The organism is Mycolicibacterium sp. lyk4-40-TYG-92 (assembly GCF_030209435.1).
In the GTDB taxonomy this organism is placed as follows: Bacteria; Actinomycetota; Actinomycetes; order Mycobacteriales; family Mycobacteriaceae; genus Mycobacterium.
Window position 1 is genome coordinate 56,653 of the sequence record NZ_JARVRX010000005.1, and the last position, 57,101, is coordinate 113,753.

At 67.1% G+C, this 57,101-nt stretch carries 52 protein-coding genes and 1 tRNA gene (2 of these 53 only partly in view); 21 read left to right on the plus strand and 32 right to left on the minus strand.

Features of this window, described 5'->3' with window-relative positions; genetic code table 11:
* Nucleotides 1–817: the 5' portion of an MFS transporter gene (locus QRN63_RS11040; RefSeq protein ID WP_285030797.1), read on the minus strand. The gene continues 584 nt to the left of window position 1, outside the view; only the first 817 of its 1,401 coding nucleotides appear in the window; it begins with the start codon at nt 815–817; the stop codon falls past the left edge of the window.
* A 45-nt stretch (nt 818–862) separates the two neighbouring features.
* Complete coding sequence (gene uvrB, locus QRN63_RS11045; protein WP_267317840.1) at nt 863–3,022, minus strand: excinuclease ABC subunit UvrB; 2,160 nt, start codon at nt 3,020–3,022, stop codon at nt 863–865.
* Nucleotides 3,023–3,090: 68 nt separating this feature from the next.
* On the opposite strand from uvrB, the gene QRN63_RS11050 reads away from it, so the two are divergent.
* Together QRN63_RS11050 and QRN63_RS11055 are read left to right on the plus strand one after the other, a co-directional pair.
* On the plus strand, nt 3,091–3,597 hold the full coding sequence (locus QRN63_RS11050; RefSeq protein WP_267318043.1) for a ribonuclease FAU-1 family protein: 507 nt from the start codon (nt 3,091–3,093) through the stop codon (nt 3,595–3,597).
* An 11-nt stretch (nt 3,598–3,608) separates the two neighbouring features.
* Nucleotides 3,609–4,181: a hypothetical protein gene (locus QRN63_RS11055; protein WP_285030798.1), complete on the plus strand. Its 573-nt coding sequence runs from the start codon at nt 3,609–3,611 to the stop codon at nt 4,179–4,181.
* On the opposite strand, the gene coaE is transcribed toward QRN63_RS11055, so the two are convergent.
* From coaE to rpsA, 3 genes are all read right to left on the minus strand, one after another.
* Complete coding sequence (coaE, locus tag QRN63_RS11060) at nt 4,178–5,392, minus strand: dephospho-CoA kinase (protein ID WP_267317842.1); 1,215 nt, start codon at nt 5,390–5,392, stop codon at nt 4,178–4,180. The two genes, QRN63_RS11055 and coaE, sit on opposite strands and share 4 nt — an antisense overlap.
* Before the next feature lie 31 nt (nt 5,393–5,423).
* Complete coding sequence (locus QRN63_RS11065) at nt 5,424–6,644, minus strand: hypothetical protein (protein ID WP_502888112.1); 1,221 nt, start codon at nt 6,642–6,644, stop codon at nt 5,424–5,426.
* 113 nt (nt 6,645–6,757) lie between these two features.
* A complete protein-coding gene (gene rpsA, locus QRN63_RS11070; RefSeq protein ID WP_061006315.1) occupies nt 6,758–8,197 on the minus strand; it encodes a 30S ribosomal protein S1 in 1,440 nt (479 codons plus the stop codon).
* A gap of 258 nt (nt 8,198–8,455) precedes the next feature.
* Between rpsA and QRN63_RS11075 the strand changes: the two genes are divergently transcribed.
* Nucleotides 8,456–9,553, plus strand: coding sequence for a PrsW family intramembrane metalloprotease (locus tag QRN63_RS11075; RefSeq protein ID WP_267318045.1), 1,098 nt, complete (start codon nt 8,456–8,458; stop codon nt 9,551–9,553).
* A 35-nt stretch (nt 9,554–9,588) separates the two neighbouring features.
* Nucleotides 9,589–10,221, plus strand: a complete 633-nt coding sequence (locus QRN63_RS11080; RefSeq protein ID WP_285030799.1) for a LysE family translocator — start codon at nt 9,589–9,591, stop codon at nt 10,219–10,221.
* Nucleotides 10,222–10,223: 2 nt separating this feature from the next.
* Here the strand turns inward: QRN63_RS11080 and polA are convergent, their stop codons facing one another.
* The 3 genes from polA to QRN63_RS11095 all read right to left on the minus strand — a co-directional run bounded on the left by polA (nt 10,224) and on the right by QRN63_RS11095 (nt 15,428).
* A complete protein-coding gene (gene polA / locus QRN63_RS11085; protein WP_285030895.1) occupies nt 10,224–12,884 on the minus strand; it encodes a DNA polymerase I in 2,661 nt (886 codons plus the stop codon).
* 544 nt (nt 12,885–13,428) lie between these two features.
* Nucleotides 13,429–14,865: an FAD-dependent monooxygenase gene (locus QRN63_RS11090; RefSeq protein WP_285030800.1), complete on the minus strand. Its 1,437-nt coding sequence runs from the start codon at nt 14,863–14,865 to the stop codon at nt 13,429–13,431.
* Nucleotides 14,862–15,428 (minus strand): TetR/AcrR family transcriptional regulator, encoded by a 567-nt coding sequence (locus QRN63_RS11095; protein WP_285030801.1) that lies wholly within the window; start codon nt 15,426–15,428, stop codon nt 14,862–14,864. The genes QRN63_RS11090 and QRN63_RS11095 overlap by 4 nt, the downstream gene beginning before the upstream one ends.
* 117 nt (nt 15,429–15,545) lie before the next feature.
* On the opposite strand from QRN63_RS11095, the gene QRN63_RS11100 reads away from it, so the two are divergent.
* The 4 genes from QRN63_RS11100 (at nt 15,546) to QRN63_RS11115 (ending at nt 18,031) form a co-directional block, all read left to right on the plus strand.
* Nucleotides 15,546–16,022 (plus strand): Zn-ribbon domain-containing OB-fold protein, encoded by a 477-nt coding sequence (locus QRN63_RS11100; protein ID WP_502888113.1) that lies wholly within the window; start codon nt 15,546–15,548, stop codon nt 16,020–16,022.
* On the plus strand, nt 16,019–17,221 hold the full coding sequence (locus QRN63_RS11105; RefSeq protein ID WP_267317848.1) for a lipid-transfer protein: 1,203 nt from the start codon (nt 16,019–16,021) through the stop codon (nt 17,219–17,221). Before QRN63_RS11100 ends, QRN63_RS11105 begins: the two co-directional genes overlap by 4 nt.
* A 66-nt stretch (nt 17,222–17,287) precedes the next feature.
* Nucleotides 17,288–17,509 (plus strand): DUF167 domain-containing protein, encoded by a 222-nt coding sequence (locus QRN63_RS11110; RefSeq protein WP_410506062.1) that lies wholly within the window; start codon nt 17,288–17,290, stop codon nt 17,507–17,509.
* 18 nt (nt 17,510–17,527) lie between these two features.
* Nucleotides 17,528–18,031 carry an O-acetyl-ADP-ribose deacetylase gene (locus QRN63_RS11115; RefSeq protein ID WP_285030802.1) on the plus strand — a complete coding sequence of 168 codons (504 nt, stop codon included), beginning with the start codon at nt 17,528–17,530 and terminating at the stop codon, nt 18,029–18,031.
* A 61-nt stretch (nt 18,032–18,092) separates the two neighbouring features.
* On the opposite strand, the gene QRN63_RS11120 is transcribed toward QRN63_RS11115, so the two are convergent.
* The 6 genes from QRN63_RS11120 to QRN63_RS11145 form a co-directional block, all read right to left on the minus strand.
* On the minus strand, nt 18,093–18,848 hold the full coding sequence (locus QRN63_RS11120; protein ID WP_267317850.1) for an ABC transporter ATP-binding protein: 756 nt from the start codon (nt 18,846–18,848) through the stop codon (nt 18,093–18,095).
* Entirely contained in the window at nt 18,835–19,680 is an 846-nt protein-coding gene (locus tag QRN63_RS11125; protein WP_267317851.1) for an ABC transporter ATP-binding protein, read from the minus strand. The genes QRN63_RS11120 and QRN63_RS11125 overlap by 14 nt, the downstream gene beginning before the upstream one ends.
* A 31-nt stretch (nt 19,681–19,711) precedes the next feature.
* Nucleotides 19,712–20,905, minus strand: coding sequence for a branched-chain amino acid ABC transporter permease (locus tag QRN63_RS11130; RefSeq protein ID WP_267317852.1), 1,194 nt, complete (start codon nt 20,903–20,905; stop codon nt 19,712–19,714).
* Nucleotides 20,902–21,939, minus strand: a complete 1,038-nt coding sequence (locus QRN63_RS11135; protein WP_267317853.1) for a branched-chain amino acid ABC transporter permease — start codon at nt 21,937–21,939, stop codon at nt 20,902–20,904. Before QRN63_RS11135 ends, QRN63_RS11130 begins: the two co-directional genes overlap by 4 nt.
* 93 nt (nt 21,940–22,032) lie before the next feature.
* On the minus strand, nt 22,033–23,247 hold the full coding sequence (locus QRN63_RS11140) for a branched-chain amino acid ABC transporter substrate-binding protein (protein ID WP_267317854.1): 1,215 nt from the start codon (nt 23,245–23,247) through the stop codon (nt 22,033–22,035).
* A gap of 206 nt (nt 23,248–23,453) precedes the next feature.
* Nucleotides 23,454–24,086: a two-component system response regulator PdtaR gene (locus tag QRN63_RS11145; RefSeq protein WP_061006301.1), complete on the minus strand. Its 633-nt coding sequence runs from the start codon at nt 24,084–24,086 to the stop codon at nt 23,454–23,456.
* Between the two features lie 108 nt (nt 24,087–24,194).
* Here QRN63_RS11145 and QRN63_RS11150 point away from each other — a divergent pair.
* The 3 genes from QRN63_RS11150 to QRN63_RS11160 all read left to right on the plus strand — a co-directional run bounded on the left by QRN63_RS11150 (nt 24,195) and on the right by QRN63_RS11160 (nt 25,109).
* Nucleotides 24,195–24,271: transfer RNA gene (locus QRN63_RS11150), tRNA-Leu, on the plus strand.
* A gap of 23 nt (nt 24,272–24,294) precedes the next feature.
* The gene (locus QRN63_RS11155; RefSeq protein ID WP_267317855.1) at nt 24,295–24,567 is read left to right on the plus strand and encodes a hypothetical protein; all 273 of its coding nucleotides are present in this window, start codon (nt 24,295–24,297) and stop codon (nt 24,565–24,567) included.
* Between the two features lie 2 nt (nt 24,568–24,569).
* A complete protein-coding gene (locus tag QRN63_RS11160; protein ID WP_267317856.1) occupies nt 24,570–25,109 on the plus strand; it encodes a hypothetical protein in 540 nt (179 codons plus the stop codon).
* 63 nt (nt 25,110–25,172) lie between these two features.
* Here the strand turns inward: QRN63_RS11160 and QRN63_RS11165 are convergent, their stop codons facing one another.
* On the minus strand, nt 25,173–27,167 hold the full coding sequence (locus QRN63_RS11165) for a cellulase family glycosylhydrolase (RefSeq protein WP_285030804.1): 1,995 nt from the start codon (nt 27,165–27,167) through the stop codon (nt 25,173–25,175).
* Between the two features lie 580 nt (nt 27,168–27,747).
* Here QRN63_RS11165 and QRN63_RS11170 point away from each other — a divergent pair.
* Nucleotides 27,748–29,106, plus strand: coding sequence for an adenylate/guanylate cyclase domain-containing protein (locus QRN63_RS11170; RefSeq protein WP_285030805.1), 1,359 nt, complete (start codon nt 27,748–27,750; stop codon nt 29,104–29,106).
* Here QRN63_RS11170 and QRN63_RS11175 read toward each other — a convergent pair.
* From QRN63_RS11175 to QRN63_RS11195, 5 genes are read right to left on the minus strand one after another with little or no spacing between them, the layout of a single operon-like run.
* Entirely contained in the window at nt 29,079–29,732 is a 654-nt protein-coding gene (locus tag QRN63_RS11175; RefSeq protein WP_285030806.1) for a response regulator, read from the minus strand. The two genes, QRN63_RS11170 and QRN63_RS11175, sit on opposite strands and share 28 nt — an antisense overlap.
* A complete protein-coding gene (gene macS, locus QRN63_RS11180; RefSeq protein WP_285030807.1) occupies nt 29,725–30,885 on the minus strand; it encodes a MacS family sensor histidine kinase in 1,161 nt (386 codons plus the stop codon). Before macS ends, QRN63_RS11175 begins: the two co-directional genes overlap by 8 nt.
* On the minus strand, nt 30,885–31,637 hold the full coding sequence (locus QRN63_RS11185; RefSeq protein ID WP_267318049.1) for an amino acid ABC transporter ATP-binding protein: 753 nt from the start codon (nt 31,635–31,637) through the stop codon (nt 30,885–30,887). Before QRN63_RS11185 ends, macS begins: the two co-directional genes overlap by 1 nt.
* A 5-nt stretch (nt 31,638–31,642) precedes the next feature.
* Nucleotides 31,643–32,578 (minus strand): amino acid ABC transporter permease, encoded by a 936-nt coding sequence (locus QRN63_RS11190; protein ID WP_267317861.1) that lies wholly within the window; start codon nt 32,576–32,578, stop codon nt 31,643–31,645.
* Nucleotide 32,579: 1 nt separating this feature from the next.
* Complete coding sequence (locus QRN63_RS11195) at nt 32,580–33,500, minus strand: ABC transporter substrate-binding protein (RefSeq protein ID WP_502888114.1); 921 nt, start codon at nt 33,498–33,500, stop codon at nt 32,580–32,582.
* A 194-nt stretch (nt 33,501–33,694) separates the two neighbouring features.
* Between QRN63_RS11195 and QRN63_RS11200 the strand changes: the two genes are divergently transcribed.
* From QRN63_RS11200 to QRN63_RS11225, 6 genes are all read left to right on the plus strand, one after another.
* Entirely contained in the window at nt 33,695–34,300 is a 606-nt protein-coding gene (locus QRN63_RS11200) for an HdeD family acid-resistance protein (RefSeq protein ID WP_410506082.1), read from the plus strand.
* Nucleotides 34,301–34,443: 143 nt separating this feature from the next.
* Entirely contained in the window at nt 34,444–35,892 is a 1,449-nt protein-coding gene (locus QRN63_RS11205; protein WP_267317864.1) for a cytochrome ubiquinol oxidase subunit I, read from the plus strand.
* 47 nt (nt 35,893–35,939) lie between these two features.
* Nucleotides 35,940–36,995, plus strand: a complete 1,056-nt coding sequence (gene cydB, locus QRN63_RS11210; protein ID WP_285030811.1) for a cytochrome d ubiquinol oxidase subunit II — start codon at nt 35,940–35,942, stop codon at nt 36,993–36,995.
* Between the two features lie 23 nt (nt 36,996–37,018).
* The gene (cydD, locus tag QRN63_RS11215; RefSeq protein ID WP_285030813.1) at nt 37,019–38,638 is read left to right on the plus strand and encodes a thiol reductant ABC exporter subunit CydD; all 1,620 of its coding nucleotides are present in this window, start codon (nt 37,019–37,021) and stop codon (nt 38,636–38,638) included.
* Complete coding sequence (locus tag QRN63_RS11220; protein ID WP_285030814.1) at nt 38,625–40,151, plus strand: ATP-binding cassette domain-containing protein; 1,527 nt, start codon at nt 38,625–38,627, stop codon at nt 40,149–40,151. Before cydD ends, QRN63_RS11220 begins: the two co-directional genes overlap by 14 nt.
* A complete protein-coding gene (locus QRN63_RS11225) occupies nt 40,148–40,600 on the plus strand; it encodes a DUF4190 domain-containing protein (protein ID WP_267317868.1) in 453 nt (150 codons plus the stop codon). The genes QRN63_RS11220 and QRN63_RS11225 overlap by 4 nt, the downstream gene beginning before the upstream one ends.
* Nucleotides 40,601–40,615: 15 nt before the next feature.
* Here QRN63_RS11225 and QRN63_RS11230 read toward each other — a convergent pair whose 3' ends face one another.
* The 10 genes from QRN63_RS11230 to QRN63_RS11275 all read right to left on the minus strand — a co-directional run bounded on the left by QRN63_RS11230 (nt 40,616) and on the right by QRN63_RS11275 (nt 51,527).
* The gene (locus QRN63_RS11230; RefSeq protein ID WP_285030815.1) at nt 40,616–41,476 is read right to left on the minus strand and encodes an acyl-CoA thioesterase II; all 861 of its coding nucleotides are present in this window, start codon (nt 41,474–41,476) and stop codon (nt 40,616–40,618) included.
* A gap of 14 nt (nt 41,477–41,490) precedes the next feature.
* On the minus strand, nt 41,491–42,909 hold the full coding sequence (gene pyk / locus QRN63_RS11235) for a pyruvate kinase (RefSeq protein ID WP_267317870.1): 1,419 nt from the start codon (nt 42,907–42,909) through the stop codon (nt 41,491–41,493).
* A 112-nt stretch (nt 42,910–43,021) separates the two neighbouring features.
* A complete protein-coding gene (locus QRN63_RS11240) occupies nt 43,022–43,420 on the minus strand; it encodes a DUF2752 domain-containing protein (RefSeq protein WP_267317871.1) in 399 nt (132 codons plus the stop codon).
* 189 nt (nt 43,421–43,609) lie between these two features.
* Nucleotides 43,610–44,230: a TetR/AcrR family transcriptional regulator gene (locus tag QRN63_RS11245; protein ID WP_267317872.1), complete on the minus strand. Its 621-nt coding sequence runs from the start codon at nt 44,228–44,230 to the stop codon at nt 43,610–43,612.
* Nucleotides 44,231–44,508: 278 nt separating this feature from the next.
* Complete coding sequence (gene lgt / locus QRN63_RS11250) at nt 44,509–46,356, minus strand: prolipoprotein diacylglyceryl transferase (RefSeq protein WP_285030817.1); 1,848 nt, start codon at nt 46,354–46,356, stop codon at nt 44,509–44,511.
* Nucleotides 46,353–47,144, minus strand: coding sequence for a tryptophan synthase subunit alpha (gene trpA, locus QRN63_RS11255; protein WP_285030818.1), 792 nt, complete (start codon nt 47,142–47,144; stop codon nt 46,353–46,355). The genes lgt and trpA overlap by 4 nt, the downstream gene beginning before the upstream one ends.
* Nucleotides 47,141–48,412 carry a tryptophan synthase subunit beta gene (trpB, locus tag QRN63_RS11260; RefSeq protein ID WP_285030819.1) on the minus strand — a complete coding sequence of 424 codons (1,272 nt, stop codon included), beginning with the start codon at nt 48,410–48,412 and terminating at the stop codon, nt 47,141–47,143. The genes trpA and trpB overlap by 4 nt, the downstream gene beginning before the upstream one ends.
* Before the next feature lie 38 nt (nt 48,413–48,450).
* Nucleotides 48,451–49,269, minus strand: a complete 819-nt coding sequence (gene trpC, locus QRN63_RS11265; RefSeq protein WP_267317876.1) for an indole-3-glycerol phosphate synthase TrpC — start codon at nt 49,267–49,269, stop codon at nt 48,451–48,453.
* A gap of 129 nt (nt 49,270–49,398) precedes the next feature.
* The gene (locus tag QRN63_RS11270) at nt 49,399–50,025 is read right to left on the minus strand and encodes a TIGR02234 family membrane protein (protein ID WP_267317877.1); all 627 of its coding nucleotides are present in this window, start codon (nt 50,023–50,025) and stop codon (nt 49,399–49,401) included.
* Nucleotides 50,022–51,527, minus strand: coding sequence for an anthranilate synthase component I (locus tag QRN63_RS11275; RefSeq protein ID WP_285030820.1), 1,506 nt, complete (start codon nt 51,525–51,527; stop codon nt 50,022–50,024). The genes QRN63_RS11270 and QRN63_RS11275 overlap by 4 nt, the downstream gene beginning before the upstream one ends.
* Before the next feature lie 32 nt (nt 51,528–51,559).
* On the opposite strand from QRN63_RS11275, the gene QRN63_RS11280 reads away from it, so the two are divergent.
* Nucleotides 51,560–52,015, plus strand: a complete 456-nt coding sequence (locus tag QRN63_RS11280; protein WP_064859553.1) for a peroxiredoxin — start codon at nt 51,560–51,562, stop codon at nt 52,013–52,015.
* Nucleotides 52,016–52,064: 49 nt separating this feature from the next.
* Here the strand turns inward: QRN63_RS11280 and QRN63_RS11285 are convergent, their stop codons facing one another.
* Nucleotides 52,065–53,072, minus strand: coding sequence for an XdhC family protein (locus QRN63_RS11285; protein ID WP_267317879.1), 1,008 nt, complete (start codon nt 53,070–53,072; stop codon nt 52,065–52,067).
* Nucleotides 53,073–53,269: 197 nt separating this feature from the next.
* On the opposite strand from QRN63_RS11285, the gene QRN63_RS11290 reads away from it, so the two are divergent.
* The gene (locus QRN63_RS11290; protein ID WP_285030821.1) at nt 53,270–54,895 is read left to right on the plus strand and encodes a glutamate synthase-related protein; all 1,626 of its coding nucleotides are present in this window, start codon (nt 53,270–53,272) and stop codon (nt 54,893–54,895) included.
* Nucleotides 54,892–56,835 (plus strand): thiamine pyrophosphate-dependent enzyme, encoded by a 1,944-nt coding sequence (locus QRN63_RS11295; protein ID WP_285030823.1) that lies wholly within the window; start codon nt 54,892–54,894, stop codon nt 56,833–56,835. Before QRN63_RS11290 ends, QRN63_RS11295 begins: the two co-directional genes overlap by 4 nt.
* Nucleotides 56,836–56,889: 54 nt before the next feature.
* Here QRN63_RS11295 and QRN63_RS11300 read toward each other — a convergent pair whose 3' ends face one another.
* Nucleotides 56,890–57,101, minus strand: partial view of an alpha/beta fold hydrolase gene (locus QRN63_RS11300; RefSeq protein ID WP_285030825.1) — the end only. It continues 613 nt past the right edge of the window; only the last 212 of its 825 coding nucleotides appear in the window; its start codon lies beyond the right edge, outside the window — the gene reads right to left on this strand; it ends in the stop codon at nt 56,890–56,892.

A 57,101-nucleotide genomic window follows, 5' to 3' on the forward strand; every position in this document is an offset into this window, starting at 1 on the left:
CGGGCCCGTAGGCGGTCTGCGGCAATACGCTGACGGGCATCCGCCGGTCCACGACGATGAAGACGCCGACCAGCGCCACGCCGGCCGCCAGCAGTGCCACCATCACCGGCACGCTGCGCTGAATACCCGCGACGCTGATCGCCATGGCCGCGGAGCCGAGAATCACCAACGACCACACCGGAATCCGCAGCGGCTCCTGCACCCGCTCCCCGGATCTGCCCGGCAGGCTCAACGGCACCAGGATCATCACCGCGACGGTCAGGATCGCCAGCGCGCCGAACGCCCAGCGCCACGCGCCCAATTGCGCGAACAAGCCGCCGGACGAGGGGCCGAGCAGCGTCCCGACGCCCCACATCGCCGATACCAGGGCCGACGCCTTGGGCCAAAGCGATTGCGGCAGAGCCGTATTGATCACCGCGTACCCCAGCCCAGCCAGCGTGCCCCCCGCGGCGCCCTGCACCACCCGGCCGGCGAGCATCACTTCCATGGTCGGCGCCAGGGCGCATATGACGCTGCCGAGCGCGAAAACACTGAATCCCAGCAGATATGCGCGCCGCGGCCCGAACCGGGCCACCATGCCGCTGACCGTCGTCGCCGCCATCACCGAGGCGACGAGATACACCGTCGTGACCCACGCGTACAGCCGTCCGCCGCCGATGTCGGACACGGCACTCGGGAGCAGGCTGATGGTCAAGAACTCGTTGGTCGCGTACAGCGCAACGCCCCCGGCCAACACCGTCGACGCACCGAGGTACTTGGGACCCAGGAGTTCCCGCCAACTGCCGAGCGTCACGGTGTCGGCGCGTATGTCGGTCACGTCCGCGACGCTAGGGGCTCAACCGCGGTTGAGATCAAGGTGCGCTCATTTCAGCCCGGCCGCATCCATCCCGCGCAGTTCCTTCTTCAGGTCGGCCACCTCGTCACGAATGCGCGCGGCCAGCTCGAACTGCAGATCCCGGGCCGCCGTCATCATCTGCTCGGTGAGGTCCTTGATCAGGTCCGCCAACTCCGCACGCGGCATGTTCGCCGTATCGCGGCCCTCGACGATTCCGGCACTGACCGCACGCCCCGGCTCACCCTGGGCCCGGCGCCCGCGGGAGGCATTGCGGCCCGAGCCGCCGATCTCGACCGTCTCGGTGTCTTCAGCTTCGCGGTACACCTGGTCGAGGATGTCGGCGATCTTCTTCCGCAGCGGCTGCGGGTCGATGCCGTTCTCCTCGTTGTAGGCGACCTGCTTGGCGCGGCGCCGTTCGGTCTCCTCGATGGCCGCCTGCATGGAGTCGGTGATCTTGTCGGCGTACATGTGCACCTCGCCGGACACGTTGCGCGCCGCGCGGCCGATCGTCTGGATCAGGCTTCGCGTCGAGCGCAGGAAGCCCTCCTTGTCGGCATCGAGGATCGCGACGAGCGACACCTCGGGCAGGTCCAGGCCCTCACGGAGCAGATTGATGCCGACCAGGACGTCGTAGTCGCCGAGCCGCAGCTGGCGCAGCAGCTCGACGCGGCGCAGCGTGTCGACCTCGGAGTGCAGGTAACGCACGCGGATGCCGGTCTCCAGCAGATAGTCGGTGAGGTCCTCGGCCATCTTCTTGGTCAGCGTCGTGACCAGCACGCGCTCGTCGCGCTCGGTGCGCTTGCGGATTTCCCCGATGAGGTCGTCGATCTGGCCCTTGGTCGGTTTGACGACGATCTTGGGGTCGACCAGACCCGTCGGCCGGATGACCTGCTCGACGAACTCGCCGCCGGACTGGGCCATCTCGTAGGACCCGGGCGTCGCCGACAGGTACACCGTCTGGCCGATGCGGTCGGCGAACTCCTCCCAGGTCAGCGGCCGGTTGTCGACCGCCGACGGCAGCCGGAAGCCGAAGTCGACGAGGTTCCGCTTACGGGACATGTCGCCCTCGTACATGGCGCCGATCTGCGGCACCGTGACGTGTGACTCGTCGATGACGAGCAGGAAGTCCTCGGGGAAGTAATCCAGCAGCGTCGCCGGTGCCGAACCCGCGGCGCGGCCGTCGATGTGCCGCGAGTAGTTCTCGATGCCCGAGCAGAACCCGACCTGCTTCATCATCTCGACGTCGTAGTTGGTGCGCATCCGCAGCCGTTGCGCCTCCAGCAGCTTGCCCTGCCCCTCCAGCTGCGCGAGCCGCTCTTCCAGCTCCTGCTCGATGGTCGAGATCGCCATGGCCATGCGCTCCGGACCGGCCACATAGTGCGTGGCCGGGAAGATGCGCAGCGAATCGACCTTGCGCACCACGTCGCCGGTCAGCGGATGCAGGTAGTAGAGCGCCTCGACCTCGTCACCGAAGAATTCGATGCGTACCGCCAGTTCCTCGTACGACGGGATGATCTCGACGGTGTCGCCGCGCACCCGGAACGAGCCGCGGGTGAACGCCACGTCGTTGCGGTTGTACTGGATGTCGACCAGCAGGCGCAGCAGCCCGTCGCGCGGCACGTCGTCGCCGACCTTGAGTTCGACGGAGCGGTCCATGTACGACTGCGGGGTACCCAGGCCGTAGATGCACGACACCGACGCCACCACCACGACGTCGCGCCGCGACAGCAGGCTGGACGTCGCCGAGTGCCGCAGCCGCTCGACGTCGTCGTTGATCGAGCTGTCCTTCTCGATGTAGGTGTCCGTCTGGGCGATGTACGCCTCGGGCTGGTAGTAGTCGTAGTACGACACGAAGTACTCGACGGCGTTGTGCGGCAACATCTCCCGCAGCTCATTGGCCAGCTGGGCGGCCAGCGTCTTGTTGGGCGCCATCACCAGGGTGGGACGCTGCAGCCGCTCGATGAGCCAGGCGGTGGTCGCGGACTTGCCGGTACCGGTGGCACCGAGCAGCACCACGTCCCGCTCTCCCGCGGCGATGCGGCGCTCAAGCTCGTCGATGGCTGCCGGCTGGTCACCCGCCGGTTCGTACGGACTGACCACTTCGAAGCGCCCGCCGGCCCGCACCATGGCGTCGACCGGCCGGTATTCCGAGTGCGCGAGGACGGGGTATTCGGTCGCGAAGGCCATGAGTACCAGGGTAGAGGCGGGCACCGACAGGCGCTGCCGGTCACCGGACGAGCGCGTACGCTGGCGCCATCCACGCACCCAAGCACGAGACGTTCGACCTGGCCGCCCGCACGAACACCGATCCCAAAGGCATCGTGCGGGCCGTCGACGTGTACCGGGTTGAGCCGTGGGGCCTGTACATGGCGCGTCCCACCCCCGGCCGGCCGCAATTCCACTACCTGGAGTCGTGGCTGCTGCCGTCGATCGGTCTGCGGGCCAGCATCTTCCATTTCAATCCGGGATACGAACGCGACCAGGATTTCTACCTCGACGTCGGCCGGTTCACCGCCGGCGAGCAGTCCTGGACGTCCGAGGACCACTACCTGGACCTCGTCGTCCAATCGGGCAAGAGTGTCGAGCTGGAGGACGTCGACGAACTTCTCGACGCAGTGCGTCACCACCTCCTGAGCACCGACGACGGCGAACGCGCCATCACGGCGGCGACGGCCGCCATCGAGGGGCTGGCTCAACACAACTACCAGCTGAATAATTGGCTAGCCAGTCTCGGTATGTCACTGACCTGGCGCGACGGGTAATGTCAACAACCATGACATCGATCGGGCGCGGACGACTGGCCGCGGCATCGCTGGCGTGCGCCACCGCAGTGGCCACGAGCACGTCCCTGTTTCCCGCGGCCAGAGCGGCGGCCGATCCGGCTCCGCCGGCCCCGCCCGCACCGCCGGCGCTTCCGGCCGGCGACAGCACTCCGCGCAGTGCGGGACCGCACAACGTCACCTACAGAGCCCGGATCGACGGGGTCTCCCGCGGCACGCTGATCACCTATCGACTCACCGACTCGCAGCTCAACTCGGCGACGCCGTCGTTGCTCCCGGGCGAGTCGTTCGAAGCCTCGGCCGTGCTGAACGACTCGGCGAATGCCGGCATGCAGGTGTCGATCCAGTGGCCGTACTCGGCAAGCCTGCACTGCGAGATCCTGGTCGATGACGAGATCGTCGCCCAGGCCGACCAGTTTGTCGCCCCGCGTCTGACGCCCCAGCGCCAGGACCCCGGCTACGGCGTGCTCAGCTGCGGTTCGGTGACCGACTTCGACCCCGGCCAGCAGTACAGCGCGGAACTACCGGGCACCCCGGCCACACCGGCTACCCCGGTCGCGCACTAAGGCCGCCAACCGGTTTCGTCGGCCCAGGCCCAGGCCCGTCGGTACGCGCCGACGAGCCAGGGCTCCTTGGCGTCGGCGTATTCGCCGCTGCTGGCCGGCGCAGCAGCCATCGCATCGTGTTTGAGCGCCAGGTACTCGACGCGCTCCTCGGGATTGGCGGCGATCCAGGCCGGGAACAGCAACGCGAACTGCTGGCCGGGCCAGCCGTTGACCCGGATGTGCACGTTGGTCGGCCGCCCGGGATCGGCGGAGGCGTGAAAACGCTTCTGCCACAGCGTCTTGTCGTCGGTATGGTCGAATTCGGCGACGGCGCTGCGAGCGTCGTCCTTCGCGACATCCTCGGTGATGTCGGCGATCCGGGGGTATCCGGCGGCCAGCAGCAGGTCGGTGAGTTCGTCGGCCACCTCGAGTGACGGCACGGTCACCTGGATGTCGATGACGTCCTTGGCGTCCAGGCCCGGCACCGCCGTCGACCCGATGTGGTCGACCCGCACCGCCCGGTGGCCGCACGTGGTGTTCAGCCGGGCCACGATGCGGCGCGCCTGCTCGGGCCACGTCTCGTCGTACGACACCACGGCGGGTGCGACGGTGGCCGGCACGCCGGCACGCACGTTGCGCGCGAACGGAACGATGCGCTGCTCCCACAGTTCGCGGGCCGCGGCTGCCAGTTCGTCGGCGCTGCCGTGGTTGTCCAGCCAGACGTCCGCGACGGCCTTGCGCTGTTCGACGGTCGCCTGCGCCGCGATCCGGGCGCGGGCGTCCTCCTCCGAGAAGCCGCGGTACTCGACCAGCCGCGCGACGCGCACCTCCTCGTCGGCGTGCACCATGACGACCAACGGGAACAGCGGCGCCATCTGCGACTCGACGAGCAGCGGAATATCTTCCACCACAACCGAACCCACCGGCGCAGCGTCGATGAGCTCGGCACGGCGTTTGCCGACCAGCGGGTGCACGATGCCATTCAGGGTTTTGCGGGCGTCTTCGTCTTTGAACGCCACCGCTGCCAGGGCCGGACGGTTGAGCGAACCGTCCGGCAACAGGATGTCCTCGCCGAAGGCCGCCACGAGAGCGGCCAGCCCCTCAGTGCCGGGCTCCACCACCTCGCGGGCGATCACGTCACCGTCGACGACGATCCCGCCTTCCGCCGCGAAGGTCGATGACACAGTGGATTTTCCGGCGCCGATGCCGCCGCTCAGTCCGATACGAAGCACGGCATCAGTGTGTCAGGTCGCCCGGTCCGCCTCAGCCACGGACTCCCGTCATCTCGATGACCGCTCTGTCCAACGTGGTTTCAGCGACGGCCGAACCGTTGGTCAGGTCAACGGCCACCAGTCGCCGGGCATGCGGATCACTGACGTAGGCGGTGCCGCCTTGTACATGCACGTTAGGCATCGGCTCATGCCAGTCGTCGGGTTCCTGCCATGGCGCGATGACGCCGATGCGCGCGATCCGCTGGGCGGTCTTCGCATCGAATACGTGCAGCGCGCCGTCGGTGCCGAGAATGATCGCCTCACCACGCGGCCCGCGGTCCAGCGACCGGAAGCTGTAGCTGGCATCGAGCGGTACCACCGCGATCCGGCCGGTCTGCGTATCAGTCAGGGTAAACCGTTGGGGGCGTTCAAGTTCCGCGCCGGCTTCGGTCTTGTAGTCGCCGAGCACGATCGGAGACTCCGCGCTTCCCGCCTGATTGCCGATCCGCCCGTACGGCTCGGCACTGGCAGTTTTCTGAATCGTGTTGCCGCGCACGATGAGTATGCCGTTCTGACAGCCGAACGTCAGCACGCCGTCCGCGGCCGCGGCCTCGCCGTGCAGACCCGGACATTCGTCGTTGACCGCGATCGGCTTGCCTCCGGCGTCGCGGACCTCCAGACCGGTCCTCGAATGCGCGTCACCACGGCTCACGACCACTGACCCGTCACCGCGAGCGACGGCGACGCCATGATGAGCGGGAACGGCGAAATGCGAAGCCACTTCGGCCTTGCCGGCGAGCAGTGCGTGCGGGTCGACGATGTCCACCGCGCCGGTGCCGTCGAAGAACAGGGTGAGCTTGCCGTCGTGAGCGACGGCATGGCCGGGCTCGGCGCCGCTGAATCGCATACCGGTCGATCGCGGGGTGGCCGTGTAGTGATGCCCGTGGTCGCCGTGGTCATCGGTCCAGGTACCGAGGTCGAGAACCGTGAACCCACCGGATTGCGATACCAGCACATGCCGGCCGTCTGCGGCGGAATTGAGCCGCAAGAAGCCCTCGAGCGGAACGTCGCCGGCTGGTTCGAGTGTCTTCGCATCGAGCACCAGCACCCCGCCGTCATAGCTCAGGGCCAGCCGCGGGGTGCGCGCGGACTGTTCCACGGGAGCGGCGGCGGGGGTCGACTCGGTAGGGGCGTTGCGGGCTGGCGGGCCGGAGCACCCCGCGACCAGCACTGCCAGGGACAGTGCGGCCAGGAATCCATTGCGGTTGAACACGCCGCCCAGCCAAGCCGTTGATGAAAATTATTGTCAAATAGCTACGCGCGCACGTGTCCGACAAAAGAACTCCCCGGCTCGGTATGAGCCGGGGAGTTCTGTTGGGTTGCTACTTAGGCGTTGCCGGCGAGCTTCTCGCGCAGCGCCGCCAGCTGGGCGTCGCTGGCCAGGGTGCCACCGGTCGACTCCTCGGAACGCGAGGAACCGCTGGTCGCCGGACGGGCAGCTGCCTCGGCGTCGGCCGCGGCGAACTTCTCCATCTGGGCGGTGTGCATCTTGTGGCGACGCTCGGCCTCGGCGTACCGGGCCTCCCACTCGTCACGCTGCTTCTCGAAGCCTTCCAGCCATTCGTTGCTGTCGGCGTCGAAGCCCTCGGGGAAGATGTAGTTGCCCTGCTCGTCGTAGCTGTCGGCCATGCCGTACTTCGACGGGTCGAACTCCTCGGTGTAGTCCTCGTTGGCCTGCTTGAGGCTCAGCGAGATGCGGCGACGCTCCAGGTCGATGTCGATGACCTTGACCATCGCGTCGTCGCCGACCTGGACCACCTGGTCCGGGACCTCGACGTGGCGCTCGGACAGCTCCGAGATGTGCACCAGGCCCTCGATGCCCTCTTCGACGCGGACGAACGCGCCGAACGGAACCAGCTTGGTGACCTTGCCCGGGACGATCTGACCGATCGCGTGGGTGCGGGCGAAGTGGCGCCACGGGTCTTCCTGAGTCGCCTTGAGCGACAGCGAAACCCGCTCGCGATCCATGTCGACGTCCAGCACCTCGACGGTGACCTCGTCGCCCACCTGAACCACCTCGGACGGGTGATCGATGTGCTTCCAGGACAGCTCGGAGACGTGCACCAGGCCGTCCACGCCGCCCAGGTCGACGAACGCGCCGAAGTTGACGATCGAGGACACGACACCCTTGCGGATGGCGCCCTTGGTGAGCTGGTTGAGGAACTCGCTGCGAACCTCGGACTGGGTCTGCTCGAGCCACGCGCGACGCGACAGGACCACGTTGTTGCGGTTCTTGTCGAGCTCGATGATCTTGGCCTCGATCTCCTTGCCGATGTACGGCTGCAGATCGCGGACACGGCGCATCTCGACGAGCGATGCGGGCAGGAAGCCGCGCAGGCCGATGTCGAGGATCAGGCCGCCCTTGACGACCTCGATGACGGTGCCCTTGACGGCCTCGTCCTTCTCCTTGAGCTCCTCGATGGTGCCCCAGGCGCGCTCGTACTGAGCCCGCTTCTTGGAGAGGATCAGGCGGCCTTCCTTGTCCTCCTTGGTGAGAACGAGGGCTTCGACCTCATCGCCCACGGAAACGACCTCATTGGGGTCGACGTCGTGCTTGATGGAAAGTTCGCGAGAAGGGATGACACCTTCGGTCTTGTAGCCGATGTCGAGCAGGACCTCGTCACGGTCCACCTTGACGATGGTCCCTTCGACGATGTCGCCATCGTTGAAGTACTTGATGGTCTTGTCGATAGCGGCGAGAAAGTCCTCGGCCGAGCCAATGTCGTTGATGGCTACTTGCGGCGAGGTGATGGAGGGACTTGGCATGTGGTGGGATGCTCCGGACAGGTTGAATCGTAGGGACAAATTGGTTGTTTTTCCGTGACGCGTCGCGGCGTTACCGCCTGACGTCTCACGCGCACCCATAGCCCATGTGGACACAGGTACTTGTCGAGGGTACTAGACCCGTAGACGCAGGCCAAACGCGGTCTGCTCCACTGCAGGGGAATGCCGTTCCGCCGATAGTCTCGTGTCGTGTATCCCGCTCCGTCGCCCGTGCCGCCGCCATATCCGTACCTGGCGCCGATGCCGCGGCGAATCCGCAAGGTCGGTGCGCCCCTCGGCGTGATCATCGGGCTGGGTGTGCTGATCGGCTGCGTCCTGATCCTGACCACTCTGACCAATCCGATCGGCATGACCATCGGTTTCGTGCTGGCCAGCATCGCGACTGCGGTGGTACTGCTGACCTACCTGTGGTTCGACCGCTGGGAGCCCGAGCCACCGCGGCTGCTGATCTTCGCGTTCATCTGGGGCGCCTCCATCAGCGTCGTCATCTCGGTGGTCCTGGAAACCATGTCGACGCCGCTGCTGGGCAAGGAAGGCTTCGCCGCGATGGCCATCGGGGCACCGGTGATCGAAGAGGCCGCCAAGGGCGTGTTCCTGCTGCTGATGATGACGGGCAGGCGCCGCAACGAACTGAACTCGCTGACAGACTGCCTGGTCTACGCCGGTTTTGTCGCCGCGGGTTTCGCGTGGCTGGAGAACATCTTCTACATCGCGATGGGCGAGACGATCGCGCATTCCCTGCTGACCGCCGCGCTGCGGCTGATCATGGGTCCCTTCGCACATCCGCTGTTCACGAGCATGACCGGCATCGGCGTATACCTCGCCCTGCAGCACCGCGGCGCCGGTGCCAAGGTGCTCTATATCGGGCTCGGCTATCTCGCCGCGGTGGTCATGCACATGTTGTGGAACGGCTCGACCGTCGTCGGCGCAGGCGCGTATTTCGCGGTCTACCTGTTCTGGATGGTGCCGATCTTCACCCTCGCCATCGTCACCGGCGTGCTGGGCCGTCGTCGCGAGCAGCGGGTGGTCGCCGAGAAGCTGCCGGGGCTCATCGCCTCCGGGCTGATCACCCCCAACGAGGCGACGTGGCTCGGATCGATGCGCACGCGCAAGGCCGCGATCGCGACGGCGACGCGGATCGGCGGCGCCCCGGCCGGTAAATCGGTGAAGGAGTTCGCCGTGCAGGTCGTCGAGTTGGCATTCGTTCGGGACCGCATCGACCGGGGCCTGGCCGACCAGCAGACCTACCAGCGGCATGCCGAGGAGGCGTACTGGCTCACCGCCACCCGGGCGCAGGCCCCGGTGTTGCAGTGGCTGACCAACTACCGGGCGGCGTGACTTAACCATTTGCGCGGGTCAGCGATACTTCGTGCATGCTCGCGCACCTTCTCGACGTCCTGCCGGCGTTCCTGGTCGCGTCGGTGATCCTGGCAGCGCTGCCCGGACCGGCGACGGCACTGTTCCTGCACCGCTCGGTGCGCGACGGCCGCAAGGCCGGTCTGGCGGCCGTCGTCGGCAATGAGATCGGCGTCTGCGGGTGGACGCTCGCCGGCGGCGGCGGACTCTCGATCCTGCTGGCGGCCAATCACTGGCTGTCGCTGGCGCTGCACGTCGTCGGCGCCGCGATCATGATCTGGCTGGGCATCAGCGCCTGGCGCAGCGCGAAGCACCCCGCCGACATGGCCGCCGCCCTGCCCCTGCGCGGACGGACGCCGGGCGCGGCGTTCCGCGCGGCACTCGTGTCGATCGCCGCCAACCCGAAGGCCGCGGCCTTCGGCATCGTGGTGCTCCCCCAGTTCCTGCCGGCCGGCGGCCCGGTGCTGCCGACGCTGCTGGTGCTCGCCGCCATCCAGTTGGTGATCGACACCTCGTGGTGCGTCGGGGTCGTCCTAGCCGCCGACAAGGCACGAAACATCTTGAGCCGCACCCACGTTCGTCAGCGCATCGAACGCGCCATGGGCGCGATCCTCGTTGCGCTCGGTATCGGGCTGGCGGCCGACGCCTAGTCCTAGTGCGCCGCGGCGTCCCAACTGGGTCCGTAACCCACCGACACCTCGAGCGGCACGTCCAACGGGTAGGCACTGCCCATCTGCTCGCGCACCAGCGCCTCCAGCGCGTCGCGCTCCCCTTCGGCGACCTCGAACAACAGCTCGTCGTGCACCTGAAGCAGGATGCGTGACTTCAGCCCGGCGTCCTTCATCGCGCTGTCGACGTTGATCATCGCGACCTTGATGATGTCGGCGGCGCTGCCCTGGATGGGCGCGTTGAGCGCGGCCCGCTCGGCGGCTTCGCGGACGTTGCGGTTGCTGCTGTCGAGCTCCGGCAGGTAGCGCCGGCGCCCGAGCACCGTCGAGGTGTAGCCGTCCTTGCGGGCCTGTTCGACGACCGAGTGCAGGTAGTCGCGCACCCCGCCGAACCGGTCGAAGTACTGGTCCATCTGCTGCTTGGCCTCTTCGGTCGAGATCTTCAGCTGCGACGCCAGTCCGTAGGCCGACAACCCGTAGGCCAGGCCGTAGGACATGGCCTTGACCCGGCGGCGCAACTCTGCGGTGACCTCCTCGCTCGGCACGCCGAAGGCCCGCGACGCGACGAACGTGTGCAGGTCCTCGCCGGTGTTAAAGGCCTCGATCAGGCCGGCGTCGCCCGACAGGTGCGCCATGATGCGCATCTCGATCTGGCTGTAGTCGGCGGTCATGAGCTCGGTGAAGCCCTTGCCCACGACGAAGGCCTCACGGATCTGCCGGCCCGCTTCGGTGCGGATCGGGATGTTCTGCAGGTTCGGCTCGGTCGACGACAACCGGCCGGTGGCCGCGATCGTCTGGTTGAACGTGGTGTGGATGCGGCCGTCGGACGCGACCGCGTTCAGCAGCCCGTCGACGGTGACCTTGAGCCGGGTCGCGTCGCGGTGTGCCAGCAGATGCTGCAGGAACGGATGACCGGTCTTGTCCAGAAGTGATTGCAGCGCATCGGCATCCGTGGTGTAGCCGGTCTTGGTGCGCTTGGTCTTCGGCATCTCGAGCTTGTCGAACAGCACCACCTGCAGCTGCTTGGGCGAGCCCAGGTTGATCTGCTCGCCGATCGCCGCGTAGGCCGCCTCGGCGGCGTCACGAATCTGGTCGGAGAACTGGCTCTGCAGCCGGCCGAGCAGTTCGATGTCGACGGCGATGCCGGCGTTCTCCATCTCGGCGAGGGCCCGCTGCACGGGAAGCTCCATCTGGCCGAGCAGTGCCAGCGAGTCGATCCGGGCGAGTTCCACGTCGAGCGCATCGGCCAGATCACCGACGGCCGCGGCGCGCACGATCAGCGCCTGAACCGCGGCGTCGTCGACCTCATCGGGGTCGTCGAGCAGGGAAAGCTGTTGCTCCTCCGTGGTTTCCGCGCGCAGTTCGCGGCCGAGGTACCGCACCGACAGGTCGTCGAGGGCGAAGCTGCGCTGTCCCGGGCGCACCAGATAGGCGGCCAGCGCCGTATCCGAGGTGACGCCCGCGAGCGTCCAGCCGCGGCCCAGCAGGTCATGCCAGGCGAGCTTCGCCTCGTGGAGCGCCTTCGGCGGGCCCGGATCGGCCAGCCACGACGCGAGCGCCGCCTCGTCGTCGGCGTCCAGCCGCGCAGTGTCGATGTAGACGCCTTCGCCGCTGGCCGACACGATGGCGACCGCGGTGGCGTCGGCGTCGAAGGCCTTGTGGGTGCCGGCGACGGCCATACCGAAGCGGCTGCCGTTGCTGTGCTCGGCGAGCCAGGCCGCCAGGGTGCCCGGCTCCAGCAGGCCGCCGCGGACGTCGAAGCCGAGCTCGACCTCGGGCTCCACGGGCGACAGTGTCTCGAACAACCGGTCCCGCAGGACCCGGAACTCCAGGTCGTCGAACAGCTGGTGGATGCGGTCGCGGTCCCACGGCTGCACCCGCAGCGCTTCCGGGGTGTGCGCCAGCGGCACGTTCCGGACCAGGTCGGTCAGCTCACGGTTGAGGATGACGCTGGAGAGGTTGGCCCGCAGCGAGTCGCCGACCTTGCCCTTGACCTCGTCGACATGGTCGACCAGCGCCTGCAGCGAGCCGTACTGGTTGATCCATTTGGATGCGGTTTTCTCACCCACGCCGGGAATGCCGGGCAGGTTGTCGCTCGGGTCGCCGCGCAGGGCTGCGAAGTCCGGGTACTGGGTCGGGGTCAGGCCGTACTTCTCCACCACCGCGTCGGGGGTGAAGCGGTGCAGATCGCTGACGCCCTTCTTCGGGTACAGCACGGTCACGTCGTCGGTGACGAGCTGCAGCGAGTCACGGTCGCCGGTGACGACCAGCACCCGGAAATCCTCTGCCTCGGCCTGCGTGGCCAGCGTGGCGATCAGGTCGTCGGCCTCGAAGCCGTCTTCGGCCAGCACCGTGATGCCGAGCGCCCCCAGCACCTCTTTGGTGATGTCGATCTGGCCGCGGAACTCGTCGGGCGTAGCGGCCCGCCCCTCCTTGTACTCCGGGTACTTCTCCTTGCGGAACGTCTTGCGGGAGACGTCGAAGGCGGCGGCGACGTGCGTCGGCTTCTCGTCGCGCAGCAGATTGATGAGCATGGCGGTGAAGCCGTACACCGCGTTGGTGGTCAGGCCGCCCTGCGTCTTGAAGTTCTCGGCGGGCAGCGCGTAGAACGCCCGGAACGCCAGTGAGTTGCCGTCCAGCAGCATCAATGTGGGCTTGGTGGTCGGCGGGGCGTCCGTTGCGGTGGGGCTCACAGCCCTAACTCTATGCAACCGGCCCGACAGCCTTGGCGGGCGCTGGCGACGTCAGTCGGCGTTATTGGGCGATGGCGGGAACTCCGGGGGCCTGACGAACAGGTGGCACCGGTTTCGTCGAGGTGGGAGCGTCCTTGGGGAACTCCAAGCTGCCGGAATCGGGGATCGTGCAGATGAAGGCGCCACCGTTACCGGTGGTCGGATTACCGTACGCGGCTATGCAGCACTCCCATGCGCTCCCAGGACCCCGGTTTGCCTTGCAGTCCGCGTAGAACTGACTCCGAGTGCGGTTGTCGGCTCCGGCGACGGCAACCGATCCGCACAGAAGTCCGGCGGCGAGGGTGGTGGCGAGCAACGTGCGCGTTGCTGACCCAATTGGCGTGACGCGGGTGTCTGTCGTCATGGCCGGTCCTGTCCTGTGCCGTTGGTCTGACCCCACCCGAACCTGATCATAGGCTGAATATTTGCTGAAAGGGGAGGATTGGGCTCCCGGCGTTCAGCAGGGCCGTGCGCTCACGTGGTCGAAACGCCGCAGCTGCTCTCGGATCACATCGGGCCGGTCGTTGATCGCCGCGATGTGCCCGTCGGGCCGGACCAGCACGTACGAGCCGGCGGACACGTCGTAGTCGGGACCCGGCGCCAGACGCGCCTGAGGAACCCCGAAATCGAAGGCAGCTCCACCGAATTCGAGCACCGTCCAGTGCGGTCCGCGGAAGACGTCGAACAGGCGGCGCCCGTCGGGCAACAAGGCGTCGGGTGCGCGGTCGCCGGCCTGTAGCGCGCCCGGCCCGCTCTCCTCGCCGGCAAGGGGGCCGCCCCGGTAGCTGATGTCCAGCTGATGGATGGCCGACGGCGCCGTCCCGGTCGCGGCGAAGCCCTGGCGATGCAGCGCACCACTGAGCCGAAGCACGTCGGCCGCCACCGGCATGCGTTCAGCGGCGTAGCTGTCCAGCAGTGCGTCGGGCGCTCCAGCGAGCACGGCGGCCAGTTTCCAGCCGAGGTTGTAAGCGTCCTGCACACCCGTGTTGACGCCCTGTCCCCCGGCCGGCGAATGGACGTGGGCAGCGTCGCCCGCCAGCAGCACCCGGCCCATCCGGAACTGTTGCGCCATCAGCAGATTCACGCGGTACTCCGAAACCCACCGCAGGTCCGACAGCACCACGTCACGGCGCCCCGAGCGCTGTTCGAGCAGCTCCTGCATCCCGCCCAGGGTCAGAGGGGGCGGCTCCTCGCCCGGCGCCATCGTCACCACCAGCTGGAAGTGCTCGGTACCCGGCAGGTTCCACAGCGAGAACCGCGTGGCCTGGTCACCGTCGCCGGTCAGCAGGTGACAGCACCTGCCGTCGAGCCCGCGCGCCCGGACATCGCCGACGATGATGCGTTCCTCGGTCAGCGCACCGCCGAGAAACTCGACACCGGACACCTTGCGCACGGTGCTGCGACCGCCGTCTGCCCCGACGAGATAGTCCGCGCGGATCGGGCCGCGTTCGGTCTGCACGGTCACACCGTTGCCGTCTTGCTCGAAACCTGTTACCTCGGTGCCGAATTCGATGACGCCACCGAGTTCGACGAACCGTGCCGCCAGGATCTGGTCGGTCCGCCACTGCGGAATCAGCCACGTGAACGGATACGGCACGGCCGGTGTCGGCGCGAGTTCCGGCAGGCCCAAGACCTCGTAGATCGGCTTGGTCCAGACCTCCTCCGCGCCGCGGTACAGGCGCATGGGCGGAAACGGCTCGCCCGCTGCCAGCACCGCACCGATGACGCCCAGGTCGTCGAACACCTCGAGGGTGCGCGGTTGCAGTCCCTTGCCGCGCGAACCGGGAAACAACGCCTTGGCCCGGTCCAGCACGCGTACCGGTACGCCGCGGCGCGCCAGCTCGACGGCGAGCGTCAGTCCGGTCGGTCCCGCGCCGGCGATCACCACGCTCATCGGGCCCCACCCAGCAGGGGCAGCAGCACGTCGTCGATGAGCCGTGCGCTGAAGTCCGCGTCGACGGGGCGGTCGAGTTGCATCTGCCGCAGGATCATCGCCTCGGCGACGTCGTGGATCAGCTCGACGTCGGCGTCGGCGGGGATGTCGCCCCGCGCGATGGCGCGCTGAAGCGCGTCATGGAACGGCGAGAGCTCCTCTTTGTCCAGGTGTTGACGGAGGGCCGCGGCGAGTTGGTCGTCGTGACGCATGAGCGTCGCGAGTTCGGGGATGACCTGCGTCAACGGGTCGGCGACATCGGCCGCGACGGCGTCCATCACGGCGAACAGGTCGCTGCGCAGCGCTCCGGTATCAGGCATCGACGCGTTCCGGGCGGCGTCCGCGGCGTCGAGCGTCGCGCGGACGAGTTGAGCCTTGTTCGGCCAACGGCGATAGATGGTCGCCTTGCTCGCACCGGCTCGCGCGGCCACGGCATCGGTGGTCAATGCCGCGTAACCCCGCTCGACGAGCAACTCGGCCGTCGCGGCCAGCACCGCCTGTTCCCGCTCAGCTCCTCGCACCATGGCCAAAGTGTACGAAACCGTTTCGTACACCTCAACCGATTCAAGATGCTTTCCCGGTGTCCGGGACGAAACTGCAACACGTTTCAATTTCTTCCCGCCGCCGGTTACTCTGAGCTGGTGCCAGGAGTGACGGACGCCGGGAGTCAGCCGGCAATCGAAGGTTGGTGGGACACCGACGAGAGCGGTGCGCCGCACCTCATCGGGGCCAAGTGCCCACAATGCGGGACCTATGTTTTCCCGCCCCGCGCCAACAACTGCCCGAGCCCGGCTTGCGACAGTGACGTGCTTGAGCCCGTCGCATTGTCGCGTCGCGGCACGGTGTGGAGCTACACCGAGAACCGGTATCCCCCGCCGGCGCCGTACCCGGCAGCCGACCCGTTCGAGCCGTTCGCCATCGCCGCCGTCCAGCTGGAGGCCGAAGGCCTCATCGTGCTGGGCAAGGTCGTCGAGGGCACGCTCGCCGCAGACCTCAAGGTCGGCATGGAGATGGAACTGACCACCATGCCGCTGTACACCGATGCCGATGGCATCGAACGGACCACCTACGCCTGGGCGATTGCGGACGCGAGGAGCATGGAGGATTCCGCGAAATGACCACTCCAGATCCCTTGTACATCCTTGGTGCGGGCATGCACCCGTGGGGCAAGTGGGGCCGCGACTTCACCGAGTACGGCGTCGTCGCCGCCCGCGCCGCGCTGGCCGAGGCCGGCCTGGACTGGCGCCAGATCCAGCTGGTCGCCGGTGCCGACACCATCCGCAACGGCTACCCGGGCTTCATCGCCGGCTCGACGTTCGCCCAGAAGCTGGGCTGGAACGGTGTGCCGGTCTCGTCGTCGTACGCCGCGTGCGCCAGCGGCTCGCAGGCCCTGCAGAGCGCCCGCGCGCACATCCTCGCCGGCTTCTGCGACGTCGCACTGGTCATCGGCGCCGACACCACGCCCAAGGGTGCCTTCGCCCCGGTCGGTGGCGAGCGCAAGAACGACCCCGACTGGCAGCGCTTCCACCTGCTGGGCGCCATGAACCCGGTGTATTTCGCCCTGCTGGCCCGCCGCCGCATGGACCTGTACGGCGCCACCTCCGAGGACTTCGCCCAGATCAAGGTGAAGAACTCCAAGCACGGTCTGAACAACCCGAATGCCCGCTACCACAAGGAGGCTTCGGTCGAGGACGTGCTGGCCAGCCCGGTCGTCTCCGACCCGCTGCGGCAGCTGGACATCTGCGCCACCTCGGACGGCGCGGCGGCACTGATCGTGGCCAGCGCCGACTTCGCGCGCAAGCACCTCGGCTCGCTCGACGGCGTGCCGTCGGTGCGGGCGATCAGCACCGTCACGCCGCAGTACCCGCAGCACCTGCCCGAATTGCCGGACATCGCAACGGATTCCACCGCGGCCATCGCCGGACCGGAGCGGGTGTTCAAGGACCAGATCCTCGATGCGGCGTACGCCGAGGCCGGTATCGGTCCCGACGACGTCAACCTCGCAGAGGTCTACGACCTGTCGACCGCACTCGAACTCGACTGGTACGAACACCTCGGCCTGTGCGCCAAGGGCGAGGGCGAGCAGCTGCTGCGCTCCGGCGCCACCACCATCGGTGGCCGCGTACCGGTCAACCCGTCGGGCGGTCTGGCGTGCTTCGGTGAGGCCATCCCGGCCCAGGCCATCGCGCAGGTGTGTGAGCTGACCTGGCAGCTGAAGGGTCAGGCCACCGGCCGCCAGGTCGAGGGCGCCCGCGTGGGCGTGACCGCGAACCAGGGCCTGTTCGGCCACGGTTCGTCGGTGATCGTCGCGCGCTGATCTGCCCGCCGAACGTGAGCTTGTTGTCGAGATCTGCGGGGTTGTTCGCACATAAGCTCACGTTCGGTGATCAGCGTCAGAGTCAAACCCGGTAGCCGCAAAGGCCCGTTGGTCGAAACCAACGAAGACGGCTCCCTCACGGTCTACGTCCGCGAGCAGGCCGTCGACGGGAAGGCCAACACCGCGGTCATCCGGGTTCTCGCCGAGCATTTCGCGGTGCCGAAGTCGCGGGTGCAGCTGGTGTCCGGCGCCGCGGCCCGGATCAAGCGGTTCCGGATCGACGAATAGCGCGGGAATACTGCAGTCATGCCACGGATCACCGCCGTCCTCGGCGACATCACCCAGCAGGATGTCGATGCGATCGTCAACGCCGCCAACAGTGCGATGCGTGGTGGCGGTGGCGTGGACGGCGCGATCCACCGGGCGGGCGGCCCCGCTGTGCTCCAGGACTGCATCGAGCGCTTCCCGCACGGACTGGCGACGGGCGATGCCGGCTGGACCACCGCCGGCAATCTCCCGGCCCGGTGGGTGGTCCACACCGTCGGGCCGAATTACCGGGCAGGCCAACGTGATCCGGAGCTGCTGCGGTCCTGCTACCGGCGTTCCCTCGAAGTCGCGGACGAACTCGGTGCGCGGAGCGTGGCCTTCCCGTTGATCAGCGCGGGTATCTACGGGTGGCCGTTGCACGATGCGATCATGATTGCCGCTGAAACGATTTCGTCGGCCGCCACAAAGGTCGACGACGCCCGCCTGGTGGCGATCGACGACGACATCGTCAACCGAATCGACGCTCAGTTGCGCCGAGCATGAGCTTACGTCCGAAATTTCGCAGGTTCTTCGAACACAAGATCATGTTCGGCGGAAAGACAGCTCAGGCGACGCCGAGATAGGCCGCTCGGATGCTGTCGTCCTTCAACAGGTCACGGGCATTGCCACTGCGGGTGACGGCGCCGGTCTCCAGGATGTAGGCCCGATCGGACCGGCTCAGCGCCTGTTGCGCATTCTGCTCGACCAGCAGCACCGTGGTGCCCTGGGCGTTGATCTCGGAGATGATCCGGAAGATCTGCGATATCACCATGGGCGCCAAGCCCATCGACGGCTCGTCGAGCAGCAGCACCTTGGGCCGGGCCATCAGCGCGCGGCCGATCGCCAGCATCTGCTGCTCGCCGCCGGACAGCGTGCCGCCGGCCTGTGACCGCCGTTCGGCCAGCCGCGGGAACGTCGTCAGCACCCAGTCGAGACGCTCATCGTGGTCGTGCTTCGACTCGAATTTGCGTCCATAGCAACCCATCTCCAGGTTCTCGACCACTGTCATGCCGGGGAAGACACCGCGACCCTCGGGAGCCTGGATGAGACCCCGGGTGACCCGTTGGTGCGCCTTGACCTTGGAGATGTCCTGGCCGTCGAACCACACCGAACCCGACGTCAATGACCTCAGGCCGGAGATGGCCCGCATCATCGTGGTCTTGCCTGCGCCGTTGGAACCGAGCAGGGTCACCAGTTCGCCCTCCCGAACGACCAGCGAAACCCCGTGCAGCGCTTCAATTCTGCCGTAGTGGACGACGGCGTCACGGACCTCCAGCAGCACCGGCCGCGGGTCGAGGTCGGCGGGTTCAGAGCTGGTCATCGGGCACCCCCAGGTAAGCGGCGATGACCTTCGGGTCCTCGCGAATCTCGGCCGGTAGGCCTTCGGCGATCTTGCGGCCGAACTCCAGGACCACGATCCGGTCGGTGACGCCCATGACCAGCCGCATGTCGTGTTCGATCAGCAGCACGGTGTAGCCGTCCTCCCGGATGGCGTGGATCAGGTCGATGAGTGCGGACTTCTCGCTCGGGTTGAAGCCGGCGGCCGGCTCGTCCAGGCACAGCAGTTTCGGCTCGGTGGCCAGGGCCCGGGCGATCTCCAGCCGCCGCTGGTCGCCGTAGGACAGGTTCCGCGCCTTCTCCTCGCCGCGGTGTGCGATGCCCACGAATTGCAGCAGCGCCGCGGCACGTTCGATGGCGTCGCGTTCCTCGCGACGGTGCCGCGCGGTGCGCACCAGCGCGCCGGGCACCGACGTCTTGTGCCGGGCGTCGGTGCCGACGACGACGTTCTCCAGCGCCGTCATCTCGCCCCACAGCCGGATGTTCTGGAAGGTCCGCGCGATGCCGCGCCGGGTGATCTCGTGGCGCTTGATCTTGCCGAGCGGTGCGCCGTCGAACATCACCGAACCGGACGACGGCCGGTACACGCCGGTGATCGCGTTGAAGCACGTGGTCTTGCCGGCGCCGTTGGGGCCGATGAGACCGAGGATCTCGCCGCGCCGGATGTCGAACGTCACCGCATCGAGCGCAGTGAGTCCCCCGAACTTGACGGTGAGATCGGTTGTCGCCAAGAGCTTCTCACCCTCGGCGACCTGCACGTCACGGTGCAGCGCGGCGAGTTCCTCGTCGGGTGCGGGCTCGAACGGCTGTGTCATGGGCGATCCCGCTCCGCTTGTCGCTTGGCTCTCATGCCGCCGCCTTCGATTCGTCGGCATTGCGCAGCAGCCGGCGTGCCGAATTCCCATACGCCAGCAGCTGCTGGCGTACCGGGAACAGCCCCTGCGGCCGGAAGATCATCAGCACCACCAGAGCCAGGCCGAAAAACAGGTACTTGAGGTCACCGAGATTGATGCCGAGCACATGCACCCCGAGCAGGCGGTTGGGCAGGTACACGATGATGAACGCACCGATGATCACGCCGAGCTTGTTGCCCTGCCCGCCGAGGACCACGGCGCACAGGAACAGCATCGAGTTGATGATGTTGAAGGTGGGGGGCGCGACGTACTGAACCTGGCCGGCATACAGCGCGCCCGACAGGCCGCCGATGCCCGCGCCGATGACAAACGCCCACAGCTTGAACTTGAAGGTGTTGACGCCCATGACTTCCGCGGCGTCCTCGTCCTCGCGGATGGCGACCCACGCGCGCCCGACGCGGCTCCGTTCCAGGTTGCCGACGAGCAGCAGGATGGCGACCATGAGCGCCAGGCCCAGCCAGAACCACCAGGTGCCGTAGTTGGCCTGACCGGCCGAGTTACCGCTGGAGAACACGCCGTTGGGCAGGTCCGCGTTCTCCCCCACGCGCGGATAGGCGATCTGGTTGAGTCCGCGGGCGCCGTTGGTCAGGTCGGAGAGATTGTCGGCCAGGAGTCGGATGATCTCGCCGAAGCCCAAGGTGACGATGGCGAGGTAGTCGCCGCGCAGGCGCAGCGTCGGGATACCCAGTACCAGGCCCGCCATGGCGGTGACCGCCATGGCCAGTGGCACGCACGCCAGCCAGGCCCAGTCCTTGTCGAGGAACCCGTCGGCACCGACCTGGTTCCACGGACTGTCGGGGCTGGTCAGCAGCGCGACGGTGTAGGCGCCGACGGCGTAGAACCCGACATAGCCGAGGTCGAGCAATCCGGCTTGGCCCACAACGACATTGAGGCCGATCGCGATGATCGCGACCATCGCGAACTGCGCCATGGTGCCACCGAAGCTGATGCCGGGTGTGTTGAGGAACGACGGGGTGTACAGCGGCAGCATCGCCACCACGGTGAACAGGAGGGCCCCGAAGACCCACTTCGCAGGCCGGCTCTGCTGGTCCCACCACTGCCGCATCTGGTCGCCGGGTGCCAGCAGGAACCTGGCACGGCCCCCGTTCCGGTGCTGAGCGCTCATGCGCGTGCCTTCCCGAGACTTTCACCGAGTATCCCGGTGGGACGGACCAGCAGCACCAGTACGAGCAGGACGAATGCCACCACATCGCGCCATTGGGTGCCGAAGAACGCCTGGCCGTAGTTCTCCATGATGCCGAGGATCAACCCACCGAGCAGCGCGCCGCGCAGGTTGCCGATGCCGCCGAGGACCGCGGCCGAGAATGCCTTGATTCCCAACAGGAATCCGCCCGAGTAGATGATGCCCTGCGGCACCTTCAGGGTGTAGAGCAGCGCGGCGGCACCTGCCAGCAGGCCACCGATGAGGAACGTCGTCATGATGATGCGCTCCCGGGACACGCCCATGAGGGTGGCGGTTGTCGGGTCCTGCGCGACGGCGCGGATGCCGCGGCCGAACTTGGTGCGGTTCAGCGCGATGTCGGTGAGCAGCGCCAGCACGATGGCGGCCACCACGATGACGACGGTGACGTTCGAGATGTTCGCGCTGAAGAGCGTGAACTGAGTCTTGGGTTGCACCAGGATGATCGGCTGCTGGGCATTGCTGCCGCCGAAACCTTTGAGGATTTTCGGCAGCACGAAGTGCACGAACTCCTGCAGCACGAACGACATGCCGATGGCGGTGATGAGGAAGGTCAGCCCGCGCGCATTGCGGCGGCGCAGCGGCCGGTAGGCCACGACCTCCAGCCCGACGGCCGCGGCGCCGGAGACCAGCATCGCGACCAGCATGGCGATGCCCAGGTAGAAGATCGTCAACCCGATGCCCAGGTTGTACGCGTTTCCGCTGGGCTTGAAACCGAGAATGATCTCGAGGGCGAAGTAGGCGCCGAACATGCCGAGCATGAAGATTTCCGAGTGCGCGAAGTTGATCAGTCGCAACACGCCGAACACCAGGGTGTAGCCGACGGCGACCAGGGCATAGATCGCGCCCCACGACAAGCCATCAATCGTCAACTGCCAGAACCCGTTCACCAGGTTGTCGACGTTGAAATTGATATTGGCCGCGGTGCACACGTAGTGGCCGACGCAGTCGGATGTCATCAGGTGGCGGCTCCTTGATCAGCGCGGTGGTGAGGGTCCAGGAACGACGACGCGCCCGGCACAGGGTCCGGACGCGTCGTCGTCTGCAGGTTCCTACTGAACCTTGTAGATCCAGATGAGGTTGGTGGTCAGCTCACCCTTGTTGTTCCACTGGTACTTGCGGGCCACGCCCTGACCTTCGTACTTGGTCACGAAGTCCAGCAGCGCGGGCCGCGTCACGGCGCCCGAGTCGATGCCCTTGACCAGGATGGTGCCCAGGTCATAACCCTCGGTGCTGTACGTGCCGGGCTCCTGGCCGAATTTCTTGGTGTACTCCTCGGCGAACTGCTTGCTCGCCGGGCCGCACGGGCAGGACAGGATGGCACCCTTGGTCGCCTCGCCGCCCTGCTTGACGAACTCGGGGTCCTTCGTGCCGTCGGCGCTGGCGAACGTCGCCGTCACGCCGCCGTCCTTGAGCTGCTGTGCGAACGTCGCGGCCTCGGCGTAGTACCCGCTGTAGAAGATCGCGTCCGGTGCGGCGCCCTTGATCTGGGTGACGGCCGCCGAGAAGTCCTTGTCGCCCTTCTTGACCGAGATGTTGCACGCCGAATCCGCCACCGGTCCCAGCGTGGTGCGCACGGCCGTGGCCAGGCCCAGGCCGTAGTCGGTGCTGTCGTCGACGACGCAGACCTTCTTGTACTTGAGCGTGTTCTTCAGGTAGTTGGCGACCGACGGGCCCTGCACGCCGTCGTTGGCCAGGCCGCGGAAGAAGGTCTTCCAGCCGTTCTCACTGAGCGTCACGTTGGTGGCCGAAGCGGTGGCCGCGACGAGGCCGGCCTGGTCGAAGACGGTGCCGGTGGCCTTGGTCTCGCCGGAGAAGGCGGGGCCGACGAGGCCGATGGTGAACTTGTCGTCGACGATCTGCGGCGCGATGCCCGTCGCCTTCTGCGGGTCGCCCTCGGTGTCGAAGGTCTTCAGCGTCACCTGGCAGCCGGGGTTCGCCGCGTTGTGCTTGTCGATGGCCAGCTGCACGCCGTCCTTGATGTTGATGCCCAGAGCGGCATCGGGTCCGTTCAGTGCGCCGGCCATGGCGATGGAGACCGGCGGGCAGGTGGCCTTGCCGTCACCGGCGGGATCCGCCGGAGCCGCGCCCTCGGCACTCTTGACCTCGGCGCCGTTCTCGTCGATCTGCACCTGTTCGACGATCTTGAGATTCGAGCCGGCCGCGCCGCTCTGCTTCGGCTCAGACTGGCTGCACCCCGCCAGACCGAACACGATCAGACCGGCACTGCCGACTGCAAGAGCATTCCGAGCTACGCGACTGCGCACGCTTCACCTCCGGGTCATGGTTACGTGGCACCGGATGCGGCCTGCACTCTTCGCAGGTGGGGCCGACTCCGCTGCTTCGCGTAGACAGTAACCAACACGGCGCGGCTATACGCGCTGTTGAGCGATGCTGGCCGACGTTGTCTTCATCGGACCTGTGTAAATGCTGCGGCCCGAAACACAGAGTTAACGCCGGCGCGGCTCGCGGCTCAGCCGGCGGACGGTTCCGTCGCTTCCGCGGCCGGCGGATCCAGCGTCTCGACGACGACCTCGGCCACCCGTTTCATCGTGGTGCGACGGTCCATCGCCGCCCGCTGAATCCACTTGAACGCCTCGGGTTCGGTCATGCCCTGCTTGGTCTGCAGGATGCCCTTGGCGCGTTCGACGAGCTTGCGCGTCTCCAGCCGATCGGACAGCGAGAGGACTTCCTTCTCCAGCGCCGTCAGCTCACCGAAGCGGCTGACCGCAACCTCGATGGCCGGCACCAGGTCCGTGATGGAGAACGGCTTGACCAGATAGGCCATGGCACCCGCGTCGCGGGCCCGTTCGACCAGCTCACGCTGGGAAAACGCGGTCAGGATCACGATGGGCGCGATGCGCTTGGCGGCGATCTCGGAAGCGGCGTCGATGCCGTCACGGCGCGGCATCTTCACGTCCATGATCACCAGGTCGGGCTTCAGCTGCTCGGCGAGTTCGACGGCCTCCTGGCCGTCGCCGGCCTCGCCGACGATCTCGTAGCCCTCCTCGCGGAGCATCTCCGCCAGATCCAGCCGGATGAGCGCCTCATCCTCGGCCACGAGAACACGGCGCGGTGCGACGACATCAGATGTTGACCCGGTCATCCCCATATTGTCGCGTGAGCCGCCCGAAGAGGCGACCTCGGGGCGCGGCGTTGCCCCCAGAATCACATCAACTATGGTGGTACACCGCCAGCCGACAACCGGTGCGACGCCCTCGTATCCCAACTGGCAGAGGAAACGGATTCAAAACCCGTGCAGTGTGAGTTCGAATCTCACCGAGGGCACCAATTCTCGCCGCTAAACTGCAGCCATGGGGGCACTGCGAGTCACTGCGGATGGACTGTTCGCCGTTGCCGGTCAACTCGAGCAGTATGCCCAAGCTCTGTCGGCACACACCATCAGCGGCGCGCCGCTGCCCGCCGGCCAGTCCACCGCGGATGTCGTCGCCGAGATCCAGTCGCGCGTCGATGCCGCGTCCGCGGCACATGCCGAACGGATCTGGTCGGTTGCCTCCGCACTGACCGCTGCCGGACATGCCTACTCCGACTCCGACAGCTCGGCCTCGGCCGCCTTGGCCGAGTAGCCATGACAGCCGAACTCGACTTGCCGACGCTGGCACAGATCACCGATTGGGATGTGCAGCACCTGGTCGACGCTGCCGCGCAATGGAACAAGACCGCCGACCTGTGGGAGAACTCATTCCACGACGTCTGGCAGGGCACCCTGCGCCCCGGCGGCACCACGTGGGAAGGCAGTGCCGCGGAAAACGCTCAGGACATCGCCTGGCGCGATCTGGTCAGGGTCCGCGGATCGGCCGACGCACTGCGGGCCGCCGCCAGCATCGCCCACACGGGCGCGGCGTCACTCTCCGATGTCAAGCGACTGGCGCTGGGCGCAATCGACGAGGCGCGCACCAACGAGTTCACCGTCGCCGAAGACCTGTCTGTGACCGAGGTCCGGTACCGATTCGTGGCCAGGGAACGCGAGTCGCGCGAGTCGATGGCCGACGACCACTCCGCCGACATCCGGCACTTCGCCGCAAATCTCGTTGCGCTGGACCGGGATATCGCGCACCGCCTCCGGGCGACCATGTCCGGGATCGGCGCCCCGATCTATTCGGTCTGAGCCGTAACGCGCGAGCGCCTCCCCGGCGCATCACGCGCCAGGGAGGCCTCACTCAGACCCGGGCTATGCGCCCTGATGGTGGTGTGTCTTGCCGTCCGTGCCCGAGGTCTTGCCACCGCTGTCGCCGTTCGACCGCCCCGTCGGCTTCGACGGTTCACTGGCAGCGGGAGCCGGCTTCTTCGTCTTGGCCGGCTTCTTGCCCGGCTTGACCTTGGTGCCCGGCTTGTCGCCGTCCTTGCCGTCGGTCGACTTGTCTTGGGCCGCACCGTCTTTGGCCGGCTTCTTGGACTCGTTCGTCGCCTTCGGTTCCGCTGCAGGCGAATCAGACTGCGGCGTTTCGGCTTTCGGCGTTTCCGCTTTCGGCGTCTCGGCCTTGGGCGTCTCTTCCTTCGGCGTGTCGACCTTCGGGATCTCTTCCTTGGGCTGCTCAGCCTTGGGCGTTTCGGTCTTCGGCTCTTCCGCCTTGGGGGTTTCGGTCTTGGGATCCGCCGTCTTGGGATCCGCCGTCTTCGGATCCGCCGTCTTGGGGTCCTCGGTCTTGGGGTCCGTCGCCTTCGGGTCCTCGACCTTCGTCTCCACGGCCTTCGGATCGACTGCCCCGGCGGCTTCGTGCTCCGCGGCCTCGACCACCTTGACGTCGCCCGATTCCGACTTGTCGCCGGCCTTCACGTGATCGGCGGTGTCTTTCGCATCGCCCACCTGAGACTTCAGCTCCGTCGCCGCCCGGTTGGCCGCCGAGAGCGTATCCGCACTGATCGACGCGGCGGCAGGCGCCAGGCTCGCGGTCGTGGTCGGTTGCGCCGCAGCGGGTTTGAAGATGCCCGACAGCAGGCTCTGGAAAGCCTTCACGGCATTGGCGAACGCGGTCTGCAGGTTGGCGGTGAACGACGCGAATGCCTTCTGGAACTGGGCCACCGCCTTCTGGATCAATTCGGCCAGTGCCACGATCGGTGAGACGACGACGGGCGGCAGCCCGATGGCGTCAGAGATCACCTTCACTGCCAGCTTCGCCGTCCAGTCGGCCTGGAAGATGCCGTAGCCGGTGTCCGTGCCGGGCACGCCGTCGCGGGTGGTGTAGATGAACAACGGGCCGGTGTAGGTCAGCGCCCGCCACGTGGCGATGAAGTCCGCGATGAAATCGGCCTGCTTCTGATTGCTGGCCGGATCGACGACGCCGAGTTGGTCGAGGACGGTCTGGAAGCCGTACTCGGTGGCCCAGATCAGCTTTTGGCTGTCACCGTTCTGCACCATGATCGCCCGCATCTGCTGCACCTGATACAGCGCCGCCAACGGATTCAAGGCACCCTGCGAGAACTTCAGCACCTGGTTGAACTCGTACGGGTGGACCGAGATGGCATCGAAAAAGCCTTTGGCGCCAGCGGCATACATCGCGGCGAGGAAGGTCTGCGGAGACGATGTCAGGCCGAAGAAGTCCTGCAGCGGCGCCAGGGCGCCCGCGATGACGGTGGCGGTCGGGTCCACGCCCCCGGCCCCGTCGACGCCCTTGAGGGTGGTGTAGACGGCCTTCAAGATGGCGGTGTACTTGACGGGATCCATCGGCTGGAAGAAGCTGGCGCTGTTGGGCTCGTTCCAGACCTCGTAGGCGGAGATCACGTCGCCGTACCGGGTCGCCACCTGCTTCACAAAGTCCGCGTAGACCGCAGGATCGGGCGCACCGGCGCCGGGCAGCGTGCCGCTGGGCGCCGCCCACAGGGGCGTGTGGCTGATGACCGCAAGCACGCCCATGTTGTGAGCGCGAGCGGCGTCCATCACGTTGTTCATCAGGGTCCAGTTCGCGTCATTCGCCAGATCATTCGGACCCGTCATCTTGATCAATGCCCACGGGACGAAGACCCGGACGTTCTGCACCCCGATCGACTGCAGCTGGGTCAAGGTCTTGTCGATCTCCGCCGGCGACAGTCCGTAGAGGCTCGAGTCGGCGATGCCGATGCTCGATGACTCCGGATCGATCTCGGCGGTGGGGGTGACGTCGACCGCGACCGACCGCGGCGGCGCCGGAGCGACGTGACTGTAGGTGCAGATGACTGCCAGCGGCATCAATACGACAACGACCCTCAACATGAGAGCACGGACCAGACGGTTCACCGCAGTCCCCTTTCCGCCCTGGTCACCGCCACTCAGCGATGACGCGTCGCAGTTAATTTACTGCTCCGACAACATTTTGAAAGGCGCAAATCCGAAATCTGATCGAAATAAACCGATCGCGCAGTTAAGGCAAATGTAGAGATGTCCTAAATACCTCTGGTATGTGTGCATTCAGCTAATCAATATCGGTTTGCATAATCGCCATGAGCAACAGTTTCTCTACTATTGATGCAGTTCAACGGTTATTTTGCGCACGGAGCAAAGCCATTCGACGCAACTGCAGAATATTTGGCAATTTTGATATTGATCGCTGCCCTACGTGCTTTTCAGCTATGGCGAAGGGACACCGAGTATCCACGAATATCTCACACCGCGAGCCTTTCTAAATGGCCACAGCGACTGGCCATTATGGGTCCCGCAACCACCTGAAACAGCCCCACCGGCGGCACCGTGACGGCCCGCCGTTTCGCCGTCAGCGGAGGATCCGCGGCCGAGCACCCAAATGGGGCCCCGCGCGTCTACCCTTGAATCCATGGCGATCATGGACGACGCTCGCCTCGCCGGTGGCGCCCCGGCCAGCGCCGAGTTGGTCGCCGCCGTGCGCCGTTCGGTGTGCGTACCGACCGCGACCGTCCGCGAGTGCCTTCGCCCCGACGCCGACACCCTGAGCCCGACAGTCGCCCGCAGCCGGCGCATCCTCACCCGCACCAGCCGGCTCGGCGCCATCCTCAGTGTCTTCTTCGCCTTCGAGGCGTTGACCACGGGGCCACATGAAATGTGGATCGCCGGGGTCAACCTCGCCAGTGCAGCGTTGTTCCTGCTCGTCCCGAACCTCTACCGGTTCGGCGAACTGATCGCACCGGCGGCCTTCGTCCTCATCGCCTACACCTCGGTCACCGTGGTGACCATCGACATCGGCACCGGCTCCGGCGTCCTGCTGTATTTCGCTGTGGCAGGTGCAATCACGCTGCTGATCGTGGGACTGGAACACCTCGCGTTCGCGGCCGTCGTCGCCGCAGTCGGCATCATCACCGCGACCGTCCTGGAATTCGCGATCCCGGCGCACACCGGCGCACAAACCGAGCTGGAAAGCCGGGTGTCGTTCGTCATCACGGCGGTGTCCGGCTGTCTGATCGTGATGGCGACCGTCTGGTCCGTGCTGCGCGAGAACGCCATCGCCCAGCGCGCGATCCAGGCGGAGTACCTCCGGTCCGAGACGCTGCTGGCCAACATCCTCCCGGAGTCCATCGCACAGCGCCTCAAGGATCCGGCGCACACCGTGATCGCCGACAAATTCGACGATGCCTCAGTCCTTTTCGCCGATATCGCCGGATACACCCAACGAGCCAGCGACACCACCCCCGCCGACCTGGTCCAGTTCCTGGACACGCTGTACACGGGCCTGGACGCACTCGTCGACCGGCACGGCCTGGAAAAGGTCAAGACGAGCGGTGACTCCTACATGGTCGTCAGCGGCATACCTCACGGCCGGGCCGACCACCTCGAGGCGCTGGCGTGCCTGGCCCTGGACTTCGCCGATGAGGTCCGCGAACTGACCGACCCCAAGGGGCGCCCGGTCCCGGTGCGCATCGGCATCGCCGCCGGCCCTGTGGTGGCCGGCGTCGTGGGTTCGCGCAAGTTCTTCTACGACGTCTGGGGCGACGCGGTGAACGTCGCGTCCCGGATGGAGAGCACCGACGTCGCCGGCCGAATCCAGGTGCCGCACAACGTCTATGAACGTCTCCAGCACGCCTACGACTTCGAGGAGCGCGGCGAGATCGACGTCAAGGGCAAGGGCTTGATGCGCACCTGGTACCTGGTCGGTCGAACCTCCCAAGCCGGCTCGTCGCGCGCCGACGGCGCTCAGTCCAGGCCGTGCTCGATCGCGTAGCGCGCCGCTTCCACCCGATTGGCCACCTGCAGTTTGCGGAACGTTGCCTGCACGTGGTTCTCCACGGTTCGGTGGCTCAGGGTCAGACGTTCGGCGATCTGCTTGGCGGTCAAGCCTTTTGCCACGTAACGGAGGATCTCGGTCTCCCGTTCTGTCAGACCCGCGGCCGGATCCGCACCAGGTGTCTTGGCCATGCGCCGGTGCTCCCCCAGTACCAGGCCGGCCAGGCCCGGGGTGAACACCGCACGCCCCTCACCCGTCGCGCGTACCGCGTCGGCCAACTCAGCCTTGGAGGCGCTCTTCACCAGATATCCGGTGGCACCGGCCTTCACGGCCTCCAGCACGTCGTCGCGCTCATCAGAGGCCGACAACACCAGCACCCGGCTCGCCGGTGAGACCGCCAGCACCTGGGTGGTCGCCTCGACACCACTACCGTCGGACAGTCGCATGTCCATCACCACCACCGCAGGCTTGACCACCGCGGCCCGGCGTCCTGCCGCCGCAACACCGTCGGCGGTGGCCACCACAGCGAACCCGGAGTCCTCGAGATCACGGGCAACGGCATCCCGCCAGATCGGGTGGTCGTCGACCACCATGACGGTCAGCTGCGGCGCAGGCTCAGGCATCGGAGCCGTCCGTTCTGGGCACGGTCAGCTCCCACTCGGTGCCCGCTCCCGGCGACGTCGTCAGCTCCGCCGTGCCGCCGAGTGATTCCAGCCGTCCCACAATGGATTTCGTCACGCCCATATGCCCCTCCGCAGCCGCCTGTGCCAACCGTCCGTCGGCAATTCCCACCCCATCGTCGCGGACGCTCACCACGACTTGCTCGCCCAGGTCCTCGACGAGGACGAAGGCCCGGGCCTCTGGCCCCGCGTGCACGGCCGTGTTGCCGAGCACGTTGGCCACCGCGGCATCGAGTTCGCCCGCCACGGCGGCGTCGAGCAGCACCGGGTCCGGCGGCACGCTCACCGCGACGCGATCACCCGCGCGGGTGCGGAGCATTTCCCCGACGTCGACCAGACCTCCCGGCGCCTCGTCCAGGCCGGAACTGACCAGCCGGCGCAGCGCCCGTTCCTGCTCGCCGGCCAGCTGCGCGAGTTCCGTTGTCTCACCGCCGATTTCCCGCCCCTTGCGCGCCACCAGTGCCAGCACCTGGATGGCGCCGTCGTGTACCTGGCGGGACAGCCGTTCGCGCTCCGCGGTCGCCGCCGCAATTCGGATGGCACGCTGCAACTCCGCGTGGGCCCGGCGGGCGGTCTGCGCGGCCATCCCGACGGCGAGCCCCGCCGCCAGCTCGATGACGAGTGTCGCCTGCCGGCCGAGATTGGGGTCGAAGTAGCCCTTCAGCACCGCGCCGGCCGCCGTCACCAGTAGCCCGACGCCCATTCCGGCCAGCGGCCCCAGCTGGATTGCGGCCGACAACGTCGCGTTGGTGGCCCACAACGTCGTCGGCCACGACTGGTTGCCGGCGATCCACGCCGGGGATGCCACCAGATCGGTCGACAACACCAGCACGACGACGACCAGCACTTCGGCCAGCACCCACGCCGTCCGCCGGCCGAAGCCCGACAGATAGGCCACCGCACACGCCACGCTCCAGGCGATGAGGGCCCCGAACAACACCCACGTGACGGCCGGGTGCTGCAGATCGTCATTGACCGCGAGCTGAAATCCCAAGGCGTACAGGCAGCTGAGCAGCCGGAAACCCTGCGCCGCCCGCCACAGCGGGGCGGCCGGGTCCGGTTCCGGGCCCGGTTTCGAGGCGGGGTGAACAGCCACTACATCACTTTGGACAGGAAAGCCTTCGTGCGTTCATGTTTCGGGTTGGCCATCACCTCGCGCGGGGCGCCGCGCTCCACCACCACGCCGCCGTCCATGAACACCAACTGGTCGGCCACCTCGCGCGCGAAGCCCATCTCGTGCGTGACCACGATCATCGTCATGCCCTGTTGGGCAAGCTTCTTCATGACCGCGAGGACGTCTCCGACCAGTTCCGGGTCCAGGGCCGAGGTCGGTTCGTCGAACAGCATCAGCTTGGGTTCCATCGCCAACGCACGGGCGATTGCGACGCGCTGCTGCTGGCCGCCGGACAACTGTGCCGGATACGCATCCGCCTTGCTGGACAGCCCTACCTGCTCGAGCAGATCCCGCGCACGGCCCACCGCCGCATCACGCTTGACGCCTTTGACGTGCACCGGCGCCTCGATGATGTTCTCCAGCGCGGTCCGGTGCGGGAACAGATTGAAATGCTGGAAGACCATGCCGACATCGCGGCGCTGGCGAGCGGCCTCTTTGGGCGGGAGTTCGTGCAGCTTGCTCCCGCGTTCGCGGTACCCGACCAGCTCCTCATCGACATACAACCGCCCGGCGCTGACCTGCTCCAGGTGATTGATACACCGCAGGAACGTCGACTTGCCGGATCCGGAGGGCCCGACCAGCACGAGGACCTGTCCGCGATCGACTTCCAGCGAGACGCCCTTGAGGACGTCGAGGGCTCCGAAGCTCTTGCACACCTGCTCGGCGCGCACCATGGGGGTCATGCGGGCACACCCCCATGGTCGCCCATCTGTGCCAGGGCAAGGGCCTCGAGTTGCTTGGTCGTCAGTTTGCGCGACGCGCCCCGGGAGAAGTACCGCTCCAGGTAGAACTGGCCGACCATCAGCACGCTGGTGATGACCAGGTACCAGGTGGCGGCGACCAGCAGCAGCGGGATGGGCTGGAAGATCACCGCGGAGATGTCGCGGGTGCGGGTGTACAGCTCGAGCGTGTACGGCACGGCCGTGACCAGCGAGGTGGTTTTCAGCATGCTGATCAGCTCGTTGCCGGTGGGCGGCACGATGACTCGCATCGCCTGCGGCAGAACGGTGCGCCGCATGGTCATCCACCACGACATGCCGAGGGCGACCGACGCCTCGGTCTGCCCCTCCGGGACGGAAATGATTCCGGCACGGATGATCTCGGCCATGTAGGCGGCTTCGTTGAGGCCCAGGCCGACGAAGGCCATCTCGAACGCCAGCGACAGACCCTGCAGCTGGATGTGGAACAGCGAAGGACCGAACGGCACCCCGATCTGGATGTTCTGGTAGATCGACGGGAACAGGCCCCAGAACACCAGCTGCACGTACACCGGAGTACCGCGGAAAATCCACAGATAGCCCCATGCGACCGCGCGGAACACCGGGTTCGGTGACAGCCGCATCACGGCCAGGACGACGCCGAGCACCAAGCCGATCGTCATCGCATAGACGGTGAGCTGCACGGTGTTCCACGCTGCCTCGGCCACCCGCTCGTCGAGCAGATACTTGAGGTAGGTGTCCCAGCCGTAGGCCGGGTTGGTCGCGGCGCCGTAGAGGAACAGTCCGGCAACGATGATGATCGCGACGGCCCCGACCCACCGCCAGGGATGCCGCAGCGGTACCGCGTGGATGGCAGCTGGACCGTGCGGGTCAGCCGCCGACTCAGCTTTCGTCACGTCAGCTGGTGGCCCCGTTGATGACCGGCTTGTCGATCATTCCGGCCTGCACGCCCCAGTTGGTGGCGATCTGCTTGTACGTGCCGTTGTCGATCAGGTGCTGCAGCGCCTGCAACAGCGACTGCGCCAACGGCGAGCCCTTCTTCACGGGCCAACCGTAGGGCGCCGAATCGAACACCTCCCCGGCTTGTACCAGCTTGCCGCCCGCCTGCTTGATCGCCCACAGCGTCACCGGCGAGTCCGCCGACATGGCGTCGGCCTGGCCCACGACGACGGCGTTGGCGGCCTGGTCCTGGTTGTCGAACTTCACCACGTCGATGGGCGGTTTACCGGAATCGGTGCACGCCTTGGTCTTCGCGGGCAGTTCCTCGGTGTCCTGGACCGTGGTGGACTCGACGGCGATCTTCTTGCCGCAGGCGTTGCCGGGGTCGACATGGTCACCCGCGCGCTGCGCCCACAGGCTGCCCGCCGAGAAGTAGGTGACGAAATCGACCTGCTGCTCGCGCTGCTTGCTGTCGGTGAACGACGACATGCCGACGTTGTAGGTGCCGGCCTGGATCGCCGGGATGATCTTGGAGAAGTCCGACTCTTCGCGGTAGTCGACCGTCAGGCCGAGCGTCTGCGCGATGGCGTTCATCAGGTCGACGTCGAATCCGACGACCTTGCCGCTGGGATCCTTGTATTCGTTGGGCGCGTACGGGATGTTCACGCCGACGATCAGCTTGCCGCTGGACTTGATGGCCTCCGGCACCGTGTTGGCGATGGACTCGACCTTGGCGGCCGGAGCCGCAGACGAACTCGATGCGGGCGAGCTGGATTCGGTGTTCTTGGTGCATCCGGACAGCGCCAACGCGCCACTGGCCGCCACCACCACCGCAATGCGCCACGCCGTGCCCCGACGGGTCTGACTCACACCTGACACGTTGCCTCTTCCTTCGTGCTCAACTCTGCTCCGACCACAACTGCCATGCCACACCGCCAGCGCGCATCGGTCAGCGCGCTGCGTTGGAGAGCACCTTATCGGCACGGTGGTCACCAAGCAGCCCAAACGCCAGTTGTCCACATCTAGAACCAGCGAAAAACAACGATGTCCGAACTCGGCCCCCATGGCGTCAAATATGTGAGACTGCGTCAATGACCACGCAAAATCCGCCAAGTCTGTTGCAGCACCTGTGGAAAACCGAGCTCATCGCGGGCCTGATCGCCGTGGTTCTGGGCGCCGCCGTGTTGGCTCAGCCCGGCATCTCGGTCGCGGTGGCGGCCATCTTCTTCGGCGCCTACCTGCTCGTCACCGGCATCGGCCAGATCGTGTTCGCCTTCGCCCTGCACGTCACAGCCGGCGCACGCGTGCTGGCGTTCATCAGCGGCGCCGCGTCGCTGGTGCTGGCCGTGCTGGCGTTCCGCCACCTCGGCGACGCCGTACTGCTGCTGGCGATCTGGATCGGCATCGGCTTCATCTTCCGTGGGGTTGCCACCACGGTGGCAGCCATCAGCGACCCGGCACTGCCCGGACGTGGCTGGAACATCTTCCTCGGTGTCATCAGCCTGATCGCCGGCTTCGTGGTGCTCGGTTCGCCGATCGAGTCGATCGGCACGCTGGCGCTGGTGACCGGCATCTGGCTGGTGGTCACCGGCGTCGCCGAAGTGATCACCGCATTCGGAATCCGCAAGGGTGCCAAGGCCGTTGACAAAGCCATCAACGAGGTGGCGCCCCACGCCTGAGTCCGCAGACCGTCGGCAATTGTGTGGCCGGGCGCACGTGTGCGCGCGGCCACACAATTGCCTGTACGGCAGGTCTGGACCACCGGGCGGATGAACTACTACAGTAAGTCGTAGACCGGTCCCTCCGGCTCGGGGAAGGCTCAATGGACGCACTGGATGTATCGAGGTGGCAGTTCGGGATCACCACCGTCTACCACTTCATCCTGGTCCCGCTGACCATCGGTCTCGCGCCGCTGCTGGCCGTCATGCAGACCATCTGGGTGGTGACGGGCAATCCGGCCTGGTACCGGCTGACCAAGTTCTTCGGCAAGCTGTTCCTGATCAACTTCGCGCTGGGTGTGGCCACGGGAATCGTGCAGGAATTCCAGTTCGGGATGAACTGGAGTGAGTACTCGCGTTTCGTCGGCGACGTGTTCGGCGCGCCGTTGGCCCTGGAGGGCCTGGCCGCATTCTTCTTCGAATCCACTTTCATCGGCCTGTGGATCTTCGGCTGGACCAAGCTGCCCCGACTGGTGCACCTGGCATGTATCTGGATCGTCGCATTCGGGGTGAACGCGTCGGCGTTCTTCATCATCTCGGCCAACTCGTTCATGCAGCATCCCGTTGGCGCGCACTACAACCCGGAGACCGGCCGCGCGGAGCTGACCAGCATCTGGGAGCTGCTGACCAACAACACCGGCATCGCGGCGTTCACGCACACCGTCGGCGGCGCCATCCTGACGGCCGCCACCTTCGTCGCGGCCATCAGCGCCTGGTGGATGGTGCGCAGTGGCAACACCGAAGAATCCCGCACCATGTTCCGGCCCGCCGCCATGCTGGGCTGTTGCGTCGCGTTGGTCGCGGCCGCCTCGCTCGCACTCACCGGGGATGCCCAGGGCAAGCTGATGTTCGTCCAGCAGCCCATGAAGATGGCGTCGGCAGAATCGTTGTGCCACACCGAAACCGACCCGGATTTCTCGGTGCTGACCATCGGCACCCACAACAACTGCGACAGCGTCATACACGTCATCGAGGTGCCGTACGTGCTGCCGTTCCTCGCCGAGAGCAAGTTCGAGGGCGTCCGGCTCGAAGGTGTGCAGGACCTCCAGAAGGCCTACGAGGCCAAGTACGGTCCGGGTGACTACCGGCCCAACCTGTTCGTGACCTACTGGTCGTTCCGCATGATGATCGGGTTGCTCGCGTTCCCAGGGCTTTTCGCGCTCACCACGTTGTGGCTGACGCGCAAGGGCCGCATTCCCACGCAACGTTGGTTGAGCATCTTCGCGCTCGTGACACTGCCCATGCCGTTTCTGGCCAACAGCGCCGGCTGGGTCTTCACCGAGATGGGCCGGCAACCCTGGGTGGTCGCCACCAACCCGACCGGCGACCCCAACCTGCACCTGACCATCCGGCAGGGCGTGTCGGCACACAGTGCGGGCACGGTCTGGATCTCGCTGCTCACCTTCACCGCGCTCTATGCACTGCTCGCCGTCGTCTGGTTCTGGCTGATCCGCCGCTACACGCTCGAAGGGCCGCTGGAACACGACGCCGAGCCGGCGCCGCCCACCCCACCCGGCAGCGACGACGTCGCCCCACTGTCGTTCGCGTACTAGGAAGGGGCAGCCATGACCACCAGCGAGCAGCCGAAGGCGGATCGCGCATGACATTGCAGCACCTCTGGTTCATCATCCTGGCCGCGCTGTTCCTGGCCTTCTTCGTCCTGGAGGGGTTCGACTTCGGCGTCGGCATGCTCATGGAGTTCTTCGGCCGCGCCGCCGACGGCGACGAGGGAGACGCGGAGCAGTACCGCCGCGCCGCGCTCAACACCATCGGACCGGTGTGGGACGGCAACGAGGTCTGGATCATCACCGCGGGCGCCGCGATGTTCGCGGCGTTCCCCGGTATGTACGCCACGCTGTTCTCGGGCCTCTACCTGCCATTGCTGGCGATCCTGGTCGGCATGATCGCGCGCGTGTGCGCCATCGAATGGCGCGGCAAGATCGACGACCCGACGTGGCGCCGGTGGGCCGACATCGGCATCGCCATGGGGTCCTGGCTGCCGGCCGTGCTGTGGGGCGTGGCATTCGCCTCCATCCTGCGCGGTCTCCCCGTCGACGCCCGCCATCAGATTCAGCTGTCGGCGGGCGATGTGCTGAACCCGTACTCGCTGCTCGGCGGAATCGCCACGGCCAGCCTGTTCGCGTTCCACGGCGCGGTGTTCGTAACGCTCAAAACCGAAGGGGCCGTGCATGATACGGCCCGCCGCTTCGCCACCCGCCTGACGGTTCCGGTGACGGTGATCGTCGCCGCGTTCGGCATCTGGACCCAGGTCGCGTACGGCAACGACGTCACCTGGATAGCGCTCGGAGTCGCCGTGGTGGCCCAGCTTTCGGCCGTCCGGCTGGTATGGACACGCCGCGCCGACGGGTGGGCCTTCGCGGCGACGGCCGTCGTCGTCGCCGCGGTGGTCGTGCTGCTGTTCAGTTGCCTGTATCCGAATCTCATTCCCTCGACCCTCAATCCGGCGTGGAGCCTGACCATCCACAACGCGTCGTCGACGCCGTACACGCTCAAGGTGATGACCTGGGCCGCGCTGCTGTTTGCCCCGCTGGTGATCGGCTACCAGGGTTGGGCCTACTGGGTGTTCCGGCAACGGATTTCGGCCGCACACATCCCGGTTTCCATCGGGTTGTCCCGAAACGGCGGGTCGCACTGACCCGATCGTCGACCAATCCCCGCATGACCGCCGGTCTGCGGCGGCATCTGGCGGCCACGGTCGGCAGTGGTGTCGTCATCACCGGCGCGGCGCTCGCCGCGGCGGTACTCACCGCGCAGGTGGTGGCGGGGGTCATCACCACCGGCGCGCCGTTGTCGCACTGGGCGCCTCGGCTGCTGGCGCTCGCCGCACTCTGGTCGCTGCGCGCCGGCGCCCAGTGGTGGCAGGCCAGACTGAGCCAGCACGGCGCCACGGCGATGATCGCCGACCTCGACGCCCAGGTGCTCACCGCCGTCACCGCGCTGCCGCCGCAGCGTCGACGGGCGGTGCACGACGAGGCCGCAATCCTGCTGACCCGCGGATTGGACGGGCTGCGGCCGTACTTCACCCGCTACCTGCCGGCGGTCGTGATGTCCGTGCTGCTGACCCCCGCCGCCGTGATCGTGATCGCCTGGTACGACGTGAAATCCGCGCTGGTCGTGTTGATCGCGCTGCCGCTCATCCCGCTGTTCATGGTGCTGATCGGCGTCATGACGACCGAGCGGTCGGCGGCGGCGCTGGCCGCCATGGCCACCCTGCAGTCGCGGCTACTCGACCTGATCGCGGGCATTCCGACCCTGCGGGCCCTGAACCGCGCCGAAGGTGCCGCGCCGCGCATCACCGAACTGTCTGACGCACACCGGCATTCGGCCCTGGCCACGCTGCGCATCGCATTCCTGTCGGCGCTCGTCCTCGAACTGCTGGCGACGCTCGGGGTCGCGCTGGTCGCCGTCGGCGTGGGTCTGCGACTGGTCAGTGGCGGGGTCAGCCTGCCGGTCGCGCTGACGGTACTGCTCCTGGCACCCGAGGTGTTCTGGCCGCTGCGCCGCGTCGGCGTCGAATTCCATGCGGCACAGGACGGCAAGGTCGCCTTCGGGCAGGCCTACCGCCTGCTGGCGGATGCCGGGCAACCGGAACCCGGCACCGCACGGGTCGGGGCGCGACCGACCATCGAGCTGGAGCACGTCTGCATCGAGGGTCGGGACGGGGCGGCCCCGAACAACCTGACGCTGCGGGCCGCGCCCGGTGCGGTGACCGTCCTGACCGGACCCAACGGCAGCGGGAAAAGCACAGCGCTGCAGGCGATTCTGGGGCTGACGACGCCCGACACCGGCCGGGTGCTCATCGGCGATGGCGAACAGCGCTTCGACGTCGCTGCGCTGGACCGGCAGCACTGGTGGCAACAGATCGGCTGGCTACCGCAACGGCCCGTCCTCGTCCCGGGCACCGTGCGGGAGAACCTGGAACTGCTCGGCGCCTTGCCGGATCTCGACGGTGCCTGCCGCGCAGCGGGATTCGACGAGGTGCTGGCCACCCTGCCCGCCGGACTGGACACTGTGCTGGGCCGCGGCGGCTCCGGGCTGTCGCTGGGTCAGCGGCAACGCCTGGCGCTGGCGCGGGTACTCGGCCGGCCCAGCCCGGTGCTGCTGCTCGACGAACCGACCTCACATCTGAACGCCGAGCTGGAAATCCAGGTCCTCCGCGCGATCCGGGCCCGCGCCGCGGCCGGCGCGACCGTCATCGTCGTCGGACACCGTGACGCCGTGCTGGCCATCGGTGACGAGATCGTCCGGGTGGGAGGTGCTTCCCGTGTCCACGGTTAGATTCGCGATCGACCTGCTCCGGCCCCGGCTCCCCCGCCTGGCGCTGGCCGTCCTCCTCGGTTCCGCGGCGCTGGGCAGCGCCCTCGCTCTGGCCGGGGTGTCGGCGTGGTTGATCACCCGGGCCTGGCAGCAACCGCCGATTCTCGAGTTGACGGTCGCGGTGGTGGCGGTCCGGCTGTTCGGCATTTCCCGTGGCGTGCTGGGCTATTGCGAACGCCTGGCATCACACGACGTGGCGCTGCGCGCTGCCGGCTCGGCCCGCACCGAGCTGTACCGGCGGCTGTCCGCTGCGCCACCGACGACTGTGCTGCGGCTCAGCAGCGGCGAATTGGTTTCGCGCGCAGGCGCTTCCGTTGACGATCTGGCCGACACCCTGGTGCGGTCCGTGCTGCCCGTCGCCGTGGCAACGGTGCTGTCGACGGCCACGGTGATCGTCGTCGCCGTCATCTCGCCGGCCGCGGCGCTCACCCTTGCCGCCGGGCTGGTGGTCGCCGGAGTCTGGGCACCGTGGCAGGCGGCCCGCGCCGCGGAAGCCACCGAGCGCCTTGCCGCGACACATCGTTCGGACCGCGACGCCGCAGTCATGCTGGCGCTCGACCATGCCGCCGAACTGGCCGTCGCCGGCCGCCTCGGTGGCGTCATCGCCGCGGCAACCGACGAGCACCGCCACTGGGGCGACGCCGCCGACCGCGCTGCCCGGCCCGCCGCCCTGGCCAGTGCGATCCCGATCCTGGCCACCGGTGCCAGCGCCATCGCCGCGATCGTCGCCGCCATCTCGCTCACGTCGGCCGTCGCTCCCACGACACTGGCGATCCTCATGCTGCTGCCGCTGTCGGCATTCGAGGCAACCGGCGCCCTGCCGGCCGCGGCGGTGCAGTTGACGCGGGCCCGCATCGCGATCGCGCGGCTCACCGGAATGCTGGCCGAACACCCCGACGACCGCGCCCTCATGGCCGTCCCGCCGCTGCAGGTCGCACCCGGCGACCGGGTCGCCGTGCTGGGCGCCAGTGGTCGCGGCAAGACGACCCTACTGCTGTCCACCGCCGACCACTACCGCGAAACCGATTCACCGGCAGGGTTTTTCGCCGAGGACGCGCACCTGTTCGACACCACGCTGCGAGACAACCTCCTGGTGGCCCGGGGCGATGCCACCGACAGCGAACTCACCGCCGCCCTGGCGCAGGTCGGCCTCGGCCCGTGGCTGGCGACACTGCCGGGCGGGTTGTCCACCCTGCTCTCCGGCGGGGCTGCCGCCGTCTCCGCCGGCCAGCGGCGCCGGCTGCTGCTCGCCCGAGCCCTCCTGACCGACTTCCCCGTCGTCCTCCTCGACGAACCCACCGAGCACCTCGACGCAGCGGACGGTCATCGCTTGCTCGCCGAACTCCTCACTCCGGGCACGTTGTTCGGCCCCGACCGGGCGGTGGTGGTGGCCACGCACCACCTCCCGCCGGACCTGCGCTGCACGGTGCTGAACCTCGATTCCAGCAACGACGGGTACCCTGCGCAGTCATGAGCATGTATCCCGGTGGCGGGTATCCCCCGCCACCACCGCCGCCCTACGCCAATCAGGGATACGGGCCGTACACGTCGGCTCCGCGCAACGGCATGGGGACCGCCGCCCTGGTTCTGGGCATCGTGGGACTGCTGACCTCGTGGTCGGTGGTCGGTGGGCTGCTGTTCGGGCTGGGTGCCGTCGCCTGCGGCATCGTCGGCCGCGGCCGGGTCAAGCAGGGACTGGCCGACAACGCCGTGGTGGCCGGCGCGGGCATCGCGCTCGGTGCGCTGGCGACCGTGCTGGCGGTGGTGTTCGTGTTCGTCGTGATCGGCTTCTACCGCCAGGTCGGGTTCGGTGACTACACCGACTGCATGACGCGCGCCGGGCAGGACCAGAACGCACAGAACAGCTGCGTCCAGGAATTCCGCGGCCGCATCGAGAAGGAGTTCGGCGTCAAGGTCGACTGAGCCGCCCCAAACCCGTTAGCCCGGAAAGTGTTTGACGATGCCTTCCTGAGTCACCGTCGCCAGCACCTGGCCGGCACGGTCGAAGAAGTGGCCGGATGCCAGGCCCCGGGAATCGGCGGCCACCGGTGACGTCGTCGAATACAGCACCCACTCGTCGAACTTGATGGGCCGGTGGAACCAGACGGTGTGGTTCATGGTGACCGCGAAAATCCGGTCGTGACCCCAGGACAGGCCGTGGGTGGTGATGATCGAGTCCAGCAGCGTCGTGTCCGACGAATAGACCAGTGCCGCGGCGTGCAGCACCGGATCGTCGGGCATGGCGCCCATGGTCTTGAGCCACACGCGGTTGTGGTCGAGCTTGCCGCCCTTGTCCCGCATCACCCATGCCGGGTCATTCGTATAGCGCCATTCGATGGGCTTGAGCGCCTCGACGAACAGCGGAACGGTCTCCTCGTAGCCCTTGAGCAGGTCGTCGATCGTGGGCAGCGACATCGGATCCGGGACCACCGGCGCCTTGACCGAATGCTCCAGGCTCTTGCCGCCGGCCAGGTGTGACACCAGCGCCGTCGCCAACAGGGTGTCGCCCTGCATGACGTCGACGCGGCGGTTGGCGAAGCGACGTTCGTCGCGCAGCCGGACCACCTTGAACTCCAGATCGCGCTCCGGATCGCCACCGGCGATGAAGTGCGTCGACAACGTCGTCGGCGGCACCTTCGGCGGCACGGTGCGACTCGCGGCGACGAAGGCCTGCGCCATCATCTGGCCGCCGAAGGTCCGGACCGGGTTCCGGCTCGGATGACCACCGGTGAAGGTGTCGTCATCGACCTGGGTGACGTCGAGAATCTTGAGCAGTTCCTCGAAATCAGCAGTCGTCACTTTGACACTCCCGGCTAGTGGTCTTCCTCCCCGATGCGGTGCACATGGATCAGGTTGGTCGAGCCTACTGTGCCCGGCGGCGCGCCCGCGACGATGACCACCAGGTCGCCGCGTTTGTAGCGGTCCAGCTCCAGCAGGGCCTTGTCGACCTCCTGGATCATGCCGTCGGTGCTGTCCATCTTCGGGACGATGAACGTCTCGGTCCCCCAGGTCAGCGCCAGCTGGCTGCGTACCTCGGGCAGGTCGGTGAAGGCCAGCAGCGGCAGCGGGGTGTGCAGGCGGGACAGCCGGCGCACGGTGTCGCCCGACTGTGTGAAGGCCACCAGCGCCTTGGCGTCCAGCCGCTCGCCGATGTCACGGGCCGCGTAGGAGATGACGCCGCGCTTGGTGCGGGGCACGTGCGTCAACGGCGGTGCGTCGGTGGAATTCGCCTCGACCGCGCGGACGATGCGCGCCATGGTGCGCACAGCCTCCAGTGCGTGCTTGCCGACGGAGGTCTCGCCGGAGAGCATCACGGCGTCGGCGCCGTCGAGAATCGCGTTGGCGACGTCCGAGGCCTCGGCCCGGGTGGGCCGGGAGTTCTCGATCATCGACTCGAGCATCTGGGTCGCCACGATGACGGGTTTGGCGTTCTCCCTGGCCATCTGGATGGCGCGCTTCTGCACCAGCGGCACTTCTTCGAGCGGCAGCTCGACGCCCAGGTCACCACGGGCGACCATGATCGCGTCGAAGGCCAGCACGATGGCCTCGAGGTTGTCGACGGCTTCGGGCTTCTCCAGCTTGGCGATCACCGGCACCCGGCGCCCCACCGAATCCATCACCTCGTGCACGAGTTCGATGTCGGCCGGCGACCGGACGAACGACAGCGCGATCAGGTCGACGCCGAGCATCAAGGCGAACTTCAGGTCGTCGATGTCCTTTTCGGACAGCGCCGGAACCGAGACGTTCATCCCGGGCAGGGACAGGCCCTTGTTGTTGCTGACCGGGCCGCCCTCGGTGACGGTGCAGACGACGTCGTTGCCGTCGATCATGTCGACCACCAGGCCGACCTTGCCGTCGTCGACGAGCAGTCGGTCACCGGCACGCGCGTCCTCGGCCAGCTGCTTGTAGGTGGTCGACACGCGGTCGTGGGTGCCTTCGCAGTCGTCGACGGTGATCCGCACGGTCTCGCCGGTTTGCCACTCGGTCGGGCCGTCGGCGAAGCGCCCGAGCCGGATCTTGGGGCCCTGCAGGTCGGCGAGAATGCCGACCGCGCGGCCGGCGGCGTCGGATGCCGCTCGCACGCGCTTGTACGCCGTCTCATGATCGGCGTGTGCGCCATGGCTGAAGTTCAGCCGCGCCACATCCATTCCAGCTTCCACCAGCGCCAGCACGGTTGCGTCGGTAGACGTAGCCGGTCCCAGCGTACAGACGATTTTTCCGCGTCTATTCACAGTGCATGAGCATAGTGGATCGATTCAGATAACGGCCCGCCGGGAGCGCTGTCCGCACGCCAACATCAGCCGAACAGGGCGTTGCTGCGCGGTGTCCGCCGCTCAGCGCTCGCTATGGCGAGGTGAACGTCGGCACCAGCGGGAAGCCCGGCAGATTGCGGACCACCATCCACACCACCATCGCCACCAGTGCGGTCACCAGCGGTGGTGCCACCGACATCCGGCGCCGCCAGCACACCACGAGCCAGACGGCCAGCAATGGCAATCCCACGAGCGCGAACACGTTGTCGACCACGGCGGCCGAAAAATCACCGTGCAAAACGTCGTGGGTCATGCGCAACCCGCCGCACAGCGGACAGTTCCACCCGGTGAGGGCCTTGAACGGACACGGCGGAAACCCGAATCCGGGGCGATGCGGATCGGCAACGCCGATGTACGTCAGGGCGGCGACCGTCACGGCCCCGGTGCCGGCCACTCCCGCCACACGCGCGACCCTGCCGGCTGACGTCATGACTCCATGATGCCCGGCGAGGTCTCAACACAGGCAGCGGAGGCCGCCGGTATCGACCGGGAGACTCGTCAGGGAATTCGCAGGTGCGACGTGCAAATGCGAACGTCGGTGACCCCTCGACACCGACGTTCGCCGCGATTCAGCGACAATATTGCCGTATTGTAACGGTTCGGGCAAACCCAGCGGGCGTTATTGGCGCAACTGACCGTGCCGAATGAGCTCGTTGACGGACTCTTCCCACCTGGCCAGCTCGGGGTCAGACGTGAACGACGCGGGCAGGTGCCGGTCGAGATGCCGGCGCAAGATGATCGAGCCCAGCGTCAGCACCAAGGGATTCAGCCCGGCCCAGACCACGTCGAGCCCCTCGGCCGCATCCCCGGTGTCGATCATGCGCTGCCACCGGTCAATGCCGATCCGCGCCATCGCATCGAATATCGCGATGCCGCTTGGTGTTTCAGAAGCCACCGCTCGGCCCAGATAGTCCATGACCACCAGGTGGTCGGTGAGCAGTCCGTGCACCGCCCTGCCGATCGCGGCAACCGAATCAGGCCCGGGGCTTTCCAGCGCAGCGAACATCGTCGAGCTGATGAGCTTCATCGCCACATCGTCGACGGCCTTGATCAAACCGTCCTTGGTGCCGAAATGGTGCTGCACCAACCCCACGGAAACACCCGCGGTATCGGCCACCATCTGCAACGTCGCATCGGACGTGCCCCGCTGCGCAAACACCTTCAGCGCCGCATTGAGGATGCGGTCCTGCCGAGACTGCTGCAGCTGCACTCCGTCGGCTATGTCATCCACAGGAGACATCCAACCACCGCACAACCGATGACGACCGGCGAGTGAGGAACATACCGTTCGCATGAAAGTGCAGCTTGTGCGCACTTTTGCCGCGGGGTGACCGTGAGGTCGGGGTGACACTACGCCTACGATCGCGGTTTTACGCCCACAGTTCAGACTCGACGACGAAAGCCCGCTCGACCGGGTTCACCCCGCAACCGCGGCACACGTCACTCGCACTTTCGTGCCCTCGATTCAGGCTCAACGACGTGGGCCGCCGAGCGTGCGCTCGGTGCGTAAGGCCGAGCTCAGCCCTGACGGCGCCACCAACGTCGACGCGGGGCGGGCGGCTCCCAGACGGGAACCCCAACGGGCTCAACCTTTTCGGTGGCTTCGGCCTTCGGTTCGGGTTGTTCGACCGGTGCAGCGTCGGCATCGGATTCTTCGGCGTCTTCGGTCTCAGCCTCCGCCGCACTGTCGGATTCCGGTGCTTCCTCGGACTCCTCGACCGCGTCGGCTTCTTCAGCATCCTCGACATCTGCGCTGTCGTCGGCGTCAGCGACCTCCGTCTCGGCCGTGGCCTCGTCGGCTGCCTCATCGGATTCCGTTGTGCCCTCGGACTCCTCGGCCACCTCGACAGCTCCGGCCGCCACGGCATCGTCAGAATCAGCGTCCTCAGCATCAGCTTCGTCAGCATCAGTTTCGTCGGCGTCCTCGGATTCCGGTGTGCCTTCGGATTCCTCGGCTATCTCGACAGCTTCGGCCGCCACGGCGTCGTCAGCGCCAGCGCCCTCGTCGCCTGCGGCTTCCTCGACGGCTTCTTCCTCCGCAGCGTCCTCGGCATCAGCGCTGTCGTCGGCATCGGCAATGTCCGTCTCGGCGGTGGCCTCGTCAGCGGCTTCGTCGGCTTCCGTCGTCCCCTCGGACTCCTCGGCGACCTCGACGGCTTCGGACTCATCGGCATCCAGCTCTTCGGCCTGGACGTCGGACTCGTCTTCTTCCTCGACCTCGTCGGAATCGACTGGCTCGTCGGCGGATTCGTCGACGGACTCCTCGACAGCCGCCTCCGCGTCGATCGCGTCCTCATCGGTCGCGTCCTCATCGACGGCCTGCTCCGCGAGCGCCTCGGTTTCATCGGGTTGGGTCTCGACGGCGTCGGCCTCGTCAGCGACGTCGGCGTCACCGCCCGAAGCGGCAGCGGCAGCAGCACCAGCCGCGACAGCCGCCGGAACGGCCAATTTCGCGCCCTCGGCGTCACCGTCGGCCTCAGCTTCGACTTCGTCCGCCTGCCGGCCGCCGAGGCTCGCCGGGTCCTCACGGCCCCGCGGCGCCACCATCATGTAGACCACGGCACCGATGAACACGAACGTCGAGGTGAACGAGTTGACGCGGATACCGGCGATCAGCGTGGCGGTGTCGCTGCGCATCAGCTCGACGCCGAAGCGGCCGACGCAGTAGGCGGCGACGTACAACGCGAACAGCCGGCCGTGGCCCAGTTTGAAGCGGCGGTCGGCCCACAGCAGGACGAAGAAAACCAGGAGGTTCCACAGCAGTTCGTAGAGGAACGTCGGGTGCACGACCTCGTAGACCTGCCCGGTCGAGACGCCGTTGAGCAGGTGCGGGTTCACCACACCGGAACCGTCGCTGCGCTGGAAGATCTCCAGGCCCCACGGCAGATCCGTCGGACGGCCGTAGAGCTCCTGGTTGAAATAGTTACCGAGGCGCCCGATGGCCTGCGCCAGCACAATGCCGGGAGCCACGGCGTCACCGAACGCGGGCAGCGGAATTCCGTGCCGGCGGCAGCCGATCCAGGCGCCGACGGCGCCGAGCGCGACCGCACCCCAGATACCCAGGCCGCCGTCCCAGATCCGGACCGCGCCGGCGACGCCCGCGCCGCCCTCGGCGAAGTAGGTACGCCAGTCGGTCATCAGGTGGTACAGGCGACCACCGATGAGCCCGAACGGCACCGCCCACAGCGCGATGTCGTAGATGACGCCCGGTTCACCACCGCGCGCGACCCAGCGGCGATCGCCGATGATCAGCGCGGCGATGATGCCGGTGATGATGCAGAGCGCGTAGGCCCGGATCGGTACCGGCCCCAAGTGCCAGACGCCCTGGGCCGGACTCGGGATGTATGCCAGCAACGATGTGGTCACGCGGAAACTTTCTGTCGTACTCCGTGGGCCAGTTCTTCGGACAAAGCTCGTACCGCGGGGATGCCGCCGTCACCCAGCGCCGACACGAGCGCCGAGCCGACGATGACGCCGTCTGCGTAGGCCGCGATCTCGGCCGCCTGTTCCCGCGACCGCACACCGAGGCCGACCCCCACGGGGATGTCGGACACGGCGCGCACCCGGGACACCAATTCCGGCGCCATGTTCGACACCGCGTCGCGCGCACCGGTGACGCCCATGGTCGAGGCGGCGTAGACGAAGCCGCGCGAGGCCGCCGTCGTGGCGGCCAGTCGCTCCGGGGTGGACGACGGCGCCACCAGGAAGATGCGGTCGAGGTTGTGGGCGTCGGAGACGGCGAACCATTCGTCGGCCTCGTCGGGGATGAGGTCGGGCGTGATGAGCCCGAGCCCGCCCGCCGACGCCAGGTCCCGCGCGAAAGCGTCGACGCCCCAGCGCAACACCGGATTCCAGTAGGTCATGACAACGGCGTGCCCGCCGGCGTTGCTGATGGCCTCGACGGCCTTCAGCGCGTCGCGGACCCGCACCCCACCCTGTAGAGCGGTGTTGGTGGCGGCGGCGATGACCGGTCCGTCCATGCCCGGATCGGAGTAGGCGACGCCGACTTCGATGATGTCGCAACCGGATTCGGCCATCGCGACCATCGCGTCGATCGAGGTCTGCACATCCGGGTAGCCGGTCGGCAGGTAGCCGATCAGCGCCGAACGCCCCTCGGCCCGGCACGATTCGAACAATCCAGCCAGTCGGCTCATGACGCTTCCCCAGTCTCACCGTCCAGTAGACCGAACCATTTCGCGGCGGTCTCGACGTCCTTGTCGCCGCGGCCGGACAGGTTCACCACGATGACGGAACCCGCGCCCAGTTCGCTACCAAGTTTCAGAGCGCCTGCAACCGCGTGCGCCGACTCGATCGCCGGAATGATGCCCTCGGTGCGGCACAGCAGTCCGAATGCCTCCATGGCCTCGGTGTCGGTGACCGGCCGGTACTCGGCCCGGCCGATGTCTTTGAGGTAGGCATGCTCCGGACCGACACCCGGGTAGTCCAAACCGGCCGAGATGGAATGCGATTCGATGGTCTGGCCGTCCTCGTCCTGCAGCAGGTACGAGAACGAGCCCTGGAAAGCGCCCGGCGACCCGCCGGTGAAAGTGGCTGCATGCCTTCCGGTTTCGACGCCGTCGCCGGCCGCCTCGAATCCGACCAGGCGCACACCCGGATCGTCGATGAAGGCGTGGAAGATGCCGATGGCGTTCGATCCGCCGCCGACGCACGCCGTCACGGCGTCCGGCAACCGGCCGGCCTGCTGCTGGACCTGGACCCGCGCCTCCAAGCCGATGACGCGCTGGAAGTCGCGCACCATGACGGGGAACGGATGCGGCCCCGCGGCGGTGCCGAAGCAGTAGTAGGTGTCGTCCGCGTTGGTGACCCAGTCGCGGAAGGCTTCGTTGATGGCGTCCTTGAGGGTCGCCGAACCGGCCTCGACCGACACCACGGTGCCGCCGAGCAGCCGCATCCGCGCCACGTTCAGCGCCTGCCGGGCGGTGTCGACCGCACCCATGTAGACGACGCACTCGAGGCCGAGCAGCGCGCAGGCCGTCGCGGTGGCGACGCCGTGCTGGCCGGCGCCGGTCTCGGCGATGACGCGGGTCTTGCCCATGCGCTTGGCCAGCAGCGCCTGCCCGAGCACGTTGTTGATCTTGTGAGAACCGGTGTGGTTCAGGTCTTCTCGTTTGAGGAACAGCCGCGCGCCACCGGCGTGCTCGGACAGCCGGGTCGCTTCGTACAGCGGCGACGGCCGGCCGGTGTAGTGCTGCTGCAGCCGGTCGAGTTCGTCGAGGAAGGTCTGGTCGGTGCGGACCTTGTCGTAGGCCGCGGTGACTTCCTCGATGACCGCCATCAGCGCCTCGGGGACCAGACGCCCGCCGTACGCACCGAAGTGCCCCTTGGCGTCGGGGTCGTGGCTTGTGGCTTCGGCGACCGCCGCGCTCATCCGCGGCAATTCGGTACCAGTGCGATCAGACATAAGAACTCGGGCTGCTTCTTCGCGCAGGAGCCCGCAATTCAGCGGGCTGGTTTCGGGCAGGACGGGTGCGTGCCGGCGGTCACCAGGTCGGCGACGGCGCTGCGGGGATCACCACTGGTCACCAGGCCTTCACCGACCAGGACGGCGTCGGCGCCGGCACCGGCGTAGGCCAGCAGGTCTGCGGTGCCCCGCACCCCCGACTCGGCGATCCGGATGATGTTGCTCGGCAGGCCGGGCGCGATGCGGCCGAAGCAGTCGCGGTCGACCTCGAGGGTCTTGAGGTCACGGGCGTTGACGCCGATGACCTTGGCGCCGGCCTGGATGGCGCGGTCCGCTTCTTCTTCGGTGTGCACCTCGACCAGTGGGGTCATCCCGAGCGACTCGGTCCGGTCGATCATCGAGGTCAGTACCGACTGCTCGAGCGCGGCAACGATCAGCAGCAGCATGTCGGCGCCGTGGGCCCGGGCCTCGTGAATCTGGTACGGGGTGACGATGAAGTCCTTGCGCAGCACCGGGATCGACACCGCGGCACGCACGGCGTCCAGGTCTGCCAGCGAACCGTTGAAGCGACGCTCCTCGGTCAGCACGCTGATCACCCGGGCACCGCCGGACTCGTAGGCCTTGGCCAGCTTGGCGGGATCGTCGATCTGCGCCAACGCCCCCTTGCTGGGGCTCGCCCGCTTCACCTCGGCGATGACGCCGATGCCGGGCTCGCGCAGCGCGGCAAGAGCGTCCTTGGCCGACGGCGCCTTCTTGGCCCGCTCCTTGACCTCGGTCAGACTCAGCGCGGCTTCGCGGGCGGCAACATCAGCGCGAACTCCCTCGATGATGGAGTCGAGCACGGTCCCCGAAGTCATAGCGCGTCGTCGTCCTTCCGTGCCGGTTCGGCAAGCCAGATGATCATGTCGAAGGGTAGTCGCCAGGGCGGCGCAGACTGCCACCGGGCCACACTCACGCGCGATCCGCCTTCGGCTCCTCGCTAACGCTCATTTGATCCCGCCGTCGTTCTGGGTGGGGTCACGACCCTCGACCTGCGTCGGATCGCGACCTTCGTCGATGGCATCCCAGATCATCCGTTCGGACATGCCGTCGGCGGCTTCTTCCTGCGCTGCCTCACGGCGCGCACCCGGCGCGGCATATTTCGACGTGGCCGGCGCGGCGGCGGCCTGACCGGCCGAACGCATCAGCAGAACCGCTCCGACCAGCGTCAACACCGCGGCCGCCAGCGTCACCCCGGCACCCCAGTAGTGCCGCTGCGTGCCCACCAGGAACATCACCGCGATCTGTGCCATGTCGGCGGCGCGCACCGAAATGTCGGTGACGACCCACAGACTGATGGCCAGATATCCCATCCCCGCACTCGCGGCGGCGACGAGCAGCGCCAGCAGCCGCAGCGCCCAGCCCCGCACCGCCAGCGCCGCCACGGCGGCGGCAGCAGCCAGCAGCGCCAGCGGGATGAGGGCCGTGGACCAGGCCGCGCCGGACAGCGTCGTCGTCTTGGGCTTGCCGAGCCCGTCGAACGACGACACGTCGACCCACGGCAGCCGGGAGGCACCCCACAACATCAGTGCGGCGACGAGCAGCAGCACCTGCGCGGTGCGGGTGGTCCTCACGGCTCGCCCAGCGTCTCGGCGGCCGCGATCGCCGCCAGCACGGCCTTGGCCTTGTTGGACGACTCGTTGTACTCGTACGGCCCGTTGGAGTCCGCCACGACGCCGCCACCGGCCTGCACGTAGGCGGTGCCGCCACGCATCAGCGCGGTGCGGATCGCGATGGCGAAGTCGGCGTTGCCGGCGAAGTCGAGGTACCCGAGCACACCGCCGTACAGGCCGCGGCGGGTCAGTTCGACCTCTTCGATGAGCTCCATGGCCCGTACCTTGGGCGCCCCCGACAGCGTCCCGGCCGGGAAGCAGGCGGTGACGGCGTCCAGCGCCGTCTTGCCGTCGGCGAGGTGGCCGGTGACGGTGGAGACCAGGTGCATGACGTGGCTGTAGCGCTCGATGTGGCTGTAGTCCTCGACACGCACGGTCCCCGGCCGGCAGACGCGGCCCAGATCGTTGCGGCCCAGATCGACCAGCATCAGGTGCTCGGAGCGCTCCTTGTCGTCGGCGAGCAGCTCCTTTTCGAGGAGGATGTCGTCCTCCTCGGTGGCGCCGCGCCACCGGGTGCCGGCGATCGGGTGCGTCGTCGCCACCCCGTCCTTCACCGTGACGAGCGCCTCCGGGCTGGAGCCGACGACCGAGAAGTCAAGTCCGCCTTCGGCATTGGGCACGTTGAGCAGATACATGTAGGGACTGGGGTTGGTCACCCGCAGCACCCGGTACACGTCGATGGGGTCGGCGTCGGTGTCCATCTCGAAGCGCTGCGACGGCACCACCTGGAAGGCCTCGCCGGCCTCGATGTCGCCGACCAGCTTCTCGACGATCGCCGTGTACTCCTCGACCGTGCGCTGCTGGCGCGGCTGGGGCTGCGGACGGCTGAAGGTGGCGATGCTCGACGGCAGCGGCTCCCCCAGCGCCTTGGTCATGACATCGAGACGCGCCACCGCATCGTCATAGGCCCAGTCGACGCGCTCGTCGGTGCCGTTCCAGTTGACCGCGTTGGCGATGAGGGTGATGGTGCCCTCGTGGTGGTCGACGGCGGCCATGTCGGTAGCCAGCAGCAGCACCATGTCGGGCAGCTTGAGATCGTCGACCGCCAACTCCGGCAGCCGCTCCAGCCGGCGCACCATGTCGTACGCGAAGTAACCGACCAGCCCACTCGACAGCGGCGGCAGGCCCGGCACCGGCGCGGTCTGCAGCAGGGCCAGCGTGTCGCGCACCGCCTGCAGCGGATCGCCGCCACAGGGTGCGTCCTGCGGCGTGTTGCCGAGCCAGACCGCTTCCCCATCCCGGACAGTCAGCGCCGACGGGGCACCCGCACCGATGAACGACCATCGCGACCAGGACCGCCCGTTCTCGGCCGATTCCAGCAGAAACGTGCCGGGACGGTTGGCGGCAAGCTTGCGGTAGGCCGACAACGGCGTCTCGCTGTCGGCGAGCACCTTGCGCGTCACCGGCACGACACGGTGCTCGGCGGCCAGCGCCTGGAATTCCTCACGTGAGGTCGTCTTCACGCGGTCATCCTCCCAGAAGTAGCGTGGCAACCATGAAACGTGGTGACCTCGTCGCAGAGTTCAATCTCCCCGACCAGACCGGGACCAACCGCAGCCTTTCCGAACTGCTGGCCGACGGGCCGATCGTGCTCTTCTTCTACCCCGCTGCCATGACGCCGGGCTGCACCATGGAGGCCTGCCACTTCCGCGACCTGGCGGCCGAGTTCGCCGCGGTCGGTGCCTCCCGGGTCGGGATCAGCATGGACGCGGTGGAGAAGCAGGACAAGTTCGCCGAGAAGCACAGCTTCGACTACCCGCTGCTGTCGGACACCTCCGGCGCGGTGGCCGAGGCGTTCGGTGTGAAACGTGGCCTGCTCGGCAAGCTCATGCCGGTCAAGCGGACCACGTTCGTCATCGACACCGACCGCAGGGTCCTCGAGGTCATCGCCAGCGAGATCTCCATGGACTCGCACGCCGATAAAGCACTCGAGGTGCTGCGAGCGCGTTGAGCGATATGTGCACCGTTCGTCACGATGACCATTTCGAACGATGCACGAATCACTGGGCTCGCTGACTGCGAGGCAGGCCGCTTCCCCCTTCGTTGGCCGCCACGACCTGGGCGAGGATCGACAACGTGATGTGCGGCGCCTCGCGACCGCCGAGGTCCAGCCCGATGGGCGCCTGGAGACGGTTGACGTCGGCGGGCGCCAATCCGTGCTGCAGTAGGGCGCGACGCTTGTTCGACGAGCGCGTCCGCGATCCCAGGGCTCCGACGAATGTCGGCTGCGTGCCGCCGGTCCAACGCCGCGAATCCAGTGCCTCGCCGAGCAGTGGAATCGAGAACCGATCGTCATGCGTCAGGTCCACGATTGCCGTATCGGCATTGATACGCCCCGCTTTTCGTTCCTGACGCAGGTAGCGATCCGGCCAGTCCCGAACCAGGTCTGCGCCAGGAAGGCGTTCCTCTTGCAGGAACGCGGGCCGGGGATCACAAACGGTGACGGCGTAGCCCAGGGGCAAGGCCAGGGCCGCAAGCCCTGTCGCGATGTCGCTGATCCCGAAGATCAGCATGCGCGACGGCGCTTCGTAGTGGGTAGTGCACACCGGTGCACCGTCGGCCCGCGTCAGCGACGTCTGACCCGTGCGCAGATTCAAGAAGGTGGTGGCGGGCCTGCCCTGCTGCACCATCGACATCAACGTCGCCAATTCCGGAAAATGCTGTGGCGTCACCGGGTTCATGGCGACTGTGAGCGTTCCACGGCATGGCCCCGGTGGGGCAAATCGGTCGCGGTCGGAGAGGTCGGCTTCGAAATCGATGATCTGGCAACTGACCCCGGCCAATGATTCCGGATGGTCGTCGAACACGGCCCGGGCACGTTCGTAGAGCTCCGCCTCGACACAGCCCGACGACACACTGCCTTCGAACCGGCCGCACCGATCGAATGCCATCATCGACCCGGCCGGGTACGGAGAACGGTCAAAGGTGTCGAGAACGGTGACGGCGACAACATCCATGTTGCGCTGGTACCTGTCGTAAATCCATTGCAGCACAGCCCTATTTCTCATCGATGTCCACTCCACCGGCCAGGTCGGAACATTCCACCGCTCAACAGCCTTGGACGTCAGGCGTCGATACGCATCAGTCAGGTGACTGATGCGCGTTGCGCCGCCAATGACCGAGAGTTCAACAGTCAATTCTGACTACACTGACCGTCCGCCCCACCCGATGTTCCACCGGATCAGGAGTGAAATGACCCAGACCCATGCCATCTGATTCGACGACGACGGCGGTGCGGGTCGCAGCGCTCGCGGACCTGGTCGACAACACACCTACCACCGCCCGGGTCTCCGGGGTGGACCTGGTCCTGGTGCGGCAGGGCGACGACGTCCGCGCGCTGTACGGACGTTGCGCTCACCGCGGTGCCCTGATGTCCGACGGCCGCATCGAGGGTGACCTGCTGGTGTGCGGTCTGCACGGCTGGCGATACGAGATCCAGACGGGGGTCGCTCCGGTCAATCCCGCCGTCACGCTGGCGACGTTCCCCACGTCGGTCTCCGACGGATCGGTCTACGTCGACCAAGCCGCAGTCGACGCTTACGCCCGGGCCAACCCGCCGACCTACGGCGACGATGGATATCAAGGCCAGTGGATCAAACCGGCAAACACCGCCGAGGAACCGTTCGTCACGCAGATTCATCAGTGGGCTGCGCATGGACTGACCAGCGAACACGGTCCGACCGCGGCCATGGGCGTCCCGCGTGACCAACTCCCGTCGTGGGATTCGATCCAGGTACTGACCGCCCAACTGGCACGGCTGCCGCTGCTGGACGAGGAACCGGTGAACACACAGACGGTGATCGGGCCCGCTGCCCGGCGGCCCCTCACCCTGGACATCCCGTTGTTCGTCAGCGACATGAGCTTCGGCGCGCTCTCGCAGGAAGCCAAAACCGCACTGGCCGCCGGTGCCGAGCTGGCCGGAACCGGCATCTGCTCGGGCGAGGGCGGCATGCTTCCCGAAGAACAACAAGAGAATTCGAAGTATTTTTACGAACTCGCATCAGGCAGGTTCGGGTGGAACATCGACCGAATCCGCCAGGTGCAGGCGTTTCACTTCAAGGGCGGGCAAGGCGCCAAGACAGGCACCGGCGGCCACCTCCCGGGTAACAAGGTGATCGGCCGGATCGCAGATGTTCGCGGGCTCCCCCCAGGAACTGCGGCCGTCTCACCGGCGCGATTCCCGGACTGGACGTCTTTGCAGCCCTTCGAAGAATGCGCCGCACAAGTGCGCGAAATCTCCGGCGGGATCCCGGTGGGGTACAAGATGAGCGCCCAGCACATCGAGCGCGATATCGATGCCGCCCTGCAGATCGGGGTCGACTACATCATCCTCGACGGTCGAGGCGGTGGAACCGGTGCAGCGCCAACGATTTTCCGCGACAACATCTCCGTGCCGACCATCCCGGCGCTGGCCCGCGCTCGTAGGCACCTCGACCGCTCACAAGCCGGCCAGGTCACGTTGGTCATCACGGGTGGAATCCGGACCCCGGCCGACATGGTCAAGGCATTGGCTTTGGGCGCGGACGCCATTGCACTGTCCAACGCCGCGTTGCAAGCCATCGGATGCGTCGGCATGCGCGCCTGCAACACCAACAGCTGTCCGGCCGGTATCGCCACCCAAGATCCCCGATTGCGCGCGCGGCTGCCGGTGCCGGCCGGCGCAGAACGGCTGAACCGGTTCCTGCGCTCGACCGTCGATCTGATGGTCGTCCTGGCCCGCGCCTGCGGCCACCGGAATCTGGCGGACTTCAACATCGACGATCTCGTCACCTTCGATCGCGACTTCGCCTACCTCAGCGGAGTCCCCTATGCGGGAGCCACCCCACTGTGAATGATCAGGAACTCAACTGGCACAAGGCAGTCGATGCCGATCAACTCGACGACGGCGAGGTGGCCATGTGCCCCGTCGGCCTCAAGACCGTCGCGCTCACCAAACTCGCAGGCCACTACGGGGCCATCGACAACCGGTGTCCCCATCAGGGTGGTCCGCTCGGCCAGGGCACTTTGGAGAACGACAAAATCCGTTGCTCGTGGCACGGTTTCGACTTCGATCCATTCACCGGTGAGGCCGCGGGCGGCCCCGATTTCAATGTGCGGACGTATCCGGTGGAGGTGCGTGCGGACGGCGTGTACGTCGGCACTCCGCCGCCCGCCACACACCCGCGCACGGTGAGCGATGTACTCGTGGAGACCATGACCAACTGGGGCGTCGACACTGTTTTCGGCATGGTCGGCCACTCGAACCTCGGGCTCGCCGAGGCAATGCACCGAGCCGAAACCGATGGCAAGCTACGGTATTTCGGCATCCGACACGAAGGCGCCGCGGCATTCGCGGCTGCTGCCTACGGCAAACTCACCGGTCGGCCCGCCGCATGTTTCGGTATCGCCGGCCCCGGATCGACCAACCTGCTGACCGGCCTGTACGACGCCAAATCCGACCGCGCTCCGGTACTGGCGCTGTCGGGCAATGTGGACTCTTCGGTCGCCGGTAAAGGCGCCTTCCAGGACATCGACCTGCTCGCGGCATTCGACGATGTCTCTGTGTACTCCGCCATGGTGCGTTCGGGCTCCGACCACGCCGAACTGATGACCATGGCCCTCAAACACGCGATCCTCGAACGCGGCGTCGGTCACCTCGTACTACCCGACGAGGTACAGATTCTCGAAGCCCCGGATCAGAAAGCCTCTGGGCCCCAAGGTCGAATGCCCGACCTCCGGGTATCGCCGCCGGCAGCTGCGCTGGAGGCGGCCCTCGACCTGATCGCCACATCGGCCAGACCACTCGTCATCGCGGGCGCCGGAGCGAAGTTCGACATGCCGACCGTGATCGCGCTCGCAGAACGCTTGAACGCACCCGTACTGACGACGTTCAAAGCCAAGGGACAGATCTCCGACACCCATCCACTCGCGTGCGGTGTGCTCGGCCGGTCGGGCACACCCGTCGCGTCGTGGATGATGAACAAGGCCGACCTGCTGCTGGTGTTCGGCGCGTCCTTCTCCAACCACACCGGGATCTCGCCGTACAAGCCGATCATCCAGGTGGATACCGACCCCATGATGCTCGGCCGGTTCCGTCCGGTGACGGCGCCGGTGCTCGGCGACGTCGGAGTTACCGCTGCCGCCGTTCTGAACGGCCTTCGCCCGAACCCGGCGCTGGTCGACCAACGCCCGGAGGTCGCCGATCGCTGGTCCGTCTGGCGTACGGAGAAAGCCCGGCGCGCCGTCAAACATCTGGACGGACGAGTCGCTGCCGCAACCGTTTTCGAGGAACTCAGCCGCCTGGTGCCGGCGAACGCCGTCCTGACCGTCGATGTCGGCAATCACGCATACTCGTTCGGGCGCTACTTCGAAACCAGGGAGCAGTCGGTCCTCATGTCCGGGTATCTCGGCTCAATCGGGTTCGGTTTCCCGGCAGCCATGGGTGCGTGGGCGGCCGCGCCGGAGCGTCCGATCGTCGCAATCACCGGCGACGGCGGCTTCGGTCAGTACCTCGCCGATTTCACGACGGCGGTGAAGTACGACATGAACATCACCCACATCCTGCTCAACAACGGCGAACTCGCCAAGATCAGCGAAGAGCAGCGCGGGGCCGAATACGCGGTCTGGCAGACGTCACTGCTGAATCCTGACTTCGCTGCGTACGCGAGGAGCTGCGGTGGCTATGGTCGTCGCGTGACCGATCCGGCGGAAGTGGCCGCGGCCGCCGCCGAGGCGCTGGACCATCGGGGACCGGCGCTGGTCGAAATCATCACTGACCCGGGTAGTCACTGACCCCGCCGTTGCAGTGGTGACGGGCCCTACGGCTCACCACCACTGCGTTGGGGCTCACGACCGGAAGAACTCCAGCAGGTCGGCGTTGATGGTTGCCGCCTGCGTGGTCGGCATGCCGTGGGGGAAGCCTGAATACGTCTTCAACGACCCGTTGGGCAGGAGCTTGGCGGACATCAGACCCGAATTCTCGTACGGCACAACCTGATCGTCGTCACCATGCATCACGAGTGCCGGTACGGTCGTGCTTTTCAGATCGTCTGTGAAAT

What these genes read in the sequence shown, in the direction of transcription:
- QRN63_RS11240 (WP_267317871.1), bottom strand. Translation starts at nt 43,420, where the DNA reads ATGACGTCAGCCGGCAGGGTCGCGCGTGTGGCGGGAGTGGCCGGCACC.
- QRN63_RS11170 (WP_285030805.1), top strand. Translation starts at nt 27,748, where the DNA reads ATGGCGATCATGGACGACGCTCGCCTCGCCGGTGGCGCCCCGGCCAGC.
- trpA (WP_285030818.1), bottom strand. Translation starts at nt 47,144, where the DNA reads ATGAGCCGACTGGCTGGATTGTTCGAATCGTGCCGGGCCGAGGGGCGT.
- QRN63_RS11090 (WP_285030800.1), bottom strand. Translation starts at nt 14,865, where the DNA reads ATGAGCGTGGTGATCGCCGGCGCGGGACCGACCGGACTGACGCTCGCC.
- polA (WP_285030895.1), bottom strand. Translation starts at nt 12,884, where the DNA reads ATGCTGCTGGACGGCAACTCACTGGCGTTCCGGGCGTTCTACGCGCTG.
- QRN63_RS11280 (WP_064859553.1), top strand. Translation starts at nt 51,560, where the DNA reads ATGAAACGTGGTGACCTCGTCGCAGAGTTCAATCTCCCCGACCAGACC.
- QRN63_RS11175 (WP_285030806.1), bottom strand. Translation starts at nt 29,732, where the DNA reads ATGCCTGAGCCTGCGCCGCAGCTGACCGTCATGGTGGTCGACGACCAC.
- QRN63_RS11055 (WP_285030798.1), top strand. Translation starts at nt 3,609, where the DNA reads ATGACATCGATCGGGCGCGGACGACTGGCCGCGGCATCGCTGGCGTGC.
- QRN63_RS11095 (WP_285030801.1), bottom strand. Translation starts at nt 15,428, where the DNA reads ATGGTGCGAGGAGCTGAGCGGGAACAGGCGGTGCTGGCCGCGACGGCC.
- cydB (WP_285030811.1), top strand. Translation starts at nt 35,940, where the DNA reads ATGACATTGCAGCACCTCTGGTTCATCATCCTGGCCGCGCTGTTCCTG.
- QRN63_RS11075 (WP_267318045.1), top strand. Translation starts at nt 8,456, where the DNA reads ATGCCGCGGCGAATCCGCAAGGTCGGTGCGCCCCTCGGCGTGATCATC.
- trpB (WP_285030819.1), bottom strand. Translation starts at nt 48,412, where the DNA reads ATGTCTGATCGCACTGGTACCGAATTGCCGCGGATGAGCGCGGCGGTC.
- QRN63_RS11165 (WP_285030804.1), bottom strand. Translation starts at nt 27,167, where the DNA reads ATGCCGCTGGCAGTCATCTGCACCTACAGTCACGTCGCTCCGGCGCCG.
- QRN63_RS11120 (WP_267317850.1), bottom strand. Translation starts at nt 18,848, where the DNA reads ATGACCAGCTCTGAACCCGCCGACCTCGACCCGCGGCCGGTGCTGCTG.
- QRN63_RS11155 (WP_267317855.1), top strand. Translation starts at nt 24,295, where the DNA reads ATGGGGGCACTGCGAGTCACTGCGGATGGACTGTTCGCCGTTGCCGGT.
- QRN63_RS11160 (WP_267317856.1), top strand. Translation starts at nt 24,570, where the DNA reads ATGACAGCCGAACTCGACTTGCCGACGCTGGCACAGATCACCGATTGG.
- QRN63_RS11205 (WP_267317864.1), top strand. Translation starts at nt 34,444, where the DNA reads ATGGACGCACTGGATGTATCGAGGTGGCAGTTCGGGATCACCACCGTC.
- QRN63_RS11130 (WP_267317852.1), bottom strand. Translation starts at nt 20,905, where the DNA reads ATGAGCGCTCAGCACCGGAACGGGGGCCGTGCCAGGTTCCTGCTGGCA.
- QRN63_RS11125 (WP_267317851.1), bottom strand. Translation starts at nt 19,680, where the DNA reads ATGACACAGCCGTTCGAGCCCGCACCCGACGAGGAACTCGCCGCGCTG.
- rpsA (WP_061006315.1), bottom strand. Translation starts at nt 8,197, where the DNA reads ATGCCAAGTCCCTCCATCACCTCGCCGCAAGTAGCCATCAACGACATT.
- QRN63_RS11135 (WP_267317853.1), bottom strand. Translation starts at nt 21,939, where the DNA reads ATGACATCCGACTGCGTCGGCCACTACGTGTGCACCGCGGCCAATATC.
- uvrB (WP_267317840.1), bottom strand. Translation starts at nt 3,022, where the DNA reads ATGGCCTTCGCGACCGAATACCCCGTCCTCGCGCACTCGGAATACCGG.
- QRN63_RS11225 (WP_267317868.1), top strand. Translation starts at nt 40,148, where the DNA reads ATGAGCATGTATCCCGGTGGCGGGTATCCCCCGCCACCACCGCCGCCC.
- QRN63_RS11145 (WP_061006301.1), bottom strand. Translation starts at nt 24,086, where the DNA reads ATGACCGGGTCAACATCTGATGTCGTCGCACCGCGCCGTGTTCTCGTG.
- QRN63_RS11285 (WP_267317879.1), bottom strand. Translation starts at nt 53,072, where the DNA reads ATGAGAAATAGGGCTGTGCTGCAATGGATTTACGACAGGTACCAGCGC.
- QRN63_RS11105 (WP_267317848.1), top strand. Translation starts at nt 16,019, where the DNA reads ATGACCACTCCAGATCCCTTGTACATCCTTGGTGCGGGCATGCACCCG.
- QRN63_RS11290 (WP_285030821.1), top strand. Translation starts at nt 53,270, where the DNA reads ATGCCATCTGATTCGACGACGACGGCGGTGCGGGTCGCAGCGCTCGCG.
- cydD (WP_285030813.1), top strand. Translation starts at nt 37,019, where the DNA reads ATGACCGCCGGTCTGCGGCGGCATCTGGCGGCCACGGTCGGCAGTGGT.
- QRN63_RS11185 (WP_267318049.1), bottom strand. Translation starts at nt 31,637, where the DNA reads ATGGTGCGCGCCGAGCAGGTGTGCAAGAGCTTCGGAGCCCTCGACGTC.
- QRN63_RS11245 (WP_267317872.1), bottom strand. Translation starts at nt 44,230, where the DNA reads ATGTCTCCTGTGGATGACATAGCCGACGGAGTGCAGCTGCAGCAGTCT.
- QRN63_RS11080 (WP_285030799.1), top strand. Translation starts at nt 9,589, where the DNA reads ATGCTCGCGCACCTTCTCGACGTCCTGCCGGCGTTCCTGGTCGCGTCG.
- trpC (WP_267317876.1), bottom strand. Translation starts at nt 49,269, where the DNA reads ATGACTTCGGGGACCGTGCTCGACTCCATCATCGAGGGAGTTCGCGCT.
- QRN63_RS11115 (WP_285030802.1), top strand. Translation starts at nt 17,528, where the DNA reads ATGCCACGGATCACCGCCGTCCTCGGCGACATCACCCAGCAGGATGTC.